General features: G+C 69.6%; 37 protein-coding genes and 3 tRNA genes (1 of these 40 cut by a window edge). 20 read left to right on the top strand and 20 right to left on the bottom strand.

Annotation, left to right across the window (positions count from 1 at the left end; translation table 11 throughout):
• Positions 1-108: 108 nt before the first annotated feature.
• Both ACFWQC_RS10135 and ACFWQC_RS10130 read right to left on the bottom strand, forming a co-directional pair.
• The gene (locus ACFWQC_RS10135; RefSeq protein ID WP_378676650.1) at positions 109-1,461 is read right to left on the bottom strand and encodes a glycoside hydrolase domain-containing protein; all 1,353 of its coding nucleotides are present in this window, start codon (positions 1,459-1,461) and stop codon (positions 109-111) included.
• Between the two features lie 59 nt (positions 1,462-1,520).
• Positions 1,521-2,912 (bottom strand): sulfatase-like hydrolase/transferase, encoded by a 1,392-nt coding sequence (locus tag ACFWQC_RS10130; protein WP_378676647.1) that lies wholly within the window; start codon positions 2,910-2,912, stop codon positions 1,521-1,523.
• 182 nt (positions 2,913-3,094) lie between these two features.
• Here ACFWQC_RS10130 and ACFWQC_RS10125 point away from each other — a divergent pair, with 182 nt between their 5' ends.
• Together ACFWQC_RS10125 and purL are read left to right on the top strand one after the other, a co-directional pair.
• Positions 3,095-3,763 carry a hypothetical protein gene (locus tag ACFWQC_RS10125; RefSeq protein ID WP_378676644.1) on the top strand — a complete coding sequence of 223 codons (669 nt, stop codon included), beginning with the start codon at positions 3,095-3,097 and terminating at the stop codon, positions 3,761-3,763.
• A gap of 41 nt (positions 3,764-3,804) precedes the next feature.
• The gene (purL, locus tag ACFWQC_RS10120; RefSeq protein WP_378676641.1) at positions 3,805-6,093 is read left to right on the top strand and encodes a phosphoribosylformylglycinamidine synthase subunit PurL; all 2,289 of its coding nucleotides are present in this window, start codon (positions 3,805-3,807) and stop codon (positions 6,091-6,093) included.
• Here the strand turns inward: purL and ACFWQC_RS10115 are convergent.
• Positions 6,012-6,761 (bottom strand): DUF2306 domain-containing protein, encoded by a 750-nt coding sequence (locus ACFWQC_RS10115; protein WP_378676638.1) that lies wholly within the window; start codon positions 6,759-6,761, stop codon positions 6,012-6,014. The two genes, purL and ACFWQC_RS10115, sit on opposite strands and share 82 nt — an antisense overlap.
• A 103-nt stretch (positions 6,762-6,864) precedes the next feature.
• Here ACFWQC_RS10115 and ACFWQC_RS10110 point away from each other — a divergent pair, with 103 nt between their 5' ends.
• Together ACFWQC_RS10110 and ACFWQC_RS10105 are read left to right on the top strand one after the other, a co-directional pair.
• On the top strand, positions 6,865-7,596 hold the full coding sequence (locus ACFWQC_RS10110; protein WP_378676635.1) for a TetR/AcrR family transcriptional regulator: 732 nt from the start codon (positions 6,865-6,867) through the stop codon (positions 7,594-7,596).
• A gap of 20 nt (positions 7,597-7,616) precedes the next feature.
• The gene (locus tag ACFWQC_RS10105; RefSeq protein WP_378676632.1) at positions 7,617-8,654 is read left to right on the top strand and encodes a CAP domain-containing protein; all 1,038 of its coding nucleotides are present in this window, start codon (positions 7,617-7,619) and stop codon (positions 8,652-8,654) included.
• A gap of 3 nt (positions 8,655-8,657) precedes the next feature.
• Here ACFWQC_RS10105 and ACFWQC_RS10100 read toward each other — a convergent pair whose 3' ends face one another.
• Genes ACFWQC_RS10100 through ACFWQC_RS10090 form a run of 3 tightly spaced genes read right to left on the bottom strand, consistent with a single transcriptional unit; the run spans position 8,658 to position 12,055 of the window.
• The gene (locus tag ACFWQC_RS10100) at positions 8,658-10,160 is read right to left on the bottom strand and encodes a DHA2 family efflux MFS transporter permease subunit (RefSeq protein WP_378676629.1); all 1,503 of its coding nucleotides are present in this window, start codon (positions 10,158-10,160) and stop codon (positions 8,658-8,660) included.
• Between the two features lie 54 nt (positions 10,161-10,214).
• A complete protein-coding gene (locus ACFWQC_RS10095) occupies positions 10,215-11,021 on the bottom strand; it encodes an ABC transporter permease (protein ID WP_378676626.1) in 807 nt (268 codons plus the stop codon).
• A complete protein-coding gene (locus tag ACFWQC_RS10090) occupies positions 11,018-12,055 on the bottom strand; it encodes an ATP-binding cassette domain-containing protein (RefSeq protein ID WP_378676623.1) in 1,038 nt (345 codons plus the stop codon). Before ACFWQC_RS10090 ends, ACFWQC_RS10095 begins: the two co-directional genes overlap by 4 nt.
• A 215-nt stretch (positions 12,056-12,270) precedes the next feature.
• Between ACFWQC_RS10090 and ACFWQC_RS10085 the strand changes: the two genes are divergently transcribed.
• Complete coding sequence (locus tag ACFWQC_RS10085; protein WP_378676620.1) at positions 12,271-13,227, top strand: helix-turn-helix transcriptional regulator; 957 nt, start codon at positions 12,271-12,273, stop codon at positions 13,225-13,227.
• On the opposite strand, the gene ACFWQC_RS10080 is transcribed toward ACFWQC_RS10085, so the two are convergent.
• Genes ACFWQC_RS10080 through ACFWQC_RS10070 form a run of 3 tightly spaced genes read right to left on the bottom strand, consistent with a single transcriptional unit; the run spans position 13,207 to position 15,304 of the window.
• Positions 13,207-13,767 carry a GNAT family N-acetyltransferase gene (locus ACFWQC_RS10080; RefSeq protein WP_378676617.1) on the bottom strand — a complete coding sequence of 187 codons (561 nt, stop codon included), beginning with the start codon at positions 13,765-13,767 and terminating at the stop codon, positions 13,207-13,209. The genes ACFWQC_RS10085 and ACFWQC_RS10080 overlap by 21 nt on opposite strands.
• Positions 13,768-13,776: 9 nt before the next feature.
• Positions 13,777-14,565 (bottom strand): serine hydrolase, encoded by a 789-nt coding sequence (locus ACFWQC_RS10075; protein WP_378676614.1) that lies wholly within the window; start codon positions 14,563-14,565, stop codon positions 13,777-13,779.
• 10 nt (positions 14,566-14,575) lie between these two features.
• On the bottom strand, positions 14,576-15,304 hold the full coding sequence (locus tag ACFWQC_RS10070; RefSeq protein ID WP_378676611.1) for a hypothetical protein: 729 nt from the start codon (positions 15,302-15,304) through the stop codon (positions 14,576-14,578).
• Positions 15,305-15,388: 84 nt separating this feature from the next.
• On the opposite strand from ACFWQC_RS10070, the gene ACFWQC_RS10065 reads away from it, so the two are divergent.
• Entirely contained in the window at positions 15,389-15,745 is a 357-nt protein-coding gene (locus tag ACFWQC_RS10065) for a sterol carrier family protein (RefSeq protein WP_378676608.1), read from the top strand.
• Positions 15,746-15,754: 9 nt separating this feature from the next.
• A complete protein-coding gene (locus tag ACFWQC_RS10060) occupies positions 15,755-17,119 on the top strand; it encodes a dipeptidase (protein WP_378676605.1) in 1,365 nt (454 codons plus the stop codon).
• A 99-nt stretch (positions 17,120-17,218) separates the two neighbouring features.
• Here the strand turns inward: ACFWQC_RS10060 and ACFWQC_RS10055 are convergent, their stop codons facing one another.
• The 3 genes from ACFWQC_RS10055 to ACFWQC_RS10045 form a co-directional block, all read right to left on the bottom strand.
• Entirely contained in the window at positions 17,219-18,988 is a 1,770-nt protein-coding gene (locus ACFWQC_RS10055; protein WP_378676602.1) for a sensor histidine kinase, read from the bottom strand.
• Positions 18,989-19,161: 173 nt separating this feature from the next.
• Positions 19,162-21,003, bottom strand: coding sequence for a sensor histidine kinase (locus tag ACFWQC_RS10050; RefSeq protein WP_378676599.1), 1,842 nt, complete (start codon positions 21,001-21,003; stop codon positions 19,162-19,164).
• A 46-nt stretch (positions 21,004-21,049) separates the two neighbouring features.
• Positions 21,050-22,939: an ATP-binding protein gene (locus tag ACFWQC_RS10045; protein WP_378676596.1), complete on the bottom strand. Its 1,890-nt coding sequence runs from the start codon at positions 22,937-22,939 to the stop codon at positions 21,050-21,052.
• 179 nt (positions 22,940-23,118) lie between these two features.
• On the opposite strand from ACFWQC_RS10045, the gene purF reads away from it, so the two are divergent.
• Positions 23,119-24,636 carry an amidophosphoribosyltransferase gene (purF, locus tag ACFWQC_RS10040; RefSeq protein ID WP_355019599.1) on the top strand — a complete coding sequence of 506 codons (1,518 nt, stop codon included), beginning with the start codon at positions 23,119-23,121 and terminating at the stop codon, positions 24,634-24,636.
• 14 nt (positions 24,637-24,650) lie between these two features.
• Positions 24,651-25,742: a phosphoribosylformylglycinamidine cyclo-ligase gene (purM, locus tag ACFWQC_RS10035; RefSeq protein WP_378676592.1), complete on the top strand. Its 1,092-nt coding sequence runs from the start codon at positions 24,651-24,653 to the stop codon at positions 25,740-25,742.
• A 129-nt stretch (positions 25,743-25,871) separates the two neighbouring features.
• Here purM and ACFWQC_RS10030 read toward each other — a convergent pair whose 3' ends face one another.
• On the bottom strand, positions 25,872-28,004 hold the full coding sequence (locus tag ACFWQC_RS10030; RefSeq protein ID WP_378676589.1) for a PhoX family protein: 2,133 nt from the start codon (positions 28,002-28,004) through the stop codon (positions 25,872-25,874).
• A 288-nt stretch (positions 28,005-28,292) separates the two neighbouring features.
• Between ACFWQC_RS10030 and ACFWQC_RS10025 the strand changes: the two genes are divergently transcribed.
• On the top strand, positions 28,293-28,484 hold the full coding sequence (locus ACFWQC_RS10025) for a DUF3073 domain-containing protein (protein ID WP_378676586.1): 192 nt from the start codon (positions 28,293-28,295) through the stop codon (positions 28,482-28,484).
• A 42-nt stretch (positions 28,485-28,526) separates the two neighbouring features.
• On the opposite strand, the gene ACFWQC_RS10020 is transcribed toward ACFWQC_RS10025, so the two are convergent.
• From ACFWQC_RS10020 to ACFWQC_RS10010, 3 genes are all read right to left on the bottom strand, one after another.
• Positions 28,527-29,906 (bottom strand): hypothetical protein, encoded by a 1,380-nt coding sequence (locus tag ACFWQC_RS10020; RefSeq protein WP_378676583.1) that lies wholly within the window; start codon positions 29,904-29,906, stop codon positions 28,527-28,529.
• A gap of 93 nt (positions 29,907-29,999) precedes the next feature.
• Positions 30,000-33,419 carry an SCO7613 C-terminal domain-containing membrane protein gene (locus ACFWQC_RS10015; protein ID WP_378676580.1) on the bottom strand — a complete coding sequence of 1,140 codons (3,420 nt, stop codon included), beginning with the start codon at positions 33,417-33,419 and terminating at the stop codon, positions 30,000-30,002.
• A gap of 122 nt (positions 33,420-33,541) precedes the next feature.
• A tRNA-Phe gene (locus tag ACFWQC_RS10010) sits at positions 33,542-33,615 on the bottom strand.
• A gap of 115 nt (positions 33,616-33,730) precedes the next feature.
• On the opposite strand from ACFWQC_RS10010, the gene ACFWQC_RS10005 reads away from it, so the two are divergent.
• The 6 genes from ACFWQC_RS10005 (at position 33,731) to ACFWQC_RS09980 (ending at position 39,017) form a co-directional block, all read left to right on the top strand.
• Positions 33,731-33,803: transfer RNA gene (locus ACFWQC_RS10005), tRNA-Glu, on the top strand.
• A gap of 108 nt (positions 33,804-33,911) precedes the next feature.
• Positions 33,912-35,045, top strand: coding sequence for a MacS family sensor histidine kinase (macS, locus tag ACFWQC_RS10000; protein WP_378676577.1), 1,134 nt, complete (start codon positions 33,912-33,914; stop codon positions 35,043-35,045).
• 26 nt (positions 35,046-35,071) lie between these two features.
• Positions 35,072-35,713, top strand: coding sequence for a response regulator (locus ACFWQC_RS09995; RefSeq protein ID WP_378676574.1), 642 nt, complete (start codon positions 35,072-35,074; stop codon positions 35,711-35,713).
• A 50-nt stretch (positions 35,714-35,763) separates the two neighbouring features.
• Entirely contained in the window at positions 35,764-37,572 is a 1,809-nt protein-coding gene (locus ACFWQC_RS09990) for a hypothetical protein (RefSeq protein ID WP_378676571.1), read from the top strand.
• A gap of 77 nt (positions 37,573-37,649) precedes the next feature.
• Positions 37,650-37,723: transfer RNA gene (locus ACFWQC_RS09985), tRNA-Asp, on the top strand.
• A 559-nt stretch (positions 37,724-38,282) separates the two neighbouring features.
• Complete coding sequence (locus tag ACFWQC_RS09980; protein WP_355019591.1) at positions 38,283-39,017, top strand: hypothetical protein; 735 nt, start codon at positions 38,283-38,285, stop codon at positions 39,015-39,017.
• Between the two features lie 212 nt (positions 39,018-39,229).
• On the opposite strand, the gene ACFWQC_RS09975 is transcribed toward ACFWQC_RS09980, so the two are convergent.
• On the bottom strand, positions 39,230-40,276 hold the full coding sequence (locus ACFWQC_RS09975) for a hypothetical protein (protein ID WP_378676567.1): 1,047 nt from the start codon (positions 40,274-40,276) through the stop codon (positions 39,230-39,232).
• A gap of 283 nt (positions 40,277-40,559) precedes the next feature.
• Here ACFWQC_RS09975 and ACFWQC_RS09970 point away from each other — a divergent pair, with 283 nt between their 5' ends.
• The gene (locus tag ACFWQC_RS09970) at positions 40,560-40,907 is read left to right on the top strand and encodes a WhiB family transcriptional regulator (protein ID WP_378676564.1); all 348 of its coding nucleotides are present in this window, start codon (positions 40,560-40,562) and stop codon (positions 40,905-40,907) included.
• 64 nt (positions 40,908-40,971) lie between these two features.
• Complete coding sequence (locus tag ACFWQC_RS09965; RefSeq protein WP_378676561.1) at positions 40,972-41,289, top strand: metallopeptidase family protein; 318 nt, start codon at positions 40,972-40,974, stop codon at positions 41,287-41,289.
• Here ACFWQC_RS09965 and crcB read toward each other — a convergent pair.
• The 3 genes from crcB to ACFWQC_RS09950 are packed head-to-tail and all read right to left on the bottom strand — an operon-like array spanning position 41,286 to position 43,090.
• Positions 41,286-41,654 (bottom strand): fluoride efflux transporter CrcB, encoded by a 369-nt coding sequence (gene crcB, locus ACFWQC_RS09960; protein WP_378676558.1) that lies wholly within the window; start codon positions 41,652-41,654, stop codon positions 41,286-41,288. The two genes, ACFWQC_RS09965 and crcB, sit on opposite strands and share 4 nt — an antisense overlap.
• Positions 41,651-42,127 carry a fluoride efflux transporter FluC gene (locus tag ACFWQC_RS09955; RefSeq protein WP_378676555.1) on the bottom strand — a complete coding sequence of 159 codons (477 nt, stop codon included), beginning with the start codon at positions 42,125-42,127 and terminating at the stop codon, positions 41,651-41,653. The genes crcB and ACFWQC_RS09955 overlap by 4 nt, the downstream gene beginning before the upstream one ends.
• Positions 42,128-42,145: 18 nt before the next feature.
• The gene (locus ACFWQC_RS09950; RefSeq protein WP_378676552.1) at positions 42,146-43,090 is read right to left on the bottom strand and encodes an ATP-binding protein; all 945 of its coding nucleotides are present in this window, start codon (positions 43,088-43,090) and stop codon (positions 42,146-42,148) included.
• 310 nt (positions 43,091-43,400) lie between these two features.
• Between ACFWQC_RS09950 and ACFWQC_RS09945 the strand changes: the two genes are divergently transcribed.
• Both ACFWQC_RS09945 and ACFWQC_RS09940 read left to right on the top strand, forming a co-directional pair.
• The gene (locus ACFWQC_RS09945; RefSeq protein ID WP_378676549.1) at positions 43,401-44,843 is read left to right on the top strand and encodes an NAD(P)/FAD-dependent oxidoreductase; all 1,443 of its coding nucleotides are present in this window, start codon (positions 43,401-43,403) and stop codon (positions 44,841-44,843) included.
• 144 nt (positions 44,844-44,987) lie between these two features.
• Positions 44,988-45,769 carry the 5' portion of an alpha/beta fold hydrolase gene (locus tag ACFWQC_RS09940; RefSeq protein ID WP_378676546.1) on the top strand. The gene runs 58 nt beyond the window's last position, so the window shows 782 of its 840 coding nt (coding positions 1-782); its start codon is at positions 44,988-44,990; its stop codon lies off the right edge, out of view.

Below are 45,769 nucleotides of genomic sequence, written 5' to 3'. Positions count from 1 at the left end.
CCGCCGCGCCCGCGCAGCCCCCCACTACACTTGGCCCGCCCCCTCCCCGGGGGTCGTGGCTTTTTGGCGCCGCCCTTCCCGCCCAAACACAACTTCACAACCTCGGACTCAGCGGCCGCGGGCCAGGTCGTACCAGGTGACCTCGGTGGCCATGCCGTTCGCGGTGCGGCCGAGGCGCTTCTGATAGGCGACGAGGGCGACCTGGGTGTTCCAGTCCATGACGCCGGTGATCTTCGGACGCTCGGGCGCGGAGGTGGCGCTGAGGGCGCGCTGGAGGTCGCGGACGCTCTCGCCTGCGGAGCCACGCTTCAGGAGCGGGCGGCTGTTGGCCGCCCACAGCGTCTTCCAGGCGCCCTGGGTCCAGGTCTTGCGCACGCTCAGCCCGTGCGAGCGCTGCCAGGCGTTGATCGAGCGCACGAGCCCCGCGTCGTACGTCCCGTCGATCGGGCCGCCGAAGTCTCCGCGCTCGCGGAGCATGCACTCGAGCGCCTTGGTGTAGATCGGCGAGGGGGTGTAGGAGCTGGTGCGCGGCTTGAGGGCCGGATAGCTGGTGAAGCTGACCGGTACGCCGCCGCAGTGCGTCACCGGCCGCGCCGAGGAACCGCGGCCGAGGTCGACGAAGTTGGAGTCGATCTCGATGGTGACGCCGCCGTGGGTCTCCTTGTGCGGGCCGCGGTACTGCTTGACGCGGCGGTGCGGGTTCCAGGGCTTGTCGGGGATGTACTTGGTCGAGGTGCCGGCGCGACCGTCCCAGTCGGCGATCCACAGGTCCGCGGGGTAGACGAACCCGCGCGGCTGCGCGTGCCAGACGGCGTACATCGCCTTGATCCCCGACGACGCGCTCGAATACATCCCCGGGCGGTAGCCGAGCTTCTTGATCCGGTGGCTCCAGGCCGAGACGAACCACATCGCCGACTCACGGCAGCGCTCGTTGCCGATGTCGAACCCCTCGAGGTCGTAGAACATCGTGCTGCCGGCGGCGATGCCGTAGCGCTTGGCGGCGTCCACGGTCGCGTTGGCCTGGTTGATGCCCTGGCGCTTGGCGGTGGCGTACTGGTCGGTCGAGCGGGCGCTGATCCGTGGGTCGTCGCGGTAGCGCGGGAAGTGCGGGTTGCACGAGGCCTGCGGTCCGAGCGTGATCGGCAGCAGCCGCCAGCCACGGGCCTGCTGCTTGCGCACCCAGGTCGCGCTGAGGTTGGTCTGGTTGCGGCAGCCGCGCGAGTTGCCGGCGATGTAGATGCCGACCGCGCCGAAGTTGGAGTGCTTCCACCAGCGGTCCATCGCGGTCTGCGACGGCGCCTGGCACTGGTCGAAGCCATACCCGGTGAAGTTCCCCGGCGTGACCGGGTTCGCGGCCGCCGCGGGGCTGGGCGTTGCCAGCCCCGCGATGCCGACGACGCCCGATATCAAGCCGGCGCCGAGTGCCCGTCTGACGTACTTGAACCTGGTGAAGTCCCCCATATTTCGTCACGGTAGTCACAACCGTCACTTAGTTACCAGTGGACTCGCCCAGTCTCAGGTCAGGAGTACGCCAGCAGGGTCTCGTCGATCTTCTCCCAGGCCGCACGGAGCTCCGCCAGGTCCTCGGGCCGCCTCCGGGCCAGGTCGGCCTGCTCGCGTACGTCCTCGCTCAGGTCGTAGAGGTGGTCGGTGCCGTCGAGCTGCAGATACTTCAGCGAGCCATGGCGCAGCGCCCGCTGTCCCCGCATGCGCCAGAAGAGGTCCTGGGTCTCGCGCGGCCGGCCGCCGAAGAGAAGCGGCACCAGGCTGGTGCCGTCCAGCGGATACTCCGGCGACGGCGTCGCGCCGGCGAGCTCCAGGAAGGTCGCGGTCCAGTCGGTCGTGACCGCGGGCTCGTCGCTGACCTGGCGGCCGGGCAGGGTGCCGGGCCAGCTCAGGATGGTGGGCACGCGGATGCCGCCCTCGTTGAGGCCCGACTTCGCTCCGGTGAACGGCCACACGTTGGAGAACCGCTCGCCGCCGTTGTCGCTGGCGAAGAAGACGACGGTGTCGCGCCGCTGGCCGGTGCGCTCGAGAGCCCTGATGACCTGGCCGATCGACTGGTCGAGGTCCTCGACCATGGTCTTGTACGTCGCCAGCGAGCCGCCGTCGTTGTGGAAGAGCACGCCCTTCTCGCCGTTCTCGATCCGGGCGGTCAGCTCATCGCTCACCGCCTTGTCCTCGGGGCCCTCCCAGGGCCAGTGCGGGGTGGTGAAGTTGAGGTTGAGAAGCCACGGGGCGTCGTGGTCGCGCTCGATGAAGCTGACGGCCTTCTCGGTGACGATCTCGGTGTAGTAGCGAAGGTCCTCGACCTCCACCTCGTCCTCGTAAAGGTCGTACGCCCCGTTGTGGCTGAACTTCGAGAAGTAGTCGATCCCGCCGGAGAAGTTGCCGAAGAACTCGTCCCAACCGACCCGGGTCGGGCTGTACCAGGGCAGGAAGCCGCAGTGCCACTTGCCGAAGAGCGCCGTCGCGTAGCCCTGGTCCTTGAGCAGCGAGGCGAGCGTCGGGTGGTCGTGCGGGATCCCGTGCAGCTCGTTGGGGGACGCGATCGGCTCCGGCAGCCCGCCCGCGAGGCGACCGGGGTAGCGCCCGGTGTAGAGACCGAAGCGGGTCGGGGAGCAGACCGAGGAGGCGGAGTACGCATCGGTGAACCGCACGCCCGAGGCCGCGAGCCGGTCCAGGTTGGGCGTCTTGATGTCGGGGGAGCCGTAGGCGGACAGATCGGCCCAGCCGAGGTCGTCGCCCAGGATGACCAGGAGGTTGGGCCTGCGCTTGGGCCGGTTGACCTTACGGGCCTTGAACGGGACCTCGGTGGCTGCGTTGGCGGGGGTGGCGAGGCCGGTGGCGGCGACCGCGCCGGCTCCGGTGGCGAGCAGGCTGCGTCGACTGAACGTGGTGGGGGAGGACACCAAAGGGCCTTTCTCTAGTGAGTAACTACGAATAGAAGACTAGGGTTTGGTCCGGCCCGCGGGCAGGGGTCTCGGTCGGCGGACGCGACGGGACGTTGGTCCTGGTGCATATGGGCCCTAACCAAACCCGCCTGGCGGCGTTACCTTGGTAAAGGAATGGATCGCCAAGGGGGTGGGGACCTGTGCGGCAGCGACGCGATCGGGTGACGCCGGTCCTCTTCGCGATCACGGTCATGCTCGCGCTGACGGTCGCCGGGATCATCCATGTCGCTCACGGCGGCGAGGTGATCGGGCCCTTCGCGGTCGCCGACCAGGTCAGCTCGACCACCAAGCAGGTCAACACGCCCTACGTCTGCTGGGACGGCAACGGCTCCGGGTCCCTGACCCGGTGCCCGGACCCGCGCGGCAAGGACGGCCTGAAGTGGGTGTTCCCCGGCTACGAGATCGCTGCCCGGGGCGCTGAGTGCGCTCCGGGTGAGACCGGCGATGGCGACCCTTCGACAAGCTCAGGACATCGCCTCTTCGTGGAGTGCTCGATGTCCTGGCACGGCTCCCGGGTCTACCTCCACTACGCCTACTGGAGCGAGTGGCAGACCGGCCAGAGGAAGTACACCGCCACCGGCTCGACCCCGAGGATCGAGCAGCGCCTCGACGGCTCGATGTCGCTCTCCTGGCGCCCGCGCCGGTTGCCCACCCCGCACGGCGAGGCCTCCTGGGTCACCGCCGAGATGGTGCAGGGTCACGGCTGGAGCGTCGCCGCCTACGCCGGGGACGGCGAGGTGGCTCGGCAGGCGCTCCACGAGTTCGGTGAGATCCGCGACCTGCGGGAGTGGCGCGGGCTGCCCCGCTGAGGACTCGGGGGATTGGGCACTTCTGACGTAGATTTCTGCCCGTGACCGAGACTTCGTCCGCTGCCGTTGAGTCCGATCTTCCGCTCCTGGACACCGTGCACCACGCTGCCGGTGACCCCGACCGCGAGCAGCCCTGGGCCGAGCTCGGCCTGAAGGAGGACGAGTACGCCGAGATCAAGAGCATCCTCGGCCGCCGGCCGACCGGCGCGGAGCTGGCGATGTACTCGGTGATGTGGTCGGAGCACTGCTCCTACAAGTCCTCCAAGGTGCACCTGAAGCAGTTCGGCGAGATTCCGCAGGAGACCCCGGCCGGCAAGATGCTCGCCGGCATCGGTGAGAACGCGGGCGTGCTCGACGTCGGGCAGGGCTACGCGGTCACCTTCAAGGTCGAGTCCCACAACCACCCCTCCTACGTCGAGCCCCACCAGGGCGCCGCGACCGGCGTCGGCGGCATCGTCCGCGACATCCTCGCGATGGGCGCGCGGCCGGTCGCGGTGATGGACCCGCTGCGGTTCGGTCCCCTGTCCGAGCCGGACACCCACCGGGTGCTGCCGGGGATCGTGTCGGGCGTCGGCCACTACGGCAACTGCCTCGGTCTGCCCAACATCGGCGGTGAGGCCGTCTTCGACGCCTCCTACCTCGGCAACCCGCTGGTCAACGCGCTCTGCGTCGGCGTACTGCGTCACGAGGACCTCCACCTCGCCAAGGCGTCGGGCGCCGGCAACCTGGTGATCATGTACGGCGCGCGCACCGGCGGCGACGGCATCGGCGGCGCCTCGATCCTCGCGAGCGTCGAGTTCGACGAGGACGGTCCGGCCAAGCGCCCGAGCGTCCAGGTCGGCGACCCGTTCATGGAGAAGCTGCTGATCGAGTGCACCCTCGAGCTCTTCGCCGCCGGCATCGTCCGCGGCATCCAGGACTTCGGCGCGGCCGGCATCTCGTGTGCCACCTCCGAGCTCGCCGCTGCCGGTGACGGCGGCATGCACGTGCACCTCGAGCGGGTGCCGCTGCGCGACTCGACGCTCGCTCCGGAGGAGATCCTGATGAGCGAGTCCCAGGAGCGGATGATGGCGGTCATCGCGCCCGAGGACGAGGCGACCTTCATGGACATCTGCGCCAAGTGGGACGTCGAGGCGGCCGTGATCGGCACCGTGACCGGCGAGGGCCGGCTGCGCGTCGACTGGCACGGCGAGACCATCGTCGACGTCGACCCGACCACCGTGGCCCACGACGGCCCGGTCTACGAGCGCCCCTACGCCCGCCCGTCGTGGCAGGACGCGCTGCAGGCCGACGTGGCCGAGAAGCTCCCGCGCGCGGCCTCGGCCGACGAGCTCCGCTCGACCGTCCTCCAGCTGGTCGCCTCGGAGAACCTGTGCGACAAGTCCTGGATCACCGAGCAGTACGACCGCTACGTCCGTGGCAACACGGTGCTCTCCCAGCCCGCCGACGGCGGCATGATCCGCGTCGACGAGTCGACCAACCTCGGTGTCGCGCTCGCGACCGACGCCAACGGGCGCTTCGCCAAGCTGGACCCCTACGCCGGTGCCCAGCTCGCGCTCTCCGAGTCCTACCGCAACGTCGCCTCTGTCGGCGCCAAGCCGCTGGCCATCTCTGACTGCCTCAACTTCGGCTCCCCGGAGGACCCCGACGTGATGTGGCAGTTCGCCGAGGCCACTCGCGGCCTGAAGGACGCCTGCCTCGAGCTCGGCATCCCGGTCACCGGCGGCAACGTCTCCCTCTACAACCAGACCGGCGAGACCGCGATCCACCCCACGCCGGTGGTCGCGACGCTCGGTGTGATCGAGGACGTCACCACGCGTACGCCTTCGGACTTCCAGGCGGCCGACGAGGTCGTCGTCCTGCTCGGTGAGACCCACGAGGAGCTCTCCGGCTCGGAGTGGGCCCACGTCGTCCACGGTCACCTCGGCGGGCTGCCGCCCAAGGTGAACCTGGCGGCCGAGAAGGCGCTCGCCGAGCTGCTGCTGGAGGCGCGTTTCGTCACCTCCGCCCACGACCTCTCCGACGGTGGCCTGATGCAGGCGCTGGCCGAGCCGGCGATGTCGTCGGGGATCGGTGTCTCGGTCACGCTCGCCGGCGACCCGTTCGTCGCGCTCTTCTCGGAGTCGGTCGCCCGCGCGATCGTCACCGTGAAGGCCGCCGACGTCGAGCAGCTCACCTCGCTGGCCGAGCGCCACGGGGTCGCGTCGTCGCAGCTCGGTGTGACGGGTGGCGCTGCGTACTCGGTCTCCTATGACGGTGGCAGCGTCGAGATCCCGCTCGAGGAGCTCACCGGTGTCTGGCGCTCGACCCTGCGGGACGCGCTGGCCTGATCGGTGCGTCGCCGGCGTGGCTTGCGGTGGATGATCCACTCGGCGATCAGCAGGTTCACGACCCAGCTGACCCACGCTGAGGCCGCGGCGGCGCTGGCGAGGGTGGGGTCGTCGGTGCCGAGGTCGGCGCCGTTCATGAGGTCCGGCACGAAGATCATGATCAGGACGGTGCCCCAGAAGCGGTTGGCGATGATCGAGAACGCCATCGCATAGCTGCGGTACATCCACTCGCGGTGGTCCTTGAAGCGACGCTGCCGCGCGGCCCGGTAGCCCTGCACGGTGAACAGCAGGAACAGCACGGCCAGGAAGGTGTTGCCGACCTGCTGGGACGGTCCTGCGGCGGGGAACTGGCTGGTGACCAGCGCCCCCACGCCGGTGGGGATCGCGGTGACGACATAGGTGCGACCGGTCCAGCGGTGCACCTTCGGATGGTTGGCGCGCAGCCACGGCCACAGCTGGAGTACGCCGCAGCAGAGCATTGCCGAGCCGAAGAAGATGTGCGTCACCAGCGCGGGGTAGAAGGCCGGCCCGCGGTCGGTCTCGACGAGCGACTGTGACGGGTCCAGTCCGACGTACCGCGGCAGCGCGGTCACCAGGAAGATCACCGTCGCGGCGGCCAGCGGAAAGACCCACCACTGGCGCGCCAGAGGTCGTTTCGAAGTACTCATGAGCCATCCGATCTAATTGCGTATGTGATTAACAGTTTATAGAGTACGCAGAAGAAAGGGCCGGTCAATCGGTTTATGGAGAGAGCAGGGCATGATGGAGGTGATGAGTTCCGACCTGATCCCTCGTCTGTGGGGCAAGTCCCCGCCCGGCCGGCGCGGCCCCAAGCCGGCGCTGAGTGCTGCCCAGATCGTCGAGGCCGCGTACGTCATCGCTGATGAGCAGGGTCTTGCTGCCATCTCGATGGCTCGGGTCGCCGAGGCGCTGGGCTGCTCGCCGATGGCGCTCTATCGGCACGTGAAGAACAAGGACGAGCTGCTCATACTGCTCGCCGACCGGCTCTGCGCGGAGCTGGCGGAGCCGGCGCGCGACCTGGGCTGGCGCGATGGTCTGGCGGCCTGGATGCGTGCGCAGGTCGACCTGTCGCTGAGCCGTCCGTGGTTCCTCGATCTGCCCCTCGTGGGCACGCTTCCCGGGCCGAACCGCCTCGCCTGGATCGATCTCGGGTTCTACTACCTCAGAGAGGTGAGGTTGCCCCCGGAGGAGAAGCTGGCGATCCTTGGCATCATCTCGCAGTACGCCTTGGGCGAGGCGAGGATCGAGGTCGAGTCTGCCCGGTTCGAGGACAACCCCTATGCGAGGTTCGAGGAGATGCTCGTGACGTACGCGGATCCGGAGCGTTTCCCGAACCTGATGGAGTCGATGGCCGCCTGGCGGCCTGCTGGGCCTGGCGAGGAGTCCGACTCCGACGATCCGTCGGCTTTTGGGCAGAGCCTGCTGATGGCCGGGATCGCGGCCCACATCGAGCGCCACCTCGGCCGCAGCACTCCCAAGTAAAGGTAGATACCCTGGCGGGGATGTCCCCCCACCTGCATCGCCCCCTGTCCTATGTCCTCGCTCTGCTGTTGGCTGCTGCCGCGCTGCTCGTCAGCGCTGGTCCGGCGTCCGCGGGGGAGGGCGGAACGATCAAGCGGCTGGCGAACTCCGCTCGTGCCGACGCGGGCCTGGACCCGCTGACGCGCGACTCCGCCCTCGACGGTCTGGCGCGGAAGTGGGCCTACAAGATCGCTGCCGACCGGGCGCTCTCGCACAACCCCGACCTCGCCGAGCAGGTGCCGGAGGGGTGGCAGGGCGTCGGGGAGAACGTCGCCATGGGCTACCGGACCGGCGCGGAGATGCACCGGGGCTGGATGAACTCCGATGGGCACCGGGCCAACATCCTGGGCGACTACACCCACATCGGGATCTCCTTCGTGGAGGTCGACAACACCACATGGGGCGTCCAGGTCTTCGCCAAGTACCCGCCGGGCGTGCGGCCGACCGAGAAGCCGAAGGCCACCGGCGCGCCGGCGCCGACCACGCCGGCGGAGACCAAGGCCCCCACTCCCCGGCAGACCGCGAAGCCCAAGAAGTCGGCGACGGCTTCGCCCACCCCGTCGCGTACGCCCTCCGCGTCCGTCTCCGCGTCGCCGTCGACGTCGCCCTCGGCGTCAGCCTCCGAGTCGGAGTCTTCCTCGGCCGCGCCCTTGGGTGACTCGGAGACAGCGGGCCCGGTGACGTTCACCGACGCGTCGGACGGTCCGACCCCTGCCTCCAGCGGGCTGTTCGGGATCGGCTTCGTCGAGATCGCCGTCGGCTTGCTCGCGCTGTCGGGTCTGGGGCTGCTCATCGCTCTGCTCCTGGCCCGGCGCCGGCGCCGCGAACCACCCCGGCCTGACATGCAGGGCCCTCGGCACGCCCGGCCCGTCGGCCCGTACCCCGGCGGACCGGTCTATCGGGGCCAGGTCCATCCCGCCGGACCCGGTCCCGGTCACCCCAACCCGGGTTACCCGAACCCTGGTCGCCCCAACCCGGGCGGCCCCACGCAGTATCCCGGCGACCGCCGCCCCTGGTAGGACCTAGTCGGCGACCGCGGCGGGGACAGGCCGCGGGCTGCCGACGGAGACGCTCCGAGCCGACGGCGTACGCCGGAAGGCGAGGAACGCGGCCACGCCCGAGATCGCCATCATCGTGACCGGCAGCCAGAACGCGACCTGCAGGGCCTCGGCGGCCAGTGGCGCGACCGCTGCTCGCTCGGCGGGAGCGAGGGAGCTGAGCGCTCCGATGCCGTCGCTGCCCAGTCCGGGAAGGCGGGACGAGAGCGCGGCGGCCAGGAGCACCGAGACGCCGGCGGTGCACAGGGCGGTGGCGACCTGGTTCAGCACGTTGATCATCGTCGAGCCCGCCGGGATGGCGCTGTCCTCGAGGTAGCGGGTGGCGATGGTCATGGTCGGCAGCATCACGAACCCGGCGCCCGCGGTCGCGATGGCATGGGTCGTGGCCATGGCCAGCATCGGCGCGTCCGCGCTCAGCTGGAGCGCCAGGGCGCCGAAGCCCAGAGTGGAGATCACGATGCCCGAGCCGATCACCGGCAGCGGTGGGAAGCGGTCGATGAGGCGGCCGGAGACCTGGATCATGATCCCGGCCGCGATGCCGGCGGGAGCCATCAGCAGTCCTGCGGTGGTCGCGGACTCGCCGCGTACGACCTGCCAGTAGAGCGGCACCAGGATCATCGAACCGAAGTAGCCGCCGGCGAAGCAGACCAGCAGCGCTGCGCTGCCGCCGGTCAGGGGCCGGGCGAGGAGCCGGATGTCCAGCAGGGGAGCGGCGGCGCGGAGCGCGTGCCGGACGAAGAGCGCCACCAGGACGATCCCGGCCCCGATCGGGACCAGCACCTGAGCCTCGAACAGCGTTCCCTCCGCGAACGAGGTGCCCAGCACGAGGAGAGCCATCGCGGGCGGAAGCAGGAGCAGGCCGCGTACGTCCAGGCGGGCGCTCGGGCCGCGCTCCAGACGCGGCAGGTTGCGCATCCCGAGGACGAGGCCGATCAGACCCAGCGGCAGGTTGATCAGGAACATCCACCGCCACGACATCGTGTCGAGCAGCCAGCCGCCGAGCACCGGCCCGAAGACTGGGCCGACCAGCACCGGCAGACCCATCAGGGCCATCAGCCGGCCACGCTCCTCGGGCGGCGCCGAGCGCAGCGTCAGGGTCATCGCGGCTGGCATCACGAATCCGCCGCCGAGCCCCTGCAGCACCCGGAACGCGATCAGCGACTCGACGTTCCACGACACCGCGACCAGGCCGGACCCGATCGTGAAGACGCCGATCGCGGTCAGGAAGACCTGGCGAGCGCCGAATCGGCTGATCGCCCAGGCCGCGGCAGGGATGACCGTTGCCAGGGCGAGCGTGTAGCCGGTGGCGACCCACTGGATCTCCGGTAGCGAAGCGCCCGTCTCCTGGGAGAGACGGGCGATCGCGACCGCGACGATCGTGATGTCGATCGGGATCATCACCGTGCCGGCGATGACGGTGAGCACGATCGTTGTCGGGCTCGGGGCCGTGCGGGGTCGGGGCGTCATGCGTCCAGTGTGGAAGCTAAAGTGAACTTGAGGTCAAGGGGTTTTGGCTCGACCTCAGCTCGACCTCTCCATCGTCCGTACGCCGACGAGCACCCCGCCCACCGCGACGGCAGCGGCCGCGACGAAGCCGCCGCTGACGACATCGGCCGGGAACTGACCGGCGAAGAGCGCCCGCTCGGCCTCCACGACGTACGTCATCGGGTTGATGTCGCTGAGGAACCGCAGCCAGCCGGGCGCGCCGTCGAGGGGGAGGAGGACTCCCGAGAGGAGCAGCAGCGGGAAGATCAGCATCTGCTGGACCGTCCAGAAGACCCAGTCCTGCTCCTTCGCGGCGGTGGCCAGGGCGAAGCTGAGCGCACCCAGGCCGATCGCGAAGAGCGAGACGATGACGGCTCCGACCAGGACCCCGCCGAGGTGCAGGTCGAAGCTGAACGGGGTCACCACGGCGAGGATGACGACCGTCTGGAACAGCACCGGCACGACCTCCTTCAGGGCCCGCCCGACCAGCAGGGACGGCCGTGAGAGAGGCGAGACGAGCAGCCGCTCGTGGGAGCCGGAGCGGATCTCGGCGGTCAGGTCCGCGCCGGTCATCGAGGCGCCCATCAGCGCGGTCATGACGACGATGCCCGGTACGAACCACTGCAGCGCGCTGCCGCTCTCCACGGCGGGCAGGAGTGGCGCGAAGAGACCGAGGAAGACCAGCGGCTGCATCATCGCGAAGAGCATCGAGGCGGGCTGGCGCAGCTTGGGCGTGAGCTCGCGGAGCAGCACGGTCCAGGTGTCGGTGAGGAAGCCGGTCGGGCGGCTCGGCACTCGGGTGGTGCTCCGGACCTGTGCGGTCGGGACGGTGAGGGTGGTCATGCTGCTGCTCCTTCGGTCTGGGTGGTGGCGGGCTGGGAGGTGGACTGGGAGGTGGACTGGGCCGACTCGCGCAGGCTGCGGCCGGTCAGGTCGAGGAAGACGTCGTCGAGGGTGGGGGTGTGGACCTCCATCCGGATCGCGGGGGTGCCGTGGGCGGCCAGGTCGATGGTCAACGCCGGCGCGCTGTCGGCACCGCGCGGTGCGCGGATCGAGACCTGTGTCCCGGCGCGCTCGATGACGGTCGGACCGGACAGCGTCGACTCGGCGCGGGCCGCGGCGGCCGTGGCGTCCGCCTCGGTGCCGAAACCGAGGAGCACCAGGTCGCCGAGCCTCTCCTTGAGCCGGGTGGCGGTGTCGTCGGCGATCACCACGCCGTGGTCGATGACGATCACCCGTCCGGCGAGCGCGTCGGCCTCCTCGAGGTAGTGGGTGGTGAGCACGATCGTGGTGCCGTCCTCGTGGAGCCGGCGGATCTGCTCCTGCAGGTTGGCGCGGTTCTGCGGATCGAGGCCGGTCGACGGCTCGTCGAGGAACAGCACCTCGGGGTGGTTGAGCAGCCCGATCGCGATGTCGAGCCGCCGCCGCTGGCCGCCGCTGAGCGTCTGGACCGGGCGGTCGGCGTACTCCTGGAGGTCGAAGGCCACGAGCAGCTCCTCGATGCGCGCCTTCGCGGCGGCGCGCGGGATGCCGTGGGCGCGCGCCTGGGACATCAGCTCGTCGCGGCCGCGCTGGATGAACGCGGCGGCGTTGCCCTGGCCGACGTAGCCGATCGAGCGCCGGACGGCGCCGCGTGAGCGGACGACGTCGTGGCCCGCTACCTCGGCCGTGCCGGAGGTGGGCGGGATGAGGGTGGTCAGCATCCGCAAGGTGGTGGACTTGCCCGCTCCGTTCGGGCCGAGGAAGGCGACGAGCTCACCTTGGTGGATCTCTAGGTCGAGCCCGCGTACGGCCTCGACGGTCTTCTTGCTTCGGGTGAAGTGCCTGGTCAGCGCCTGAGTACGGATCACCGGCCGCTGGTTGCTGTGGTTCGTCATGTCTCCAGTCTCTGAAGCCATCCGGTCAGCTTCTGTCCGCTTTCGAAAATTTCTTCCGAGTTCCGGTTTAGAAGTCCGACGAGTGGGTATGAAAGGGGTAGCGCGGCGTCGGTCGGCTCGTGGAGGGGGCGAGCCGACCGACCCGCGGGCTCTCGGTTCAGGCTTGTCCGGAATCAGGTCACGACCTGACCGCAATCGGGCCTAAGGTCATGCTCATGAGCACGAGCGCCCGAATGCTGCAGCTCCTCTCCCTGCTGCAGACCCACCGTTTCTGGCCCGGCGCGGACCTGTCCGTACGCCTCGAGGTCAGCGACCGTACGCTGCGGCGCGACATCGAGCGGCTGCGCGATCTCGGCTATGACGTGGACGCCACCCGAGGAGTGGCCGGCGGCTACCAGCTCAGGGCCGGTAATGCGCTGCCGCCGTTGCTGCTCGACGACGAGGAGGCGGTCGCGATCGCGGTCGGGCTGCGCACCGCGGCTGCCGGCATGGTCGCGGGGATGGGGGACATCTCCGCCCAGGCGCTGGGGAAGGTCGTCGCGCTGATGCCGCCGCGGCTGCGACGGCGGATGGATGCGGTCACCTCGCAGACCGACTCCATCCCGTGGGGCGGCCGGGTGCCGCTGGACGCCGGCGTGCTCGGGATCCTGGCGCAGGCCTGCCGTGACGACGAGGTGCTCACCTTCACCTATCAGGCGCCCGAGGCCGAGCCGACCCAGCGCCGCGTCGAGCCGCACCGGATGGTCACGCTCGGCAGCCGCTGGTATCTCCTCGCCTACGACCGGGTCCGCCAGGACTGGCGCTCCTTCCGCGTCGACCGGGTCAGCGACCCGATGACCACCGGCCAGATGTTCCGTCCCCGCGAGATCCCGGGCGGGGACGCGGCGACGTACGTGCAGGCGGGGATCCGCGCCCGCCCGGCGGCCCACGACGTCTGCGTCCTCTTCGGCATCGAGCCCGACGTGGTCGCGCGGCGGGTGGGGCGCTGGGGCGAGGTCGAGCCGGCCGAGGGTGGCTGCCGGCTGCGGATGCAGGTCGACGATCTGAGCTGGCCGATGATGATCCTCGCCGGCGTCGAGGCCGACTTCACGGTCGAGCAGCCCGCCGAGCTGGCCGAGCTGGTCAAGCAGGCGGGGGAGCGGTTCGTCCGCTCAGGCCCCGTCACGTCCTGATCGGGCCAGCCACTCCTCGCGCAGGAGCCCGTAGACCACCAGGTCCCGGCGCCCGCCCGGATAGGCCTGTGCGCCGCGCATGGTGCCCTCGTGGGTGAAGCCGAGACGCTCGGCGACCGCACGGCTGCGCTTGTTCATGACCGAGGTGTCGATGATCGCCCGGGCGATGTCGTACTCGTTGAAGAGGGTGTCCAGCAGCGCCGAGACGCCCCGGGTGATCAGGCCGCGGCCCTCGTACGCCCCGCCCAGCCAGTAGCCGATCGTGGCCGACTTCTCGTAGAGGTTGATCCGCGCGGTCGTGGCACCGGCCACCTCGCCGTCCTGGCGAAGGACGCACGGGATCGCCTCGCCCTTGACCCACTGGCCCAGCAGGTAGGTGCCGAACCCGGCGACGCTGAGCATGGTCTGCTGCCCGTGAGCCCACGGCTCCCATTCGCGGAGGTGGTCGAGGTTGGCGTTGATGAGCTTGTGGACGGCGAAGTCGGTCGATCGGTCACGCAGGACCATCTCCGCGCCGTCCCCGAGGTCGATGCTGAACAAACTGATCTCCTACTGTGCCGGACCGGGACCTGGAGCGTAGCCGCCCTGCAACGCATCCAGGACCAGCGTGCCGTACGCCCGCATCTGAGCCAGCACGGGGATGACCGCCCCCTGGAAACGGCAGATGACCGCGTACGCCGCCTGCCGGTCACCGACGTCGAGCAGCCCGACCTCGGCGCGGACGCCGTCGTCGGTGCCGGTCTTGCTCCACACCCGCAGGTCGCCCAGATCGGTGGGGGAAGGGTCGGTGTGGGCCAGCGGGTCCAGGCCGAAGGCGGCGGAGACCATCGACAGGTCCGTGGACGGCGCCAGCCAGGACAGGACGGTCGGGTGCGGCGTACGGAAGTAGGCGACCCAGTCGGCGGCACAACCGACGGAGAGCATCGGCGGCTCCTCGTGCCTGCGTACGTCCCGGACCGAGTCGTTCAGCATCGACCCGCCCGCGGCCAGCCGCCGCGCGACGGCCTGGACCGGAGCCAGGCCGACGTGGTCGAGGAGCACGTTGGTGGCCAGGTTGTCCGAGACCGCGCCGACCAGCCGGGCGCAGTCGTTCATGGTCAGCGCGGGGGCGTCGAGGTGTTGCCACAGGCCGCTGTCGGCGACCGGCGCGACGCTGTCCTTGCGCAGCAGCAGCTGCCCCAGCGACGGGTCATCGTCGAGCAGCTCGGCGAGGTGGTGCAGCAGGAAGACCTTGGCGACGCTGGCGGTCGGCAGCAGCAGGTCCGGAGCGGACTCGACCAGGGTCTCACCGGAGCCGGTGTCGACCGCGAGGATCGACCATTCCGTCCGTGAACTCATGCAACGGAGCCTAAACAGCTGAGGAGGACTGGTCCTCGCGCAGCTCGCCGACGACCTGGATCTTCTGCCAGATCTTGCGGGAGAGGTCGACGGTGAGGCCCTCGACGGTGCTGACCGTGTCCAGGACGACGTTGTCCTGGGAGTCCTCGGCGCACAGTGCGGCCGTCTTGCCGACGAGGCTGAGCAGCTCGGAGCAGTACTCCAGGTAGTGGATCAGCTGGTCGGCGTCGAGGGTGAGCTCGACGCTGGCCGAGGTCTCCTTGAACCCTGTACGCAGCCGCTCGGGGTCCTTGGTGAGCTGGTGCATGTCGATGATGTGGGCCAGCGAGCGCAGCCGGTGCAGCAGCTTCAGCGCCCGCGACCGCAGCAGCCGCTCCGGGATCGTGTAGAGGAAGAAGATCGCGACCGCGGCGAAGATCAGGTCGTTGACGGTGCTCTCCATCAGCGGCAGCCACTGGACCCCGGTGAGCGTCTCGTCGCCGAACGCCGTCGCCAGGCCCCAGATGATGGCGGCCAGCGTCAGCGCGAGGACCGCAACGATCAGCACGCGGGAGGCCGCGCGCGTCCACACCAACCGTTGCCGGAGCCGGTCCTCGACGCCGGAGGACTCCCTGATCAGGCCGGCCAGCTCCTCGGCGACCTTCACCAGACCGCGGTCGGGGAAGCGTGCCGCGATCCGTACGTGCAGCGTCTCGACGGTCTTCAGCACCATCTCCGACTCGAGTCTCTCCAGTCCCACGTCAACGGAGCGTAGTGGTCGCGCGCCGCCGCGGTGAGCAACTGCCGCAGAAAGAGGTTCCGCGGAACCCTCTAAGGTGAGGACGTGCCAGCTCGACTCAAGCCCGCGGCCGCCGCCGATGTGGCCGAAGCCCTTGATCGCGTACGCGCCGAGGAGCCCGCCAAGGCAGATCTCCGCCTCCTCACCAAGCACTTCCTCGCCGTGCTCGAGGAGCGCGCGCCGGGCAGGAGCGTCGAGGTGCGCGTACCGCCGTACGCCGCGGTGCAGTGCGTCGAAGGGGTCAGGCACACCCGCGGCACTCCGCCGGCGGTGATCGAGACCGACGCGGTCACCTGGATAGCCCTCGCCACCGGGGCGATGACCTGGTCCGATGCCGTCGATCAGGCCCGGGTCAGGGCCTCGGGAGAACGCACCGACCTCTCGACTTATCTCCCCTTGTAATCTCGCCCTATGAGCCACTCCACCGAAGACATCAAGGACCGTGTAGACGACCTCTTCCCCGGGATCCGCAAGGACCTCGAGGACCTGGTGCGGATCGAGTCCGTGAGTGCGGACCCCGAGCGCCTGAGCGAGGTCGAGAAGAGCGCGGAGATGACCCGCGACCTCTTCGCGGCCGAGGGCTTCGACGTGGAGATCGTGCGCGCCTTCGACGGCGCCCCGCCGGCCATCGTCGGTGAGAAGAAGGGCCCCGAGGGTGCCCCGACGGTGCTGCTCTACGCCCACCACGACGTCCAGCCGGAGAACGACCACGCCGACTGGGACACCCCGCCGTTCGAGCCCACCGAGGTCGGCGACCGGCTCTACGGGCGCGGTGCGGCCGACGACAAGGCCGGCATCGCGGCCCACATCGGCGCCGTCCGGGCCCTTGCGAGCCTCGACGAGAACGGTGAGCTGCCGGTCACGGTGCGCCTCTTCATCGAGGGCGAGGAGGAAGTCGCCTCCGCGACGCTCCCCGAGCTGCTCGGGAAGTACCAGGACAAGCTGAGGGCAGACGTCATCGTCATCGCCGACTCCGGCAACTGGGACATCGGCGTCCCCGCGCTGACGACGTCGCTGCGCGGTCTGATCCGTGTCGACGTCGAGCTCCGCACCCTGGGTCACGCGGTCCACTCCGGCATGTGGGGCGGTCTGGCTCCCGACGCGATCATGGCCCTCGTACGCCTCCTCAACACCCTCTGGGACGAGGACGGCGCTCCCGCGGTGGAGGGGCTCGTCTCCGGCCCGGCGGCCGACGTCGACTACCCCGAGGAGCGGCTCCGCGCCGAGTCCGGGGCGCTCGCCGGCCTGCAGTGGGTCGGCAAGGGCAGCGCCGTCGAGCGGATGTGGACGCAGCCGGCGATCACGATCACCGGTCTGGACGCCCCCAAGGTCGACGGCGCCTCCAACACGCTGTCCCCGACCGCGCGCGCCAAGGTCACCATCCGGATCGCCCCCGGCGACACCGGCGAGAACGCCGTCGCCGCCCTCACCCAGCACCTGGAGAAGCACGTCCCGTGGGGCGCCGAGCTGACCACCAAGGTCGTCGACACCGGTGAGCCGATCGCCCTGGACGCGACCGGCCCGGCCTACGACGCGGCCCGTGCCGCCTTCACCGAGGCCTGGGACGGCACCGCCCCGATCGACATGGGCGTGGGCGGCTCGATCCCGTTCATCGCGGAGTTCCTCGAGGCGTTCCCGCACGCCAGCGTGCTGGTCACGGGCGTCGAGGACCCCGACACCCGCGCCCACGGCGCCAACGAGGGGCTCCACCTCGCGGAGTTCCGGAGGGTCGTCGTCGCCGAGGCGCTGCTGCTCCAGAAGCTGGGAAGCCGCTGACCGTTCACCGAGGTAGCTCGGTCGAGTGGCACTGTCTTCGTGGAGTTCGACGAAGGCAGTGCGCGCTCACCGAGTCACCTCGGTGAGCATCCGCGCCCGCTACGCGACCCCAGGCAGCGTCAGCGCCACCCGGGTGCCCTCACCAGGGCGTGAGTCGAGCTCGACCAACCCGTGGTGGCGCCTGGTGATCTGCTCGACCAACGTCAGCCCGAGCCCAGCTCCGCGTGAACCACCCAGCGCGGAGTTGGAGCCTCGGTAGAACGGGTCGAAGACCTCCGGCTGCTCCTCGTAGGCGATGCCGACGCCGGCGTCGGCGACGATGATCGTGACCTCGCTGCCGGCGCTGTAGAGCATCACCTGCACCCGCGAGCCGCGGTGGCTGTAGGTCAGCGCGTTCTTCGCCAGGTGCAGGAAGGCCGCACGAAGCTCGCGCGGGTCACCGACGACGTACGCAGGTCCGGTCGGGGTCGTCAGGACGCACTCGATGTCCTTCTGTGCTGCGTCGGGATCGAGCTCGTCGAGCACGTCGTCGAGCATCTCGGAGACCTCGATCGTGGTCTCGCCGGGGGCGTTGGCTGGGTCGCGGATCCGGGAGAGGAGCAGCAGGTCGCTGACGATGCCCTCGATCTGGGCGCTGCGTACGGTCAGCGTCTCCACCTGGACGATCCACGGCAGGGTGTTGGTGTGCTCGCCGGCCAGCGCGTTGAGTGAGGTGCCGAGCGCGTTCACCGGGATCCGGAGCTCGCGGGCGACGGCCTCGATCAGCCGGTTGCGTTCGCGGTCGGCGTGGGCGAGCTGCTGGGCGAGGTCGCGCTCCTGGGTGTAGGCGTTGGCGGTGAGCACGATGCGTCCGAAGTCGCGGCCCAGCTCCATCGCCAGCCGGCCCTCGGCGTCGGTCCAGGTGGGCCGACCGGGCGAGCGGAGCAGGACGATGTGGCCGAGCCACTCGTGGTCGGCGCCGACAGGCACGACCAGAGCGCTCTCCGCCCCCAGGGTCTCGAAGAACTTGTTGGCGACGACGGCCTGCTCGCCCCACTCCGATCCCGGGAGCCGTTCGCGGCACAGGATCGAGTAGGTGCCCTCCGCCCAGTACCGGGACGTGTTCTTCGAGGTGAGTGCGGCCAGGGCCGGGTCGGGGTCCCAGTCGAGGCCCGGGGTCGCGTGCACGACCATCTCGTTGTGGGGGCCCTTGGTCGCCATCCAGATCCCGTCGGCGCCCAAGCCGCGGATCAGTGCGTCGTGGCTGGCGTCGAGCACGTCGGCGAGGCTGAGCTTGGAGCTGGCGTCGCGCAGGAACTCCTTGGCGGTCTCGAGGTTCGCGGCGCGCTCGTAGAGCCGCTCGCGCTCGAGGTAGCCGCGCACGACCCGCTGGGCACGCTTCGCGAACCGGTTGAGCACTCGGCGCTGGGTGAAGTCGGGCCGGCGGCCGCTGACCGGCATGTCGACCGAGAGGCAGCCCTGGATGGAGCCGTCGTCACCGAGGATCGGCGCGATCAGCATGTCGTGGGGGTGCCACGCGTCGGGGGCGTCGATCATGTTGGTGGTGGAGACCCAGCTGCCCTCGTGAAGGTTCACCCGCTCCTGGGGAACGAACCGCCAAGAGCCCCAGTTCTCGCCGCGGGAGAGGTTGTCACGCAGGTCGGAGAGGGCCCACCGGGTGCCGAGGATCTCCTCGGCCGTCTGCCGTCGCCCGCGTGCGTTCAGACCGCTGGTGAAGCCGTGCACCGCGACCACCTCGAGCTCGTCGCCGCGGACGACGTTGATCGCGGAGATGCCGAAGCCGAGCAGCTCGCAGATGCCTTCGGAGATCATCTGGAGCGCGGGATCTGCCACCGGCAGCGACGTCCTGCTCGGCGTGCTCGCAGGCACGTCGAGGGCATCGACTGACTGTGGTGGGGGCATCCTTGCTCTCGGGTAGGTCGGTCAGGGAGGGTGTTGCAACTGCGTGGCAGTCCTGAGGACCTGGGCACCACGGAGTGTTGCACGAAACCCGCGCGCTGTGCAGCCGTAGGCGACCGTCTCGACCAGATTGTGACGTTTGGTTAACCAAGCGAGGTGGCGTCGTTGGCCAACGGAAGGACGAGGGAGACGCGGGTGCCGGTGCCGGGCTCCGAGCGCAGCGTGACGCGGCCGTCGTGGCGGCGCGCGACCCGGTCGACGATGCTGAGCCCGAGGCCGACGCCCTTCCGGCCGCCGATCGCCTGGCTGGACCCGCGGTAGAACTCGGTGAAGACCTGGATCTGCTCCGCCGCCGGGATGCCGACCCCGTTGTCGGTCACCGAGATGGCCGCCTCGCTGGCGCTCTCCACGATGTAGAGCCGCACGTGGCCGCCGCGGTGGGTGTAGACCAGCGCGTTGTCGACCAGCCGGAGGATCGCCGCCTTGATCTCGCTGCGGTCGCCCAGCACCTGGACGCTGCGCGAGGGCACGTCGAGGCTCACCTCGATGCCACGCTTCTCCGACTCGTACGTCCTCTGCTCGAAGATCTCCTGCAGGAGCGAGGTCAGGTCGACGTAGGTCAGGGTCGGGCGCGAGGAGGGGTCGGAGAAGCGGGAGAACAGCAGCAGGTCGTCGACCATCGCGACCAGCTGGTCGGACCGGCTGATCAGGTTGCCGACCTGCTGGAACCACGTCGGCGATCCGCGGTCCTCGTGACGCATCGCGTCGATGCCGGTGGTGAGGGCGGTCAGCGGGTTGTGGAGCTCCTGCGCGACTGCCTCGATGAGCCGGCTGTGCACCTTGTCGGCGGTGGCCAGCCGCTGGGCGAGGTCACGCTCCTGGGTGTAGGCGTTGGAGGTGAGCACGATGCGCCCGAAGTCGCGACCGAACTCCATCGCGAGGCGCCCCTCGGCGTCGGTCCAGCGCGGCCGGCCCGAGCCACGCACCAGCACCAGATGACCCAGCGCGGTGGTCTCCACGCCGATGGGCACGACCAGGAGCGAGTCGGCCTCGACGGCATCGAGGAAGTCGATGCCGAGCCTGGCGTACTTCCTTCGCTCGGCACCACCGTGATGCAGCGTGTGGAGGAGCAGCTCGCGGTTGACGATGGCGTGCTGGCCCTCGTTCCACAGCCGAGTGCTCTGGTAGGCCTGACCGGCCGCGATGTTGCTCTCGGTGGCGGTCCACCCCAGGCCGGGCGATGCGTACGCAACGGACCCGCCCTCGCCGTCCTGGGCCTGCACGTAGAGGCCGTCGGCGTCGAGACCGCGGCTCATCGCCTCCTGGGTGGCCTCGAGAACCCCGGTGAGACCGAGCTGGGAGTTGGCCTCGCGCAGGAAGCTCTGCGCCTCGATCAGGTTGTTGGCGCGCTCCTCGAGATATTCGCGCTGCAGGCTCAGCAGCACCGCGCGCCGCGCCTGGCGGGCGAACCGGTTGAGGATCCGCTGCTGGCGCCGGCCGGGCCTGCGGCCGTTGGTCGGGCGGTCGATCGAGAGTACGCCGACGAGCTCGCCGTTCTCGTCGTAGAAGGGCGCCAGGAGCTCGTCGAGCCGGTGCCAGTCCTGCGCGTCCTTCAGGATGTCCTCGTCGGTGTCGGGGACCCAGTAGCCCTCCGCCTCGCCGATGGTGTTCTTCTCGTGGGGGACGAACTTGATGTCGCCCCAGTCCACGGACATGTCCAGCAGGTCGGTGACCACCGAGACCGGGAACCGGGTGCCGAGCATCTCGGCGACGGTCATCTCGCCCTCGACGGTGTGGCCGCTCTCGTCCCCGTACGCCGCGACGATCTCGAACTCGTCCCCGCGGCGGATGTTGATCACGGCGGCGCCGAAGCCGACGAGCTCGGTGACCCCCTCCGCGATCAGCTGCAGACCGGGATCCGGGCTCGGGTACGCCTCGGAGGCGCCGCTTGGCGCGTCCGGACCCTCTGAGGGCGTACTGGTCATGTGTTCTCCGCCGAGATGGAACGCAACCCGTTACCGGTGCGTAAGGTTAAACAATGGGCAGCGTCACACGGAATGTGCTTCCCACACCAGGGGTCGAGTCGACGGATATCAGTCCGCCGCGTCGACTGACGATTCGAGACACGATCGTCAGACCGAGTCCGGTGCCTGGCTGTTTGAGGGCTGTGGGGTTGGTCGAACGGAAGAACTCGGTGAAGAGCCGGTCCTGGTCCTCCGGCGAGATCCCGAGGCCGTGGTCGGTCACCCTGAGCTCGAACCAGCCGGGGCTGGTGCGCGTGCTCACGATGACCTGACCGCCCTCGGGGCTGTATTTGATCGCGTTGGTGACCAGGTTGATCACCACCCGGTCCAGATCGCCCGGAGCCAGGGTCACGTAGACGTCGTCGGACGGCATCTCGAAGACGAGCTCGTGGGCGTCGCTGTTGGGCGTCTCGGCGCTGAGCTGGCTGTGGACCTCCTCGAGCACGGGCGCGACCTGGATCGGCACCGTGGTCGGCAGGTGGTCGGGGTCGGAGACCTTCGACAGCATCGCCAGGTCGGCCACGATCTTCTCGGTGCGGTCGCGGTTGCGCGTCAGCGCGGTCAGCACCTCGGCGTACTCCTCCTCGGACTCCGCGTAGGGCAGCGACTCGATGTTCCACCGGAACGCGGAGAGGGGGTTCTTCAGCTCGTGGGCGACCGTCGCGATCAGCCGGCTCTTGTGCGCCTCGAGCTCGCGCAGGGAGTCGACCGCCGCCTTCTGGCGCAGGTACGCCCGGGAGTTGTGGACCACACGGCCGAAGTCGCGGCCGAGGTCGGCGGCGGTGATCAGCTCGAGCTCGCTCCAGTGGGGCTTGTCGGGACCGCGGCCGAGGAGCATCGCGCCGTACCACGTCTGGCCCGAGCCGATCGGGACACCGACGATCGAGCCGACCTTGTAGTGGCGGATCCAATCGGTGATCAGCTGCTGCGTCTCCGGGTCGGGGTGGGGGAGCCGCTCGGCGCCGTCGGGGGTCTGCACGGTGATGCTGCGCTGGTCCCAGAGGTATTGCCCGTAGTCGACCATGAACGGGCTGGTCAGGTCCTCGATCGGGAGCTTGAAGTCCTCCCGGTAGACCTTGGTGCGGATGCCGCGGCCGCCCGGCTTGGACATGTGCAGCCAGAAGTCGGTCAGGTCGAGCACGTCGACCAGCCCGGTGCTCAGCGAGTTGAGGATCTCGTCGGGGTCCAGCTCGCGCCCGGCGCGGCGGATCACGTCGCGGGCGGCCTCGGCGAGGCGTACCTGCTCGGAGAGCTCCTCACGTTCCAGGGCGAGCAGGATGGCGCGCTGCGCCTGCACCGCGTGGCGGCGGAGCACGGCGCGCTTCTCCGGGTTGGGGCGGAGGCCGTCGGTCGGTACGTCGACGATCAGGGTCCCGCGGAGCTTGCCGGCGTCGTCGCGCAGCGGCGCGACCAGCAGGTCGAGCGGGTTCCAGGCGCCGGCGGCGTCGACCGTCGTCATCGTCGGGATCCAGCCGTACACATCCGCGGTCGGGTCCAGCCGCTCTGCCGGCACGAACTTGAAGATGCCCCAGTCGTCGGCCCGGGCGAGCTCGGCCTCGAGCCGCTCGATCGGGGTCACGGTGCCGAGCAGGTCGGCGCGGGCGGAGTCCTGACCCGAGACGACCACCATGTGGAGGTGGGCGTCGGCGCGCGCGACGCTGATCGTGGCCATCTCGAAGCCCGCCAGCGCGGTCAGGCTGTCGGCGATGAGCTGGAGGTCGGAGAGATCCTCACCGGGAGTGAGCAGACCGCCGATCTCGGCCAGATCGGTCGTGATCGTGGTCATCGTCGTGGTGAGGTCGCTTCTGGCGCGTTTCCCGCCCAACGGTGGTGGGGCGAATCCCGGTGGCACCGTCAGTCGGTGACCGCCGGCGGGCTTGGGCGCTGGAGAAGTCATCGGATCGATTATCCGGGATGTCGGTCCCGGGCGGTAGGGCAGACGTGGATCGTTCTTTACATTCATGATTCCGAGACGTTCATGTGACCACCCTTACAGGACTGTCAAGGGTTCGGCGATCGCCTGCGTACGCCCTTACACTCGATGCCGTGGTCAACCTCACCAGCTCAGGTAGGCACGTGTCCCGACGCAAGGGTGGCGACGGCCGGCTCACCGCCGCCCTCGACCCCCACGACCAGGGTCCCCAGGACCACTGCGGTGTCTTCGGTGTGTGGGCGCCGGGCGAGGACGTCGCGAAGCTGACGTACTTCGGCCTGTACGCGCTGCAGCACCGCGGCCAGGAGTCGGCGGGTATCGCGGTCAGCAACGGACGCCAGATCCTCGTCTACAAGGACATGGGCCTGGTCAGCCAGGTCTTCGACGAGCCGACCCTCGAGTCGCTCAAGGGCCACGTCGCCATCGGCCACGCCCGCTACTCCACCACCGGCGCCTCGGTGTGGGAGAACGCGCAGCCGATCTTCAAGCCGACGCCGGACGGCTCCGTCGCCCTCGGCCACAACGGCAACCTGATCAACGTCGCCGAGATGCGCTCGGCCGTCGAGGCGCTCCCCGAGCACTCCGAGGGCCGCCACGCCCCGGTCTCGACCAACGACACCTCGCTGCTCACCGAGCTGCTCGCCTTCCACCCCGACTCCTCGCTGGAGGCGCGCGCGCTGGAGGTGCTGCCGACGATCAACGGCGCCTTCTCGCTGGTGTGGATGAACGAGGACACCCTGTTCGCCGCGCGTGACCCGCAGGGCATCCGCCCGCTGGTGCTCGGCCGCCTCGACCGCGGCTGGGTGATCGCCTCGGAGGACGCCGCACTGGCCACCGTCGGCGCGAGCGTGGTCCGCGAGGTCGAGCCCGGCGAGATGATCATCATCGACGAGTCCGGCCTGCGCTCGGTGCGCTTCGCCGAGGCCGACCGCAAGGGCTGCGTCTTCGAGTACGTCTACCTGGCCCGCCCCGACGCCAACATCGCCGGCCGCAACGTCCACGAGTCCCGCGTCGAGATGGGCCGCGAGCTGGCTCGCGAGTTCCCGGTCGACGCCGACCTGGTCATCCCCGTGCCCGAGTCCGGCATCCCCGCCGCGACCGGCTACGCGCTGGAGAGCGGCCTGCCCTTCGGTCAGGCGTTCGTGAAGAACGGCTACGTGGGGCGCACCTTCATCCAGCCCTCCCAGACCCTGCGCCAGCTCGGCATCCGGCTCAAGCTCAACGTGCTCGAGCACATGGTGCGCGGCAAGAAGGTCGTCGTCGTCGACGACTCGATCGTGCGCGGCAACACCCAGCGTGCCCAGGTGCGGATGCTGCGTGAGGCAGGCGCCCTGGAGGTCCATGTGCGGATCTCGTCGCCGCCCGTCAAGTGGCCGTGCTTCTACGGCATCGACTTCGCCACCCGCGCCGAGCTGATCGCCAACGGTCTCTCCGTCGACGAGATCGCCGCCTCGGTCGGTGCGGACTCGCTCGGATACATCTCCCTCGACGGGATGATCTCGGCGACCCGCCAGGAGCGCACCGCGCTCTGCACGGCCTGCTTCACCGGCGAATACCCCGTGGAGCTGCCCGACGAGAGCATGCTCGGCAAGCACCTCCTCGAGGTCTCGCTGCAGTCCCCGACCGAGGGCAAGGCCCTTCCGGTCCTGAACAACCCGTGATCGGAGATCTTGACGTGACTCAGAGCCAGAATTCGACTGCCTCGAGCTTCGCTTCGGCCAACGCCTACGCCGCCGCAGGTGTCGACATCCACGCCGGCGACCGCGCCGTGGATCTGATGAAGGTCTGGATCGAGAAGTCCCGGCGCCCCGAGGTGCTCGGCGGGGTCGGTGGCTTCGCCGGTCTCTTCGACGCGAGTGCCCTGAAGGCGTACGAGCGCCCGCTGCTGGCCACCTCCACCGACGGTGTCGGCACCAAGGTCGCGATCGCGCAGGCGCTGGACAAGCACGACACGATCGGGTTCGACCTGGTCGGCATGGTCGTCGACGACCTGGTCGTCTGCGGCGCCGAGCCGCTGTTCATGACCGACTACATCGCCACCGGGAAGGTCATCCCGGAGCGGGTCGCGGCGATCGTCAAGGGCATCGCCGAGGCCTGTGTCGAGGCCGGCTGCGCGCTGGTCGGCGGCGAGACCGCCGAGCACCCGGGGCTGCTCGCGCCCGACGAGTACGACGTGGCCGGCGCGGCCACGGGCGTCGTCGAGGCCGACAACCTGCTCGGCGCGAACCTGGTCAAGGAAGGCGACGTCGTCCTCGCCATGGAGGCCTCCGGCCTGCACTCCAACGGCTACTCCCTGGTCCGCCATGTGCTGCTCAACTCCAACGCGTACACGCTCGACGCCGAGATCGCCGAGTTCGGCCGTACGCTCGGCGAGGAGCTCCTCACCCCGACCCGCGTCTACGCCAAGGCCTGCCTCGAGCTGGCCCGAGGCACCAGGACCCACGCCATGTCCCACGTCACCGGCGGCGGCCTGGCAGCCAACCTGGAGCGGGTCATGCCGCCGGAGCTCTCCGCGCGCATCGACCGCACCACCTGGACCCCGGCGCCCGTCTTCGACCTCGTTCGCCGCACCGGCTCCGTGGCCCTGCAGGACCTGGAGATGACCCTCAACTGCGGCGTCGGCATGGTCGCGCTGATCGACCCCGAGGACGTCGACGAGGCCGTCCGCATCCTCGCCGGCTACGACATCCGCGCCTGGGCCGCCGGCGAGGTCACCGCGACGCCTGGCGGCAAGGTCGAGCTCAGCGGGGCGTACGCGGGCTGGTGAACCGCCCCGCTGGTCGAGCCCGGCGAGCGCCAGCGAGCCGGTGTCGAGACCAACACAGTTCGTATGCGACCGTGTTGGTCTCGACACGCCTTCGCCTAGCGGCTCCGGCGGCTCGACCAGCGGGTACTGCTATTTCTTGAGCACCTGCACGACCGAAGGCCGCGGACCGGCGAACTCGCCCTTGCCGGCGGTGCCCTCGACGTAGTCGGGGAAGAGGGAGTTCGGTGCGTCCCAGGTGCCTTCCTCGCCCGGGTGCTGGACGGCGACGAAGACCGACCCGTCGCGGTCGTGGATGACCGGGCCGCAGGTCTCGGCCTCGCGAGGCACCGCGAGGAACTGCTGGACGTGGCCGCGCTCGCGACCCTCCAGCGGGACCTTGAACAGCCCGTCGAGCTTCTGGATCGAGCTCGGCTGGCCGTCGGTGGAGATCCAGAGGTTGCCCTCGGAGTCGAAGGCCAGGTTGTCCGGGCAGGAGATCGGCGAGACCTTGTCCTTCGGGTAGCCCGCGAAGTACGTGGACGCGTTGGTGGACGGGTCGCCGGCGACGATCATGAGGTTCCACCGGAAGACGCGCGAGGTGTGGTCGCCGTCGTCCTCGGTGATCTCGATGACGTGACCGTCGCGGTTGGTGTTGCGCGGGTTGGCCTCGTCCACACCGGCCTTTCCGGTGGTGCCGCGCTGGGAGTTGTTGGTGCAGGCGACGTACACCTTGCCGGACCTCGGCGAGGGCTCGACGTCCTCGCAGCGGTCCATCTTGGTGGCGCCGGCCTTGTCGGCGGCCAGGCGCGTGTGGACGAGCACCTCCTCGACGCTCATCCCGGAGACCTTGCTGCGGCCGTTGACCACGAGCGGGATCCACTGGCCGTAGCCGTCGAACTTGCCGTCGCTGGGCAGCTTGCCGGTGCCGTCGATCTCAGTGGCGGGGGAGTCGCCGTGGAAGCGGGCGACGTAGAGGCTGCCCTCGGTGAGGAGCTCGAGGTTCTTGCGACGGTTGCGCTTGTCGTAGCGGCCCTTGGAGACGAACTTGTAGAGGTAGTCGAACCGCTCGTCGTCGCCGGTGTAGGCCACCACGTGACCGTTGTCGGCGATGACGACGTTCGCGCCCTCGTGCTTGAGGCGGCCGAGCATGGTGTGCTTGCGCGGCGTCGAGGTCGGGTCGGTCGGGTCGATCTCGACGATGTAGCCGAACCGGTTCGGCTCGTTGGCGTAGTCGGCCGAGCGCGCATCGAAGCGCGGCTCGATGGCCTCCCAGCCGTACGTCGAGACAGCATCGGTCAGGCCGTAGCGCTTCTCCGCCGCCGAGGTGCCGGTGGCACGGAAGTAGCCGTTGAAGTTCTCCTCGCCCGACAGGATCGTGCCCCAGGGCGTGGTGCCGCCGGCGCAGTTGCCGATCGTGCCCAGCGCGACGGTGCCGGTCGGGTCGGCCGCGGTCTTGAGCAGCTCGCTGCCGGCCGCGGGGCCGGTGAACTCGAACGGCGTCGAGGCCGTGATGCGGCGGTTCTTCGGGGCCGACGGCACGTAGTTCCACTTCTTGCCCGGCGCGGAGCGCTCGAGCTCGACGATCCCGAAGCCGTGGGCGGCCATCGCGATCTCGAGCTGCTCGGTGGCGTCGAGATCCGGCGGGAACATGATGTCGGGGTTGACGTACTCGTGGTTGCAGCACAGCAGGCCCTTGGTGCCGGCCCTGTTGGTCACGATGACGTCGGTGTAGTCGTTGTTGTAGCCCCACGCGAGCGCCTGCTTCTCGGCGGTCTGGCTGTTGACGTCGAAGGGAACGCCGCCGGGCAGGATCGGGTCGCCCCAGCGGATGATCGGCTCCCAGATGTAGCCCCGGGGCACCACGAAGGTGTCCTCGGTGGCCGCGACGGGGGTGATCGCCTTGAACGGCAGGTTCGTACGCCCACCGTGGCCGCGCCCGGCCGCAAGACCCGCCTGGACGGGGCCGGCGGCGGCCGCCAGACCGCTGCTGCCGACCGCGAGGGCAACCGCGCCCGCGCCGGCGAGACCGAGCGCGTGGCGGCGGCTGAGCGCCTTGCCGGCGATGTCGCGGAAGTAGCCGTTGTCGGAGGTGTTGGGCGCGGGCTTGGCGCAAGCGCTGTCGCACTTGAGGGCGCAGGTCACCGCGCTGCGCTTGCCGCGCGTGTGTCCAGCCATGGGAAGCAGGGACAACATGGAGCGCCGGCCGTCGGTGACGGCGGGCGCAGCCTCGTCGCTGCACGAGGGACAGGCGGTGTCGGTCTGGATGTCGCTCAGTTCGGTCACTGCATTTCCGTTCAAGACGCGTTGTTGTCAGGTCTCCCAAGAATCGGAAGGGAGGCTATGCGCGGCGAGACAACCGTCCGGCCCCTCAATCTGTCGTCCGGATGAACGGCGAATGACGAGTCGTCAGGCTCAGATTCGTGTGACCTCAGTAACATTCGCTCCTAGCGAACGGATTTTCGACACCCCGGCGTGCGGATTCTTGGCATGAACCGGTAGCGTTATCCCTACGAGAAACCTGTGAACAGCCCGGGACTATCCCGGCCAAGTGCGACGAGGGGGCTGGACCCTATGGGGCGCGGCCGAGCGAAAGCCAAGCAGACGAAGGTCGCACGCGACCTGAAGTACCGGACCTATGAGACGGACTTCGGGGCCCTTGCGCGCGAACTTCACGGTGATGAAGACACCAGTCAGAGGTCTGATCCGAAGCCGGACGACGATGACGACTGGTCGGAATACGACGCGGGATCCTCGCGCGACTAGGGTTTGTCGGCCAACGGCGGCAACGTCTTGGTCGACATCCCCTCAGACTGATCGGCTGATCACTACTTCCCCGTGAGTGCCGTAGCCGGGTAGCCGGCCGCCGTGAGGCGTGCCGTCGAAGGCGACGTGCAACCACTCGTCCCCCAGAGGGATCAGAGTGGGCCACGGCAGGTTCGTGACGTACGCCGATCGGAGCTCTGCGACCTCGTTGAGGTCCAGGTCGAAGATCGGGTAGCGAGCACGGACGCGACGCGGGTTGTCGCGTCCGTCGCTGGCGCCGACGACGACTGTGCCGCCCAGCGGGACAAGCGTGGTGCCCTCGGTGGCCGTCCGGTCGGTTCGCGCTGCCCGGAGGCTGAGCGCGTCCAGGCTTGGTCCGCTGGCGAGCACCGTATGGAAGTCGAAGTACTTCCTGGCGCTGACGTAGCCGACCAGCCACTGGTCGTCACGGCGTACGACATGGGGATCCCAGACGCCGACCGACATGAGCCCGTCCGTCGGCAGCGCGAGCGGGGTCGAGTCGAGGACATGCTCGCCGCGGGTCAGGTCCGCGGGTGAGCGGGCGATCGTGACCCCGACCGGGCTCCACGGTTTGCTGGGGTCGGTCTTGTCGGGCGCCTTGAATCCTCCCCACGTACTCGTCGTGACCAGCCACTCGTCGCCGTCGCGCACGAGGTGGGTGGCGTGGTCGCCGTAGACGAGCCCGTCCCGGACAAAGTAGAGCGCCCCGCGATGGACGAGGTCGTACGTCACCGGGTCCAGCGCCCACACCGACGTGTGCGCCGTGGGGAAGAAGCCCGGTCCGGCACTGGTGGCGGTGAGCAGCAAGGTGCCGTCGTCCTCGCGGAACGGCGAGCCGTCGGCGTACGTCACCACCCGGATGTCACGTAGGCCGAGCTGTCCGAAGGCGCCGCTGCGTACGTCTACGGCGGAGCCCTCGTGGCCGGCGGTCAGGCCGGCGAGCCACGACTCGTCACGCGGCTCGATCCCGACCTCGGTGAGATCGACCCGTGCTCTGGCCACCCACGCGCCGCCCTCCGCGCTTCGCGCGGTTACTCCCTCGCTCGGCGCGAGCGGACGAGCAAGCTCGCCGCTCGACCTCGCTCCGGTCGTCTCATAGGTGAGCGCGGTCAGCATCGTGCCGGTCAGCGTCAGCGCGAACCGGCCGACCCCACGTCCGACCCTGCCGTGGCGCCGACTCGCGTGAGAGGTACGCCGCGGCCCGGTCGTCACCGTCAGCGACACCCGCCGCCCGTCGTAGGACCCGGTGAGCACGTCCCCACCCGAGGTGAAGCTCAGCGAGACCGGGCCGTCACACGCCGCCTCGATCGCCGCGTTGGCCGCGGGCCGCGGGAAGGTGCTGGACTCGACCGCGATCGTGACGGGGCGCTGGCGACGTACGATCTTGAATTCCGGGAACATCGGCTCCAGTCTTCCGGGCGCGTGGGCACCGCCCAAGGGCGGGGCCCGCAATCCGGATGCGCCGGCCGAGCGCCGCCCATCACGCGCCCCGCCCTAGCGCAGCCCCCGCACATAGGCGGTGGCCCGGCGCAGGTCGTGGAGCCGCGCCTCCCAGGTGATACCGAGGAAGAGCAGCAGGAGTCCGGCCGCTCCGAGCACCCACCACTGCTGCAGCGCCTGCGCCGACGGCATCTGCGCCAGGGCCAGGACAGAGGCGACCAGGGCGCCCCCGACCAGCGGTGCTGCCCAGCGCAGCCAGGCGCCGCCGAGGATGAAGACCAGGCAGGCGATGCCGAGCACGGCGGACCGCATCGAGACCGGGTCCTGGAGGGCTGCCGGAACGGACGGGATGAGCGCGAGGAAGACGCCCGGCCCGAGCACCGGCAGCGAGGCGACGTCTCTGTCGAGGCGGAGCTTGACAACGCCGAAGGCGACCAGCGCGATCGCGGGCGGCAGGGTGTAGTACTCCCAGGTCGTGACCGAGGTGTCGGCCAGCCGGATCCACAGCGCGATGGTGGCCAGGCTGGCGCCGGCCCACCCCAGCCAGCGACGCTCGTGGTGGGCGATCGCGTGCGCGGAGACGGCGGCTCCGGCCAGGGTCAGCAGGATGCTCAGCCAGGGCAGATCGACTCCGCGAGATCCGACCGCGGTCGGCCCGTCCGGGGTCAGGACGATCGTTGGTCCGAGGCTGACCGTGCCGACGAGGATCGTGACGACCGCGGCGACGGCGGCGGTGATCTCGGCCGAGGGCAGCAGCCGGAAGATGGTGACGACGGTCAGGATGACGATGATCCCGGCCGCGGCGTACGGCTGGGGGATGTCGCTGAGGTTGGCGAACATCCAGCAGAACGCGGTCAGCGTGACGATCCAGTAGGGCGCGGTGACGGCCTTGGTCTGCAGCTCCTGGGTGAGCCGGTCGACGGTGACGGCCGCGGCGGTGAGCACGCCGGCCACCACCAGTGCCAGCAGCTCGTTGGTGAAGGCGGCGCCGAGCGATCCGAGGCCGAGCAGACCGGCGACCGTGAGCCGTGGCCCGGACTGCTGCGGCTCGTGGCGCAGGATCGTGGCGATGCACATGACGCCGGCGATCAGCAGCAGGATCGCCAGCCAGTCGGTGTCGAGCGTCCCGGCCTCGAAGGCACCCAGGCCGATCGACACCGCGGCGCCGGTGGCTGCTGCGGCCTCGATGGCGGGGCTGCGGCGTACGAGCACGATGACGCCCATCGCCACGACGACCACCACAGCGGTGTAGGGACGCTCGATCTCGGCCAGCCGGGCAGCCTGCCACACGGCGGCGGTCAGGGCGAGGATCCAGTAGGCGGTCGCGACCTCCCGGGTCGTGCCGGACTGGACGCGGTCGACGAGGAGTCCCAGGGCGGTGAGGACGAGGGTCACGACCAGCGCGAGCACGTCGTTGGAGAGGACCGCAGCCGTGGCCGCGCCGAGCCCGACGGTGCCTGCCACGGCCAACGCGGGAGGCTGGCGGTGGTGCACGCCGATGGCCGCGGCGAGGACGGTGGCGATGGCCAGCAGGACCGCCGCCCAGGTCACGTCGACGGCGCCGATGCCGATCGAGATCGCGGCGCAGGCCACGGTCGCCCACCAGCCCGATCCGCGGAAGCGGAAGAGCGTGATCAGTCCGAGGACCGTGACGATCACGCACGCGGCCCACTGCCGCTCCACGTCGATCAGCGGCGCGAGCGACCACAGACCGAGGGTGAGCGTCGCGACGGAGTAACTGGCGGTGACCTCGCGATCGACGCCGAGCAGACCCTGACCCGCGTACGCAGCCACCGCCGCCAGCGCGAGCGCGACGACCACGGTGAGCAGGTCGCTGGGCAGGGCCGCGCCGAGGGCGACCAGCCCGAAGGTGCCGGCGGCGAGGAGCCGTGGCCACCGCTCCGCCCACCAGGCCAGCGCGACGGCGACACCCAGCAGCAGCAGCGCCGGGAACAGCAGCGGAGCGCTGTAGCAGGCGGCCGTGATCGCGAACCCGGTGACGCCGCCGGAGAAGGTGATCCAACCGACCGTGAGTCGGTAGGTGCGGAACGCGGGCGGGTTGTAACGGTAGAACCAGGCGGTCCCGAGCGCGAGGATCGCGAGCATCGCCGGTAGCGTCAGCCAGCCCGGCAGCAACGGCTCCGGACCGGTGACCGGGGAGAACGCCGACTCGGTCCAAGGCACGGCTGCGAGCCGGACGGCGGCCGAGACCGCCAGGATGAGGACGGCGATGCCCAGGCCCACGGCGTACGGCGTCAGCGCGGCGGCTGCCCAGCGCCACGGCCTGGGGAGCGCGACGAGCGCGCCGGCGGCGATCAGGGTGACCACCACGGCCACGACCGTCAGGGTGACCGCGCCGTCATCGAGAGCGGGCTGGGTGAAGGTGTAGGCGGCGATCAGGAGAGACACCCCGACCATCGCGACCTTCGCATCCTTGGGCAGCGGGAACAGCAGGGCCACGACCGTCAGCACCGCGGCGGCGCCGAGCAGCAGGGGCAGGGTGCCGTCGCGCAGCAGCTCGGAGCCGGTCAGCGCGGGATCGGCCAGGCCTCGGACGAGCAGCATCAACCAGAAGGCCGCCATCACGACCATCGAGCCGAGGGTCAGCGCCTGCAGGTCGGTCTTGCTCGCCACGATCACCACGAGGAGGGCGATGACCGCTGCGATCAGCGGGAACCAGATCAGGTCGGAGATGAGCTCGAGACCGATCAGGGCGCTGAGTACGCCGCCGGCGGCCGCCACCTGTGGCCCGATCACCGCGGTGAGCTTCTCGCTGCGCGCGCCGATCAGCGACATCGCGATGCCGGCCAGGAAGACGACCACACCGACGATGACCAGGAAGCCCCGGTCCCAGTCGACTCCGTCGAGCCAACCGGCGTACTTCATGCCGGCTATGTCCAGGGCGAGCAGTCCCAGTGCGAGTGTCCAGACGCCTTCGGTGCCGGCTCGCAGCTCTAGATGCATCAGCACCGCGCCGCCGATGGTGAAGAGCGCGGTGAAGACGACCAGCATCGTGGTGCGGCCGCCGACGCCCATCGTGGCCCAGGCGACCGCGAGGAAGATGACGCCCGCGACCAGCAGGAAGAGTACGCCGACGCCGACCAGGATCAGCGGCACCGTGATCGGCGCCCTCCGGGCGACCGGAGCACCGGGGAACGGCGCCGGTCCGGCAACGGCGGTCGCGGCCGGGTCCGCGAGCGGTGTGGCCTCGGGCTCGGGCTGGATCTGCGGCGGCGCCGTGGGCGGCGCGGAGACCGGCAGGGGAGCGGGCGGCGGGGTCCGGTGCGCGGCTCGGCTCGCCTCCTCCCGGATCGAGCGCAACCGCGTCATGAGTACGTCGGCCCGCAGCAGGGTGCCGTAGAGCTCTTGCGCGACAGCGTTCTCCAGCGGCAGACCGCAGTGCGGGCAGGGGCTGGTGCCGGGCTCGAAGGCCTCCCGGCAGTCGGGGCAGCGACCAGGATCGGCGTACTTCACAGCCCACCATCCTTGCGTAGATCCGCCGATGCGCGTGCGGGAAACGCAGGGCCCCGAGATGGAGACCCGAAATGACAACCGGCTTCGACCCATAACTGCTGGTCGAAGCCGGTTGTTGCTTGTGGGCAGGGGCGGGGTCGAACCGCCGACCTATCACTTTTCAGGCGATCGCTCGTACCAACTGAGCTACCTGCCCAAGCGAGATGAAACATTACCGGAAGCTCCCGCGACGTTCCGAATCGGCACCCGAAACCGGACGTACGGCCTCGCTTTGGCGGCCTCGGACGCAGACCTCTAGGATGTGCCCGCAGGCCCCCTTCGTCTAGCGGCCCAGGACCCCGCCCTTTCACGGCGGTAGCGCCGGTTCGAATCCGGTAGGGGGTACACAGTCTTTCCATGTCTCGAGTCTCGCGGCGCGACGGCCCGGCCGGCATCCGCACGGATACTCATATCCGGGACGCACCGGGTCACGCGGATGCAACACTTCCGACTGTGAGTGCGTGGACGTCGCCAGCGGCGATCGAGGTCGAGAGCCGGCTCTTCCGGGCGCTGGCGGTGTTGCGCGTGGTCGTGCTCATCAACGCGATCGCGCTGACCATCTACCGTGCCGCCAACTTCGACCCGCCCGCGGCCGCGCTGATCTGCGCGCTGATCATGGTGGGCTGGACCGCCTTCGCCCTCTGGGCGTACGCAGCACCCGCCCGCCGCACGGCGGTGCTCGTCGGCGCGGACCTGGCGATCGCGCTCGGGCTCCTGCTCGTGAGCCCGCTGGTGAAGGGGCCGGGGTTCCAGGCGAGCGTGCCGGGGTTCTGGGTGAGCGGCGCGCTGCTCGCGTGCGCGATCCACTACCGCTGGATCGGCGGGCTGCTGGCCGGGATGGCGCTGGCGAGCGTCGACCTGGTGCTGCGGCAGGAGATCGACCAGTCGATCTACGGGAACGCGTTCCTGCTGGTCATCGGGGGCCCGGTGGTCGGCTACATGTGCGAGTCGGTGCAGCGGATGGCGCTGGAGCGGGACGAGGCGCAGCGAGCGGCCGCGCGGGCGGAGGAGCGATCTCGGCTCGCCCGGGCCGTCCACGACGGGGTGCTCCAGGTCCTGGCCCTGGTCCAGCGCCGCGGCGGCGAGCTGGGTGGTGACGCCGCCGAGCTGGGCAGGCTGGCGGGGGAGCAGGAGCGAGAGCTGCGAGCGCTGATCCGCGGCGAACAGCCCGGCCGGGGCCCGGCCATCGGGATGGTCGACCTCGCCGCCGCTCTCGCCGAGCTCGAGACCGGCACCGTGACCGTGGCCGGCCCCGCGACCGCCGTCGAGATGCCCGCACGCCCGGCCGAGGAGATCGTCGCAGCGACCCGCGCGGCGCTCGACAACGTACGTCGCCACGTCGGTGAGGACGCCCGTGCCTGGGTGCTCCTGCAGGCCTTCCCCGACCATGTCGAGGTCTCGGTCCGTGACGACGGGCCGGGCATCGCGGACGGCCGGGTCGTCGAGGCCGGGGCGCAGGGCAGGCTCGGCATCAGCGAGTCGATCCGTGGCCGGATCGAGGACCTCGGCGGCAAGGCAGAGCTGATCACCGGAGCAACCGGGACCGAGTGGGAGTTCATGGTCCCCCGAACAGGAGTGCAAGCATGAGCGAGCGACAGCGAGCGACTAGCGGCATGAGCAGAGTGATGGTCGTCGACGACCACCCGATGTGGCGCGACGCGGTCGAGCGCGACCTGATCGGCGCGGGCTTCGAGGTGGTGGCCACCGCCAGCACCGGTCGTGAGGCGATCACGCGGTTCGCCGCGACCCGGCCGGAGGTGGTGGTGCTCGACCTGCACATCCCCGAGCCCGACGGTGTCCAGGTCACCACCGAGATCGTCGCGCTGCACCCGATGGCGAAGGTCCTCATCCTGTCCGCCTCCGGCGAGCAGAACGACGTGCTCGCCGCGGTCAAGGCCGGCGCGACCGGTTACCTGGTCAAGTCCGCCTCCCGCGACGAGCTCCTGGAGGCCGTACGCCGCGTCGCCGCCGGCGACCCGGTCTTCACCCCCGGCCTCGCCGGCCTGGTCCTGGGCGAGTTCCAGCACAGCGCCGCCACCGAGGTGCGCGGTGACAAGCCCATGCTCACCGACCGCGAGACCGAGATCCTCAAGCTCGTCGCCAAGGGCTTGAGCTACCGCCAGATCGCCGACCGCCTCGTGCTCTCCCATCGCACGGTGCAGAACCACGTACAGAACACCCTGCGCAAGCTCCAGATGCACAACCGCGTCGAGCTCACCCGCTACGCCATCGAGCAGGGCCTGGACTCCGACTGACCCCTCCTCCAATAGTCGGAGCTGCACCCGGCATGGGAGAGAATCGAGAGGTGGTCTCGCTTCTCTACCTTCACGGCGTCGGCAACGGCGACCCCCGCGACGCCTGGCGCCGCGCGCTGGACAACGCGCTGCAGGATGCCGGCTACCCGGGGCTCGACGAGGTCGAGGTGATCGCGCCGAAGTATCCCGACGTGCTCCGCACCGTTGACGGCGACAAGACCATCAAGATCCCGCCGGTCACCACGCCGAGGCTGAGTGCCGCCGACCAGCGGGACGTACGCCGCCGGGTGGAGCGCGCGACCGCCGAGCTCGAGTCGATCCTCGGCGAACCCGTGCCCGCCTCGCCGGTCGGCGTCACCGACTCGCTGGCACCGATCGTGCTGCGCGTGCTCCGCCAGGCCCACAACTACGTGACCAAGCCCGGCATCCGGGCACGTACGCTGCGGATGGTCCTCGACGAGCTCCCCGAGGAGGGCGAGATCGTCATCGTCGGCCACAGTCTGGGCTCGATCATCGCGATCGACCTGCTGCGCCGGCTCCCGCCGAAGCTGACGGTCACCGGACTGGTGACGATCGGCAGCCCGGCCGCCCACCCGAACCTCCACGAGGACTCCGACCGCCTCGAGATGAAGTCGCCGGTCGACCACGTCGGTTGGTGGGTCAACGTCTGGAGCAACGGCGACGCGGTGACCGGCCTGCGCGGCATCTGGCGCCACTTCCCGTGGGCGCTCGACCTCCAGGTCGGGCTCGGCCTCGACCACCGCACCACCACTTACCTCCGTTCCAAGCCGGTCGCCACCGCGATCGGGCGCGGCCTGTTCGGCTCCCTCGCCAAGGAGCTCGCGATCGTCGAGGGGACCCCCGACGTCGCCCTGAACTCGCTCGAGGTCCGCCTGGCCCTGTGGCTCGCCTACGCCCAGTTCCTGCGCGATCACCTCAAGGGCGCCACCCAGGAGCGCTTCGGCGCCGCTCTGCGTGTCGTCCAGCACGAGGTGCTGGAACGGTTGATCGAGAACTACCGGACCGACGGCGTACGCATCCCTCAGCAGCTCCTCGACCTGCGCGTCTCACCGACAGGGCTGATTCCGGAGGGTCCCAGCGACCGGGACCTGCCCCGGCCCAAGCCGCTGACCCAGCTCTCCAAGGAGGAGGCCGTCCTCGCCCTGGTGGCGCTGGCGACCGCCAACCCGGTGCGGCCCTATGAGATCGACGTCCCCGACGACGTACGCCGCCAGGCATTCCACGACCTGACGGTCTGGATGGGGCTCGGGGGCGGGCTCGGCGAGAACCTGCACATCGCCATGCAGTCCGCCTCGAAGGCCGTCTACCCGGTCGACCAGTGGAAGCTGTGGGTCGGCATCGGGATCGGCGCCGCCGTGCTGGTCGCAGGTCCGATCGGGCTCGCCCTGGCCGCCCCCGCCGGGCTGGCCGGGGGAGCGGCGATCATCGGCGCCCTCTCCGCCTTCGGCCCCGGCGGGATGGTCGGCGGACTCGTCACCGCCGGTGCGATCACCACCACCGGCGCCGGCACGATCGCCGCCACCCTCGTCTCCAGCTCGTCCACCGCCGAGGACGTCGAGGTCACCGTCATCCAGCTCCTCACCGCCGCGATCCTGCGCTCCCGCGAAGGCCTCGAGCAGGACCTCGGCGTCTGGCTCGCGATGTCCGAGATCCAGCGTCAGACCGGGCGCGAGGTCGCCCGGCTCGCGGCCTACAGCGACGAGAAGGCTCCCGGTGTCGAGGCCCTCCGACGCAAGGCCCGTGCGGCCGAACGGGCCATGGCCTACATGGTCAAGAACCGGCTCGTCGAGGGCCTCACCGACGAGGAGCCGAAGGGGGAAGAGCCCTTCGAGGAGTAGGACCCCTCCCCGATTGTGAATCCCCCGCACCCATGGGCTATGTTTTTCCCGTTGCCGCACACAGCGGAAACAAACAAGGCCCTGTAGCGCAGTTGGTTAGCGCGCCGCCCTGTCACGGCGGAGGTCGCGAGTTCAAGTCTCGTCAGGGTCGCGGAACGAATCAGAGAGGGCGTGTGTCGCAGAAATGCGACCACGTCCTCTTCGTTATTTACATGGCGGCCTCCGGCCGCGGCGGGGGATATCCCCCGCACCCCTTAGCCCCATCGGGGTCAGGTGTTTCGCTTTCGCACGCTGGTCGAGCCGCCGGAGCCGCTAGGCGGAGGCGTGTCGAGACCAACACGGTTCTTGGCGCGCTCGCCGGCCTCGCCGTTTGCCCCTGTTTGGTGTGGCTGGAGGGTCTTGTTTCCGTTGGTGTGACTTGTGGGTCGGGTGTTGTTCCGGGAGGGCAGGACACGCCGGGGTGTGGCGAGCGCGGGAGACGGCGAGCGTGGGAGGGTGGTCGTCCTGCTTCGGCAGGAGTCTCGGGCCGGAGATCCTCGATCTCACCCCCGGTTCGGGCCGTTCGTCCCTGTGGGATATAAGCCGATTTGGCGGTAACGTGCGGGCTGCTGTCCTCTCGTGAGAGGATTCTGCCGCTTGTGTCGACGTCGCAATTCGGCAGGGCACGGGGGAACGACTAAGACGTTCGGTATTCAGGAGGCAACACCACCATGTCGTCGTACTACCCGCATCGGCCGCCCCATGCGGCGAGTGCGGACGAGCTTGCGTCGCGGATGCAGACGAACGGTGCCTACCGCACCCCGGCCGCCCCCGCGCAGCAGCAGCCCCCCGCCCTTGGTTGGGACCAGCGTCCGCAGCAGTCCCAGGCCCAGCCGCAGTATCAGGAGCCGGCGATCCAGCAGCCGGCTGTGATGGCGCAGACCACCGGAACGCACTGGCCGCAGTTCGTCAACAACAACCGCCTCATCGGCGCGCTCGTTGCCGGCTTCGGTGCCACCCAGCTCGCCACGATGTTCGGCTACTGGATCTACGGCCTCGGCATCATGGAGGGCCCGCTGGACTTCGCGTTCTTCAACGGCGTCATCCTGACCCCGAACGCCACCGCCAACGAGGCCGGCTTCGCCGTCTCGCAGTGGTTCGCCGGTATGGGCTTCCACTACTTCAACGGCATGGTCTTCGCGCTCGCCTACGCTCTGGTCATCTTCCCGTGGCTCGGCAAGACCCACACCACCTCGAGCAACCTCGCGCGCTCGCTCGGCATGGGTATGTTCCTCGCCACCGCTTCCTGCGGTTGGTGGATCCCGGCCCTGCACCCGGAGGATGTCATCGGCATCGACCCGGGCTTCTTCTCGATCAACCTCGGGTGGGGCACCGTCCTGGGTGTCTACCTGTGGCACCTCGTCTGGGCGGTCGCGCTCGGTCTGTTCTTCAACCCGCAGGACTGACGCGACCAGCCGACTCCACGACGAAGGAGTGGAGTCGGCGCGGGAGCGGCAGATCGAGCAGCGGCGCGGCTGAGGGCCCTCCTGAGCTTGTCGAAGGGCTTGCGAAGCCGCGACCCGCGTGTCGAGATTTCGACAGCAGCAAAGACAGAGCCCCAGCCACGTGGCTGGGGCTCTGTCGTATGTAGAAGCGGATCTCGTTCGCCGCTGCTGACCTACTCCGGCCAGGCGTCGAAGACCCGGCCACCGTTGGTGGTCAGGTGGTTGTGCAGCTGCTCGCCGGCAGCGGCATCGCGCAGCGTACGAAGCACGAGGCGGCGCCGGTCTGACGGGTTGGCCGTCGGCGGTCCCGGGGTCAGCGCCATGGTCTCGGTGACCCGGTCGGCCAGCAGGCGCAGATGGCTGCGCTCGCCACCGGCGTAGATGACGTGGGTGTGCTCCAGCGGGGCGGCCCACAAGATGTTGCCCTCGACGACGATCAGGCGTGACTCGGTGGCCATCACCTTCATCTCGACGTCGGTCATGTTCTGGAGCATGTCGGCCCCGGCGAGGATCGACTCACCCTCGTGCAGGAAGGCGGGCAGCGCGTGGGCGAGGTTGGCCTCGATCAGCGCGGCCTCCTCGCGGGCGCGCTGCTGGGCTCCCGCCTGACCGGCGTAGGCGCTGCCCACGGTGCGCTGGGCGCCGGTGTTCGGCGCCTGGCCGTAGGCGCCGGTGTTGGTGCCGTACGGGCCCTGGTTGGGGTAGTAGGAGCCCGTGTTCGGGTAGGCGGAGCCCGGCGGCGGGTAGGACCCCGGGGCTGGAGCGACGCCGTAGTTGTTCGGGGCGGGCGCACCGTAGGGGTTCGGGGCGCCGTATTCACCGCCCCAGCTGGCGTCGACGTTCACCTGCGCGCCGGCGGCTCGGGCGGCGTAGTCGAGGGTCGGGAAGAAGTCGTGGAAGGCGTCCTTGTCCCGGATCTTCATCGTCGTGGAGTAGGACGATCCGGGGACCAGCGCCTCGATGATGAAGTCGCCCAGGCTGGGCGGGGGAGGAACGCCGATGAAGGTGAGGACGGCCAGGTTGACGGAGAAGACGCGCTCGTGGAACTCGAACATCACCCGGCGGTCGGTCAGGAAGGCGTGGCCCGAGGCGTTCCCCTCGTGGGGAAACTTGACCGCGACCCGGGCCCACTGGACCTCACCGGGCTGCAGCAAGGACTTCACCAGAAGCCAGTCGCGGGTCTCCGAGGCGATGGCCCGGCTGTTGGGATCATGCGCCATCCGTCGGTGGAAATCCTCCACCGGTCGGTGGCCCACGGTGATGGACGCCGAGGCCCTTTTCATTGAGCGCATGTTCGCAAACCCTAGCCCTTCCTCCCTCTAGTGTGGACAGTTTGTACCAGCAGGGTCGCGATGTTGTGGAATCCCCTGATGTAGATGACATCTCAACTCTGCGCGACCGGTCCAAGCACCTGCCTATTGACAGAAAACTGACAGGCCATCCGACCACCCTCTGCAGTGGGTATCCCTGACGACGGGGATCAGCGAGGGGATGGGGCTTGTGATGACTGGTTCGCCTGTGGCGGCGGCAAGAGAGACGACCGGCGTGCACTGGAGCGAGCTGCCGTGCGCGATCGAGGACGGCGATCTGTGGTTCGCCGCGACCAGCGTGGACGCGGACCGCGCCAAGGAGCTGTGTCGCACGTGTCCGCTGCAGCGCTCCTGCCTGCAGGGTGCGATCGCCCGGCAGGAGCCGCACGGGGTGTGGGGTGGCGAGGTGTTCTACGAGGGAATCGTCGTCGCTCGCAAGCGCACCCGCGGCCGCCCGCGCACCGGAGAGCTCCACCAGCGGGACCTGGAGCGCCAGGCTCGCGCAAATCTGCGGAAAAGTTCGTCGGTGGGAGCGGCGTAGCCTGTCACCCGGCAGAATGTCCTCTGTGGGGATTGAGATAAGCCCAGAGCGCTTCGACGAACTAGTGGAACAGTCGCTCGACGCCATTCCGGATGAGCTCGCCGCTCAGGTGCACAACCTCGTCGTGCTCGTCGAGGAGTGGCCGCCCGAGGGCGAGCCCCAAGACACCCTCGGTCTCTACGACGGCGTGGCGCTGACCGACCGCAACGACATCTACGGCCTCACGCTGCCGGACCGGATCTTCATATTCCGCCAGCCTCTCCAGCAGATGTGCGTGGACGAGATCGACCTGGCCGCCGAGATCCGCATCACCGTCGTCCACGAGATCGCCCACCACTTCGGCATCGACGACGAGAAGCTCCACCAGCTCGGCTGGGCTTAGAGGTTCGATCCGATCAGCCAGCCGAGGCTGACCGCGGCGGTCCCGACGGCGAGGGAGCCGAGGACGTTCAGCGCGGCCGACCGCCACTGGCCGTTCTCGGCCAGGCGGACGGTCTCGTAGGAGAAGGTCGAGAACGTCGTCAGGGCCCCGCAGAAGCCGGTGCCGGCCAGGGTGAGCACCCACCCGGGGAGTACGCCGCTCGCGGCCGCCCCGGCCAGCAGGCCGAGCACGAGCGAGCCGACGGCGTTGACCGCCATCGTCCCCCACGGGAAGTCCGCCCCGGTCCACTCCCGGAGGTAGAGGTCGGTCAGGTAGCGCGCCGGAGCGCCGATCGCGCCGCCGAGCAGGACCAGGAGAGCGGTCATCGGTCGTCTCCTCGGCCCGGATCCGGCGCAGGGTCGGGATCGAGATCGGGGTCGATGCCGTCGACCACCACCTCGCGACCGCTCCCGAGCACGATCACCCGGCCGAGCGTCAGCCCGAGCCAGGCGGCAGCGATACCGGAGACCACCGAGACGAGCAGGTAGAGCATCGCGATGCCGGGCGCGTGCCCAGCCAGGACGTACGTCTCCAGCTCGTAGGTCGAGAAGGTGGTGTAGCCACCGAGCACGCCGACCCCGAGGAACGGGCGCAGGTAGCGGGTGTGAGACCACGGCCCCAGGACGAACGCCATCAGCACGCCCAGCAGCAGGCAGCCGGAGACGTTGGTGAGGAAGGTCGCCCATGGCCAGGAGTCGCCGCCGTGGGGGAGGACCGTCGTAAGGCCCCAGCGGGCCAACGATCCGAGCGCTCCGCCAGCAGCGATAGGGGCGAGCAGGTCGCCATGCTCACGCAGCACGCGGACAGCGTACGGGTTCTAGCGGATCGGACCGGTCATCTGGGCCGCGCTCCACCGGGTGGGGCGGCCGCCGGCGGCCTGAGTGAGGTATTCGCCGAGGAACCAGCGCTGGAAGGTGACCTGTTCGGGCGAGCGGGCCAGGACGAGCAGCCGCTCCTGGCGGCAGAACTCGTCGATGAGGTCGAGCATGTCGAGGAACCGGCGCATCGTCTCGGCCGCGGACCGCGGCATGCGTACGTGCAGGTCCGCAGTCTCCCGGTCGCGGCCCGAGCTCGACCCGATCACCCCGGAGAGCTGGCCGTGGCCGAGGCCGTCGAGGAGCTGACGCTCCAGCGAGCCGAACAGGGCCGAGAGGCTTGCGGCGAGCGGGTAGTCGTGGGCGTGGGCGAGGGAGAGGAGGCGTACTTCGCGCCGCAGCTCCCGGAAGTGATGCTGGAAGCCCTTGTAGAGGGCGAGAGGTACGCCGAGGATGCTGACCTCGACCGCCTCGGTGCCGAGGCGCTCGGGCTTCGGGGGAGCGCCGGGAGGTCCGGTGATCACGCCCTCGACGCCGTCTCCCTCGTCGATCTCGGCCGCGGGGGTGAACCAGACGATCTTGCCGGACGCGTCGATGTCTGCGCCCCAGGCTTCCGAGACGCTGGCCACGATCGAGAGGCCGCGACCGACCGTCAGCAGGACCTCGTCCTCGTCGTCGAGGGCGAGCGGGACCGGCAGCAGGGGCGGCTCGGTCGAGCCGTCACGGATCTCGACGCGGGGGTGGTCGACGGTGCCGCGCATCCGGATCGTGACAGGGGCGGTGCCGTGGAAGAGCGCGTTGGAGACGAGCTCGGAGACGCCGAACTCAGCGCACTCGATGAGGTCGGTGCGCTCGATCTCCTCGCAGGCCGCTCGGACCCAGATGCGGGAGTCCTGGACGGCGCGGGAACCGGTGCGGAGCAGGAGAGCTGGCCGGCTCAACGGCATGTTCTCCTCCGATCTCGCGGGTCGGGATACACACGATCTCGTTGTGTGCTGTTCGTTGCAAGAATTTTCCGCACTTGAAGGTGTCTGATCCGGGCCATTGACCACTAGGGCACAAGGTCCCGGTCGCCCTCACAGATTAAAGTCAAGGGGTTCCGACTCGGTTAGGGACACGCTGTGGAAACTCATACTCTGCGGCTGCCCGGCAACTGTGACGAAGTAGTCGCGCCCGGGAATGAACAGATCCGCCGCAATGGTTGAGAATATGAGGTGGAACGTTCAAAAGGTCTCGTTTGAGGTAGGGGATTAGTCAATGTCAGCGGACCAGGCAAAGCAGCGGGTCGTCATCATCGGCTCCGGCTTCGGGGGTCTTTTCTCCGCGAAGGCGTTCAAGGGCCGCGACGACGTCGAGGTGACCTTGATCGCGAAGACGACCCATCACCTGTTCCAGCCGCTGCTCTACCAGGTGGCGACCGGGATCCTCTCGCAGGGCGAGATCGCTCCGCCGACCCGAGACATCCTGCACCGGCAGAAGAACGCCACGGTGCTGCTCGGCGAGGTGACCGAGATCGACACCGAGGCCAAGAAGGTCGCGGCGCATGTGCTCAACCAGGAGATCACCGTCGAGTACGACTCGCTGATCGTCGCCGCCGGCGCCGGCCAGTCCTACTTCGGCAACGACCACTTCGCCGAGTTCGCCCCGGGCATGAAGTCGATCGACGACGCGCTCGAGCTGCGTGGCCGCATCTTCGGCGCCTTCGAGATCGCCGAGCTGACCGCCTCGCGCGGCGAGCCGATCGGCGACCTGCTCACCTTTGTCGTCGTGGGTGCGGGCCCGACCGGTGTGGAGATGGCCGGCCAGATCGCTGAGCTGTCCAACCGGGTGCTGAAAGACGACTTCACCTACATCTCCTCGGAGAAAGCGCGAGTCGTGCTCGTCGACGCGGCCCCGCAGGTGCTGCCGCCGTTCGGGGAGAAGCTCGGTGCCAAGGCGGAGCAGGCGCTGGAGAAGGCCGGTGTCGAGGTCGTCCTCGGCGCGATGGTCACTCACGTCGACGAGTTCGGCATCGAGATGAAGTTCAAGGACGGCAGGAGCGAGCGGATCGGCTCGATCGCGAAGATCTGGGCCGCCGGCGTCCAGGCCTCTGAGCTGGGCAAGACGCTCTCGAAGCAGACCGGTGCCGAGCTCGACCGCGCAGGTCGGATCGCCGTCAACCCCGACCTGACCCTGCCGGGTCACCCCGAGATCTTCGTGGTCGGCGACATGATCAGCCTCGACCACCTTCCCGGTGTCGCGCAGGTCGCGATCCAGGGCGGCAAGCACTCGGCCAAGACGATCAAGGCCCGTCTGAAGAACAAGCCGGAGCCCGGCAACTTCAAGTACTTCGACAAGGGCTCGATGGCCACCATCTCCCGCTTCAACGCGGTCCTGATGATGGGCAACTTCAAGCTGACCGGCATTCTCGCCTGGTTCGGCTGGCTGGTCGTCCACCTGGCCTACATGACCGGGTTCCGCAACCGGCTCACCGCGACGCTGCACTGGATGATGTCGTTCATCGGCAGGGACCGCTCCGAGCGCACCACCACCATGCAGCAGATCTTCGCCCGGGAGGCGCTCGAACGTGTCCCAGGCGGCATGGCCGCTCTCATCGACGACCCTGCCGAGGTCGCTCTGCAGGTCGAACGCCGCCGCAAGGAGCTCGAGGAACAAGCCGCCGAGGAGTCGCGCCTGGCCGACTCCCACAGCGCCTCGTAGCCACCGCATTTCAACGACCCGCCGCAGACCATGGTCTGCGGCGGGTCGGTCCATTTCCGCCATCCAGGATCCGTGCTTGCTATTGTTCGCGGACACGGTGTCTCATTAAACTGCTGATGAGATGCCTGCGACGGAGGAGGACGCGTGACCGAGGTGACCAAACGACTGGTCGAGACCACCGACGGGCTGACACTCGCTGTCTACGAGCAGGGACCGGCCGACGCCGAGACCGTGGTGCTCGTCCACGGCTACCCCGACAACCACTCCGTCTGGGAGGGGGTCGCGAAGGTGCTTGCCGAGCGCTTCCACGTCGTCGCCTATGACGTACGCGGCACGGGGGAGTCGGGGGTTCCGGACTCGACCGCCGGCTACCGCCTGGCGCAGCTCTCTGCGGACTTCAAGGCGGTCATCGACGCGGTCTCGCCCGACGCGCCGGTGCACGTCGCGGCGCACGACTGGGGCTCGATCCAGACCTGGGAGTCGGTGACCGACCCGGCGCTGAGCAGCCGGATCGCGACGTACGTCTCGATCTCGGGGCCCGACCTCGGGATGGCGACCACCTGGCTGCGCGAGCGGACCCACCTGGGGAGCTCGCTGCGGCAGCTGGCCCACTCCTGGTACGTCTTCGCCTTCCAGCTGCCGCTGCTGCCCGAGGCGATGGTGCGCTCGGGGCTGCTCGCGAAGTTCGTCGGTGGCGAGGAGCGGCCGACCAAGGACCAGGTCAACGGGGTCGAGCTCTACCGGGCCAACTTCCTCGCCAAGCTGCTCCGTCCGTCGGCGCGGTCGACGGACGTGCCGGTGCTGGTGATCGCCCCGCGTGACGACGCCTACGTGACCGTGCCGCTGCAGACCGAGGCGCCCCGGGCGTACGCGACGTCCCTGGTCACCCAGGTCATCGACGGCGGCCACTGGGTGGTGGCCGCGGA

The organism is Nocardioides sp. NPDC058538 (assembly GCF_042719275.1).
In the GTDB taxonomy this organism is placed as follows: Bacteria; Actinomycetota; Actinomycetes; order Propionibacteriales; family Nocardioidaceae; genus Nocardioides.
Note: the sequence above shows the minus strand (reverse complement) of the source record. Positions and strands in the feature narration are given on the sequence as shown.

What these genes read in the sequence shown, in the direction of transcription:
- ACFWQC_RS10135 (WP_378676650.1), bottom strand. Translation starts at nt 1,461, where the DNA reads ATGGGGGACTTCACCAGGTTCAAGTACGTCAGACGGGCACTCGGCGCC.
- ACFWQC_RS10115 (WP_378676638.1), bottom strand. Translation starts at nt 6,761, where the DNA reads ATGAGTACTTCGAAACGACCTCTGGCGCGCCAGTGGTGGGTCTTTCCG.
- ACFWQC_RS10110 (WP_378676635.1), top strand. Translation starts at nt 6,865, where the DNA reads ATGAGTTCCGACCTGATCCCTCGTCTGTGGGGCAAGTCCCCGCCCGGC.
- ACFWQC_RS10105 (WP_378676632.1), top strand. Translation starts at nt 7,617, where the DNA reads ATGTCCCCCCACCTGCATCGCCCCCTGTCCTATGTCCTCGCTCTGCTG.
- ACFWQC_RS10100 (WP_378676629.1), bottom strand. Translation starts at nt 10,160, where the DNA reads ATGACGCCCCGACCCCGCACGGCCCCGAGCCCGACAACGATCGTGCTC.
- ACFWQC_RS10095 (WP_378676626.1), bottom strand. Translation starts at nt 11,021, where the DNA reads ATGACCACCCTCACCGTCCCGACCGCACAGGTCCGGAGCACCACCCGA.
- ACFWQC_RS10090 (WP_378676623.1), bottom strand. Translation starts at nt 12,055, where the DNA reads ATGACGAACCACAGCAACCAGCGGCCGGTGATCCGTACTCAGGCGCTG.
- ACFWQC_RS10085 (WP_378676620.1), top strand. Translation starts at nt 12,271, where the DNA reads ATGAGCACGAGCGCCCGAATGCTGCAGCTCCTCTCCCTGCTGCAGACC.
- ACFWQC_RS10075 (WP_378676614.1), bottom strand. Translation starts at nt 14,565, where the DNA reads ATGAGTTCACGGACGGAATGGTCGATCCTCGCGGTCGACACCGGCTCC.
- ACFWQC_RS10060 (WP_378676605.1), top strand. Translation starts at nt 15,755, where the DNA reads ATGAGCCACTCCACCGAAGACATCAAGGACCGTGTAGACGACCTCTTC.
- ACFWQC_RS10050 (WP_378676599.1), bottom strand. Translation starts at nt 21,003, where the DNA reads ATGACCAGTACGCCCTCAGAGGGTCCGGACGCGCCAAGCGGCGCCTCC.
- ACFWQC_RS10045 (WP_378676596.1), bottom strand. Translation starts at nt 22,939, where the DNA reads ATGACTTCTCCAGCGCCCAAGCCCGCCGGCGGTCACCGACTGACGGTG.
- ACFWQC_RS10025 (WP_378676586.1), top strand. Translation starts at nt 28,293, where the DNA reads ATGGGGCGCGGCCGAGCGAAAGCCAAGCAGACGAAGGTCGCACGCGAC.
- ACFWQC_RS10020 (WP_378676583.1), bottom strand. Translation starts at nt 29,906, where the DNA reads ATGTTCCCGGAATTCAAGATCGTACGTCGCCAGCGCCCCGTCACGATC.
- ACFWQC_RS09995 (WP_378676574.1), top strand. Translation starts at nt 35,072, where the DNA reads ATGAGCAGAGTGATGGTCGTCGACGACCACCCGATGTGGCGCGACGCG.
- ACFWQC_RS09980 (WP_355019591.1), top strand. Translation starts at nt 38,283, where the DNA reads ATGTCGTCGTACTACCCGCATCGGCCGCCCCATGCGGCGAGTGCGGAC.
- ACFWQC_RS09975 (WP_378676567.1), bottom strand. Translation starts at nt 40,276, where the DNA reads ATGGCGCATGATCCCAACAGCCGGGCCATCGCCTCGGAGACCCGCGAC.
- ACFWQC_RS09970 (WP_378676564.1), top strand. Translation starts at nt 40,560, where the DNA reads ATGACTGGTTCGCCTGTGGCGGCGGCAAGAGAGACGACCGGCGTGCAC.
- crcB (WP_378676558.1), bottom strand. Translation starts at nt 41,654, where the DNA reads ATGACCGCTCTCCTGGTCCTGCTCGGCGGCGCGATCGGCGCTCCGGCG.
- ACFWQC_RS09950 (WP_378676552.1), bottom strand. Translation starts at nt 43,090, where the DNA reads ATGCCGTTGAGCCGGCCAGCTCTCCTGCTCCGCACCGGTTCCCGCGCC.
- ACFWQC_RS09945 (WP_378676549.1), top strand. Translation starts at nt 43,401, where the DNA reads ATGTCAGCGGACCAGGCAAAGCAGCGGGTCGTCATCATCGGCTCCGGC.